The 55,931-nt window shown below is 64.3% G+C and carries 57 protein-coding genes (1 of these 57 only partly in view); 17 read left to right on the plus strand and 40 right to left on the minus strand.

Annotation, left to right across the window (positions count from 1 at the left end):
* The 7 genes from OSH12_RS13280 to OSH12_RS13310 form a co-directional block, all read right to left on the minus strand.
* Positions 1-638 carry the 5' portion of a branched-chain amino acid ABC transporter permease gene (locus OSH12_RS13280; RefSeq protein WP_266344050.1) on the minus strand. Its footprint begins 265 nt before the window's first position, so only the first 638 of its 903 coding nucleotides appear in the window; its start codon is at positions 636-638; its stop codon lies beyond the left edge, outside the window.
* Positions 635-1,363: an ABC transporter ATP-binding protein gene (locus tag OSH12_RS13285; RefSeq protein ID WP_266344051.1), complete on the minus strand. Its 729-nt coding sequence runs from the start codon at positions 1,361-1,363 to the stop codon at positions 635-637. Before OSH12_RS13285 ends, OSH12_RS13280 begins: the two co-directional genes overlap by 4 nt.
* Positions 1,350-2,141: an ABC transporter ATP-binding protein gene (locus OSH12_RS13290; protein WP_266344052.1), complete on the minus strand. Its 792-nt coding sequence runs from the start codon at positions 2,139-2,141 to the stop codon at positions 1,350-1,352. The genes OSH12_RS13285 and OSH12_RS13290 overlap by 14 nt, the downstream gene beginning before the upstream one ends.
* Positions 2,142-2,340: 199 nt before the next feature.
* Positions 2,341-2,964 (minus strand): isochorismatase family cysteine hydrolase, encoded by a 624-nt coding sequence (locus tag OSH12_RS13295; protein ID WP_266344053.1) that lies wholly within the window; start codon positions 2,962-2,964, stop codon positions 2,341-2,343.
* Positions 2,961-3,752, minus strand: a complete 792-nt coding sequence (locus tag OSH12_RS13300) for an N-formylglutamate amidohydrolase (protein ID WP_266344054.1) — start codon at positions 3,750-3,752, stop codon at positions 2,961-2,963. Before OSH12_RS13300 ends, OSH12_RS13295 begins: the two co-directional genes overlap by 4 nt.
* 13 nt (positions 3,753-3,765) lie before the next feature.
* Entirely contained in the window at positions 3,766-5,085 is a 1,320-nt protein-coding gene (locus OSH12_RS13305; RefSeq protein ID WP_266344055.1) for a glutamine synthetase family protein, read from the minus strand.
* Positions 5,086-5,234: 149 nt separating this feature from the next.
* Positions 5,235-6,116, minus strand: coding sequence for a MurR/RpiR family transcriptional regulator (locus OSH12_RS13310; RefSeq protein ID WP_266344056.1), 882 nt, complete (start codon positions 6,114-6,116; stop codon positions 5,235-5,237).
* A 116-nt stretch (positions 6,117-6,232) separates the two neighbouring features.
* Here OSH12_RS13310 and OSH12_RS13315 point away from each other — a divergent pair, with 116 nt between their 5' ends.
* A complete protein-coding gene (locus tag OSH12_RS13315) occupies positions 6,233-6,922 on the plus strand; it encodes a cysteine hydrolase family protein (protein WP_266344057.1) in 690 nt (229 codons plus the stop codon).
* Between the two features lie 85 nt (positions 6,923-7,007).
* The gene (locus OSH12_RS13320; RefSeq protein ID WP_266344058.1) at positions 7,008-8,399 is read left to right on the plus strand and encodes an aspartate aminotransferase family protein; all 1,392 of its coding nucleotides are present in this window, start codon (positions 7,008-7,010) and stop codon (positions 8,397-8,399) included.
* Positions 8,400-8,487: 88 nt separating this feature from the next.
* On the opposite strand, the gene OSH12_RS13325 is transcribed toward OSH12_RS13320, so the two are convergent.
* The 14 genes from OSH12_RS13325 to OSH12_RS13390 form a co-directional block, all read right to left on the minus strand.
* Positions 8,488-8,874 (minus strand): DUF983 domain-containing protein, encoded by a 387-nt coding sequence (locus OSH12_RS13325; protein ID WP_266344059.1) that lies wholly within the window; start codon positions 8,872-8,874, stop codon positions 8,488-8,490.
* 207 nt (positions 8,875-9,081) lie between these two features.
* Entirely contained in the window at positions 9,082-10,875 is a 1,794-nt protein-coding gene (locus OSH12_RS13330) for an FUSC family protein (RefSeq protein ID WP_266344060.1), read from the minus strand.
* A 183-nt stretch (positions 10,876-11,058) separates the two neighbouring features.
* The gene (locus tag OSH12_RS13335; protein WP_266344061.1) at positions 11,059-11,271 is read right to left on the minus strand and encodes a hypothetical protein; all 213 of its coding nucleotides are present in this window, start codon (positions 11,269-11,271) and stop codon (positions 11,059-11,061) included.
* A 99-nt stretch (positions 11,272-11,370) separates the two neighbouring features.
* On the minus strand, positions 11,371-11,643 hold the full coding sequence (locus OSH12_RS13340) for a helix-turn-helix domain-containing protein (RefSeq protein WP_266344062.1): 273 nt from the start codon (positions 11,641-11,643) through the stop codon (positions 11,371-11,373).
* A gap of 98 nt (positions 11,644-11,741) precedes the next feature.
* The gene (locus OSH12_RS13345) at positions 11,742-12,506 is read right to left on the minus strand and encodes an SDR family NAD(P)-dependent oxidoreductase (RefSeq protein WP_266344063.1); all 765 of its coding nucleotides are present in this window, start codon (positions 12,504-12,506) and stop codon (positions 11,742-11,744) included.
* Positions 12,507-12,517: 11 nt separating this feature from the next.
* On the minus strand, positions 12,518-12,832 hold the full coding sequence (locus tag OSH12_RS13350; RefSeq protein WP_266344064.1) for an L-rhamnose mutarotase: 315 nt from the start codon (positions 12,830-12,832) through the stop codon (positions 12,518-12,520).
* Positions 12,833-12,842: 10 nt separating this feature from the next.
* On the minus strand, positions 12,843-13,622 hold the full coding sequence (locus tag OSH12_RS13355; RefSeq protein WP_266344065.1) for an acetoacetate decarboxylase family protein: 780 nt from the start codon (positions 13,620-13,622) through the stop codon (positions 12,843-12,845).
* The gene (locus OSH12_RS13360; protein WP_266344066.1) at positions 13,622-14,425 is read right to left on the minus strand and encodes an SDR family NAD(P)-dependent oxidoreductase; all 804 of its coding nucleotides are present in this window, start codon (positions 14,423-14,425) and stop codon (positions 13,622-13,624) included. Before OSH12_RS13360 ends, OSH12_RS13355 begins: the two co-directional genes overlap by 1 nt.
* A complete protein-coding gene (locus OSH12_RS13365; protein ID WP_266344067.1) occupies positions 14,422-15,234 on the minus strand; it encodes a sugar phosphate isomerase/epimerase family protein in 813 nt (270 codons plus the stop codon). Before OSH12_RS13365 ends, OSH12_RS13360 begins: the two co-directional genes overlap by 4 nt.
* Before the next feature lie 5 nt (positions 15,235-15,239).
* Complete coding sequence (locus OSH12_RS13370) at positions 15,240-16,283, minus strand: Gfo/Idh/MocA family protein (RefSeq protein ID WP_266344068.1); 1,044 nt, start codon at positions 16,281-16,283, stop codon at positions 15,240-15,242.
* Between the two features lie 13 nt (positions 16,284-16,296).
* Complete coding sequence (locus OSH12_RS13375) at positions 16,297-17,019, minus strand: FadR/GntR family transcriptional regulator (RefSeq protein ID WP_266344069.1); 723 nt, start codon at positions 17,017-17,019, stop codon at positions 16,297-16,299.
* A 1-nt stretch (position 17,020) separates the two neighbouring features.
* A complete protein-coding gene (locus tag OSH12_RS13380; RefSeq protein ID WP_266344070.1) occupies positions 17,021-18,016 on the minus strand; it encodes an ABC transporter permease in 996 nt (331 codons plus the stop codon).
* 11 nt (positions 18,017-18,027) lie between these two features.
* A complete protein-coding gene (locus tag OSH12_RS13385) occupies positions 18,028-19,554 on the minus strand; it encodes a sugar ABC transporter ATP-binding protein (protein WP_266344071.1) in 1,527 nt (508 codons plus the stop codon).
* A 61-nt stretch (positions 19,555-19,615) separates the two neighbouring features.
* The gene (locus OSH12_RS13390) at positions 19,616-20,815 is read right to left on the minus strand and encodes a sugar ABC transporter substrate-binding protein (RefSeq protein ID WP_266344072.1); all 1,200 of its coding nucleotides are present in this window, start codon (positions 20,813-20,815) and stop codon (positions 19,616-19,618) included.
* Positions 20,816-21,015: 200 nt separating this feature from the next.
* On the opposite strand from OSH12_RS13390, the gene OSH12_RS13395 reads away from it, so the two are divergent.
* The 3 genes from OSH12_RS13395 (at position 21,016) to OSH12_RS13405 (ending at position 24,703) form a co-directional block, all read left to right on the plus strand.
* Positions 21,016-22,137, plus strand: coding sequence for a mandelate racemase/muconate lactonizing enzyme family protein (locus OSH12_RS13395; RefSeq protein WP_266344073.1), 1,122 nt, complete (start codon positions 21,016-21,018; stop codon positions 22,135-22,137).
* Positions 22,138-22,589: 452 nt separating this feature from the next.
* Positions 22,590-23,258 carry an SGNH/GDSL hydrolase family protein gene (locus tag OSH12_RS13400; protein WP_266344074.1) on the plus strand — a complete coding sequence of 223 codons (669 nt, stop codon included), beginning with the start codon at positions 22,590-22,592 and terminating at the stop codon, positions 23,256-23,258.
* Positions 23,259-23,272: 14 nt separating this feature from the next.
* Positions 23,273-24,703, plus strand: coding sequence for an arabinose isomerase (locus OSH12_RS13405; protein ID WP_266344075.1), 1,431 nt, complete (start codon positions 23,273-23,275; stop codon positions 24,701-24,703).
* An 80-nt stretch (positions 24,704-24,783) separates the two neighbouring features.
* Here the strand turns inward: OSH12_RS13405 and OSH12_RS13410 are convergent, their stop codons facing one another.
* The 7 genes from OSH12_RS13410 to OSH12_RS13440 form a co-directional block, all read right to left on the minus strand.
* Positions 24,784-25,857 carry an NAD(P)-dependent alcohol dehydrogenase gene (locus OSH12_RS13410; RefSeq protein ID WP_266344076.1) on the minus strand — a complete coding sequence of 358 codons (1,074 nt, stop codon included), beginning with the start codon at positions 25,855-25,857 and terminating at the stop codon, positions 24,784-24,786.
* Between the two features lie 112 nt (positions 25,858-25,969).
* Positions 25,970-26,377, minus strand: coding sequence for a monovalent cation/H(+) antiporter subunit G (gene mnhG / locus OSH12_RS13415; RefSeq protein WP_266344077.1), 408 nt, complete (start codon positions 26,375-26,377; stop codon positions 25,970-25,972).
* Complete coding sequence (locus OSH12_RS13420) at positions 26,374-26,655, minus strand: K+/H+ antiporter subunit F (protein ID WP_266344078.1); 282 nt, start codon at positions 26,653-26,655, stop codon at positions 26,374-26,376. The genes mnhG and OSH12_RS13420 overlap by 4 nt, the downstream gene beginning before the upstream one ends.
* A complete protein-coding gene (locus tag OSH12_RS13425; RefSeq protein ID WP_266344079.1) occupies positions 26,652-27,137 on the minus strand; it encodes a Na+/H+ antiporter subunit E in 486 nt (161 codons plus the stop codon). Before OSH12_RS13425 ends, OSH12_RS13420 begins: the two co-directional genes overlap by 4 nt.
* The gene (locus tag OSH12_RS13430) at positions 27,134-28,774 is read right to left on the minus strand and encodes a monovalent cation/H+ antiporter subunit D (RefSeq protein ID WP_266344080.1); all 1,641 of its coding nucleotides are present in this window, start codon (positions 28,772-28,774) and stop codon (positions 27,134-27,136) included. Before OSH12_RS13430 ends, OSH12_RS13425 begins: the two co-directional genes overlap by 4 nt.
* Positions 28,774-29,115, minus strand: coding sequence for a Na+/H+ antiporter subunit C (locus OSH12_RS13435; RefSeq protein ID WP_266344081.1), 342 nt, complete (start codon positions 29,113-29,115; stop codon positions 28,774-28,776). Before OSH12_RS13435 ends, OSH12_RS13430 begins: the two co-directional genes overlap by 1 nt.
* Positions 29,115-32,033, minus strand: coding sequence for a monovalent cation/H+ antiporter subunit A (locus OSH12_RS13440; protein WP_266344082.1), 2,919 nt, complete (start codon positions 32,031-32,033; stop codon positions 29,115-29,117). Before OSH12_RS13440 ends, OSH12_RS13435 begins: the two co-directional genes overlap by 1 nt.
* A gap of 91 nt (positions 32,034-32,124) precedes the next feature.
* Here OSH12_RS13440 and OSH12_RS13445 point away from each other — a divergent pair, with 91 nt between their 5' ends.
* Together OSH12_RS13445 and OSH12_RS13450 are read left to right on the plus strand one after the other, a co-directional pair.
* Positions 32,125-32,388: a helix-turn-helix domain-containing protein gene (locus OSH12_RS13445; protein WP_266344083.1), complete on the plus strand. Its 264-nt coding sequence runs from the start codon at positions 32,125-32,127 to the stop codon at positions 32,386-32,388.
* Between the two features lie 149 nt (positions 32,389-32,537).
* Positions 32,538-33,503, plus strand: coding sequence for a DMT family transporter (locus OSH12_RS13450; RefSeq protein WP_266344084.1), 966 nt, complete (start codon positions 32,538-32,540; stop codon positions 33,501-33,503).
* Between the two features lie 61 nt (positions 33,504-33,564).
* Here the strand turns inward: OSH12_RS13450 and OSH12_RS13455 are convergent, their stop codons facing one another.
* The 4 genes from OSH12_RS13455 to OSH12_RS13470 are packed head-to-tail and all read right to left on the minus strand — an operon-like array spanning position 33,565 to position 36,491.
* On the minus strand, positions 33,565-34,359 hold the full coding sequence (locus OSH12_RS13455; protein ID WP_266344085.1) for a transporter substrate-binding domain-containing protein: 795 nt from the start codon (positions 34,357-34,359) through the stop codon (positions 33,565-33,567).
* Positions 34,360-34,381: 22 nt separating this feature from the next.
* Entirely contained in the window at positions 34,382-35,170 is a 789-nt protein-coding gene (locus OSH12_RS13460) for an amino acid ABC transporter ATP-binding protein (RefSeq protein WP_323180652.1), read from the minus strand.
* Positions 35,157-35,804, minus strand: coding sequence for an amino acid ABC transporter permease (locus tag OSH12_RS13465; protein ID WP_266344086.1), 648 nt, complete (start codon positions 35,802-35,804; stop codon positions 35,157-35,159). The genes OSH12_RS13460 and OSH12_RS13465 overlap by 14 nt, the downstream gene beginning before the upstream one ends.
* A 9-nt stretch (positions 35,805-35,813) precedes the next feature.
* On the minus strand, positions 35,814-36,491 hold the full coding sequence (locus OSH12_RS13470; protein ID WP_266344397.1) for an amino acid ABC transporter permease: 678 nt from the start codon (positions 36,489-36,491) through the stop codon (positions 35,814-35,816).
* A gap of 626 nt (positions 36,492-37,117) precedes the next feature.
* Here OSH12_RS13470 and OSH12_RS13475 point away from each other — a divergent pair.
* A complete protein-coding gene (locus OSH12_RS13475) occupies positions 37,118-37,864 on the plus strand; it encodes a GntR family transcriptional regulator (RefSeq protein WP_266344087.1) in 747 nt (248 codons plus the stop codon).
* A gap of 77 nt (positions 37,865-37,941) precedes the next feature.
* Here the strand turns inward: OSH12_RS13475 and OSH12_RS13480 are convergent, their stop codons facing one another.
* The 5 genes from OSH12_RS13480 to OSH12_RS13500 all read right to left on the minus strand — a co-directional run bounded on the left by OSH12_RS13480 (position 37,942) and on the right by OSH12_RS13500 (position 42,097).
* A complete protein-coding gene (locus OSH12_RS13480; protein WP_266344088.1) occupies positions 37,942-38,742 on the minus strand; it encodes a shikimate dehydrogenase family protein in 801 nt (266 codons plus the stop codon).
* A 323-nt stretch (positions 38,743-39,065) separates the two neighbouring features.
* A complete protein-coding gene (locus tag OSH12_RS13485) occupies positions 39,066-39,866 on the minus strand; it encodes a transporter substrate-binding domain-containing protein (RefSeq protein WP_266344089.1) in 801 nt (266 codons plus the stop codon).
* Positions 39,867-39,919: 53 nt separating this feature from the next.
* Positions 39,920-40,660 (minus strand): amino acid ABC transporter ATP-binding protein, encoded by a 741-nt coding sequence (locus tag OSH12_RS13490; protein ID WP_266344398.1) that lies wholly within the window; start codon positions 40,658-40,660, stop codon positions 39,920-39,922.
* A 55-nt stretch (positions 40,661-40,715) separates the two neighbouring features.
* Positions 40,716-41,360, minus strand: a complete 645-nt coding sequence (locus OSH12_RS13495) for an amino acid ABC transporter permease (protein WP_266344090.1) — start codon at positions 41,358-41,360, stop codon at positions 40,716-40,718.
* A gap of 53 nt (positions 41,361-41,413) precedes the next feature.
* Positions 41,414-42,097 carry an amino acid ABC transporter permease gene (locus tag OSH12_RS13500; protein WP_266344091.1) on the minus strand — a complete coding sequence of 228 codons (684 nt, stop codon included), beginning with the start codon at positions 42,095-42,097 and terminating at the stop codon, positions 41,414-41,416.
* 237 nt (positions 42,098-42,334) lie between these two features.
* On the opposite strand from OSH12_RS13500, the gene OSH12_RS13505 reads away from it, so the two are divergent.
* The 9 genes from OSH12_RS13505 (at position 42,335) to OSH12_RS13545 (ending at position 52,760) form a co-directional block, all read left to right on the plus strand.
* Complete coding sequence (locus tag OSH12_RS13505; protein WP_380224230.1) at positions 42,335-43,873, plus strand: UxaA family hydrolase; 1,539 nt, start codon at positions 42,335-42,337, stop codon at positions 43,871-43,873.
* Positions 43,849-44,877, plus strand: a complete 1,029-nt coding sequence (locus OSH12_RS13510; protein WP_266344092.1) for a GntR family transcriptional regulator — start codon at positions 43,849-43,851, stop codon at positions 44,875-44,877. The genes OSH12_RS13505 and OSH12_RS13510 overlap by 25 nt, the downstream gene beginning before the upstream one ends.
* Positions 44,878-44,986: 109 nt before the next feature.
* Positions 44,987-45,970: a MurR/RpiR family transcriptional regulator gene (locus OSH12_RS13515; RefSeq protein WP_266344093.1), complete on the plus strand. Its 984-nt coding sequence runs from the start codon at positions 44,987-44,989 to the stop codon at positions 45,968-45,970.
* A 248-nt stretch (positions 45,971-46,218) separates the two neighbouring features.
* Positions 46,219-47,355 (plus strand): amidohydrolase/deacetylase family metallohydrolase, encoded by a 1,137-nt coding sequence (locus OSH12_RS13520; protein ID WP_266344094.1) that lies wholly within the window; start codon positions 46,219-46,221, stop codon positions 47,353-47,355.
* A 462-nt stretch (positions 47,356-47,817) separates the two neighbouring features.
* Positions 47,818-49,050, plus strand: a complete 1,233-nt coding sequence (locus OSH12_RS13525; RefSeq protein WP_266344095.1) for an extracellular solute-binding protein — start codon at positions 47,818-47,820, stop codon at positions 49,048-49,050.
* Between the two features lie 70 nt (positions 49,051-49,120).
* The gene (locus OSH12_RS13530; RefSeq protein WP_266344400.1) at positions 49,121-49,996 is read left to right on the plus strand and encodes a carbohydrate ABC transporter permease; all 876 of its coding nucleotides are present in this window, start codon (positions 49,121-49,123) and stop codon (positions 49,994-49,996) included.
* Positions 49,996-50,826, plus strand: coding sequence for a carbohydrate ABC transporter permease (locus OSH12_RS13535; protein WP_266344096.1), 831 nt, complete (start codon positions 49,996-49,998; stop codon positions 50,824-50,826). The genes OSH12_RS13530 and OSH12_RS13535 overlap by 1 nt, the downstream gene beginning before the upstream one ends.
* Positions 50,827-50,907: 81 nt before the next feature.
* The gene (locus tag OSH12_RS13540; protein ID WP_266344097.1) at positions 50,908-51,690 is read left to right on the plus strand and encodes an SDR family NAD(P)-dependent oxidoreductase; all 783 of its coding nucleotides are present in this window, start codon (positions 50,908-50,910) and stop codon (positions 51,688-51,690) included.
* Between the two features lie 56 nt (positions 51,691-51,746).
* A complete protein-coding gene (locus tag OSH12_RS13545; protein ID WP_266344098.1) occupies positions 51,747-52,760 on the plus strand; it encodes an aldose epimerase family protein in 1,014 nt (337 codons plus the stop codon).
* Between the two features lie 173 nt (positions 52,761-52,933).
* On the opposite strand, the gene OSH12_RS13550 is transcribed toward OSH12_RS13545, so the two are convergent.
* The 3 genes from OSH12_RS13550 to OSH12_RS13560 all read right to left on the minus strand — a co-directional run bounded on the left by OSH12_RS13550 (position 52,934) and on the right by OSH12_RS13560 (position 55,795).
* Positions 52,934-53,317, minus strand: coding sequence for a RidA family protein (locus tag OSH12_RS13550; protein WP_266344099.1), 384 nt, complete (start codon positions 53,315-53,317; stop codon positions 52,934-52,936).
* 190 nt (positions 53,318-53,507) lie between these two features.
* A complete protein-coding gene (locus OSH12_RS13555) occupies positions 53,508-54,995 on the minus strand; it encodes a M81 family metallopeptidase (protein ID WP_266344100.1) in 1,488 nt (495 codons plus the stop codon).
* Positions 54,996-55,000: 5 nt separating this feature from the next.
* Positions 55,001-55,795, minus strand: a complete 795-nt coding sequence (locus OSH12_RS13560; protein ID WP_266344101.1) for an IclR family transcriptional regulator — start codon at positions 55,793-55,795, stop codon at positions 55,001-55,003.
* Between the last annotated feature and the right edge of the window lie 136 nt (positions 55,796-55,931).

Below are 55,931 nucleotides of genomic sequence, written 5' to 3' on the forward strand. Positions count from 1 at the left end.
GCCCAGAGCACGCCAGCGAGGCCGGCATAGGCGGAGGCAACGATGAAGGCGATGATGATCACCTTGTTGACGTTGAGACCGACCAGTTGTGCTGCCTGCATGTCCTCGGCGGCGGCCCGCATGCCGAGGCCGATCGTCGTGCGGGTGATGAACCAGCCGAGCCCGATCAGCGACACGAAGGTCAGCGCCACCGTCAGCACGTTGATGTTGGTGAAGGTGATGGCGCCGCCCGAAAGCTGCCAGGAGGTATTCAGGATATCCGGCAGCGGAAAGTTTCGGGGTGACGAGGTGAACAGCAGGATGCCGAGATTCTCCAGGATGTAGGTGACGGCCAGGCTGGTCAGGAGCCGCGTCACATCCGGCGCGTTGCGGATGGGGCGATAGGCGATGCGTTCGATCAGGAAACCGGCTACCGCCGAGGCGAGGATGCCGCAGAGCATCGCCGGCGCGAACGGCATGCCGATGCCGATCAAGAGCACGGTGGTGAAGGCGCCGACCATCATCACGTCGCCATGGGCGAAGTTGGTCAGCTTCAGGACGCCGAAGACGATCGAGAGACCGACCGCCACCAGCGCATAGAGACTGCCCAGGCTGACGGCGTTAATGATCTGCTGGATGATATATTCAAGTTGGCTCATTCCGCCGCTCCCAGATAGGCCTGAGCCACGCGGTCATCGACGCGGAGTTCGGAAGCGATGCCGGAAAGCGCCACCTTGCCGGTACGAAGCACATAGGCTCGATCAGCGAGTTCGAGCGCGAGGGCGATGTTCTGCTCGACCAGCAGCATGGTCATGCCCTGCCGCTTCAATTCGGCCAGCGCGTCGAAGATGTGGCGCACCAGCAGCGGCGCGACGCCGAGCGACGGTTCGTCGAGAAGCAGCAGGCGCGGCGCAGCCATCAAGGCCCGGGCCAGCGCCAGTTGTTGCTGCTCGCCGCCCGAAAGCGTGCCGGCCAACTGCTTCCAGCGCTCGCGCAGAATCGGGAACAGAACGAACATCTTCTCGGTGTCGCGGGCGACGCCATCGGGATCGGACCGCGTGCAGGCGCCAAGCCGCAGGTTTTCCGCCACCGAAAGGCCGCCGAACAGGCGTCGTCCTTCCGGGCTATGGGCGATGCCGAGGCGGACAATCTGTGGCGCGGTGCGCTTGTTGATCACTGTCCCGGCGAAGGTGACGGTGCCGGATTTGGCTCGTGCCAGGCCGGAGATGCTGCGCAGCGTCGTGCTCTTGCCGGCGCCATTGGCCCCGACGAGCGCGATCACCTCACCCTCGCGGACGTCGAGCGAGACACCCTTCAGGGCGCGCACGGCGCCGAAATTGACTTCCAGATTGTCGACGCGCAGCAGGGGATCAGCTGTGGCCAAGATACGCCTCCCGCACGCGAGGATGGTTGCGGACTTCTTCCGGCGTACCGACGCAGATGACTTCGCCGGTGGCGAGCACCTGGATGCGTTCGCAGAGCCCCATGATCAGGTCCATGTCGTGCTCGACCACGACGACCGCGACGCCGTAACGGTCGCGGATCGTACGGATCAGTCCGGCGAGAACCTTGGTTTCGTTGGAATCGAGGCCGGCTGCCGGCTCGTCGAGCAGCAGCAGTTCCGGCTTGGTCGCCAGCGCGCGGGCGATTTCGAGCCGGCGCTGGTCGCCATAGGGCAGGTCGGCGGCAAGCCGGTCGGACTGATCGGTCAGTCCCATCAGGTCGAGCAACTCGGTCGCGATTGCTTCGGCGGCGGCGACGTTGCGCTGGTACAGCGGTCCGCGCACGACCGAGGCGATCGGGCCGATCGGCTGGCGCAATTGCGCCGCCGACAGCACGTTTTCGCGCACGGTCAGCGTGCCGAACAGGCGCGACCCTTGGAAGGTCCGGGCGATGCCGAGCGCGACGATGCGCGAGGTGCGCATACCGACGATCGAGCGACCCTTGAATTCGATCTGGCCGGAATTTGGCTGCGAGAAGCCGGTGATGAGGTTGAAGAAGGTGCTCTTGCCCGAACCATTGGGGCCGATGACCCCGACGATTTCGCGCGCCCGAAGTGTAATGGCCTGATCGCGCAAGGCGACGAGGCCACGGAACGCCTTGGTTAGCCCCGTAGTCTTGAGCAGGACCTGCTCATCCGATTTGCCGTCACGAAATGCCAAACTCGACCCCTCAAGAGATGCCCGCGTAACTGGTCTGTACGCGGGGTAAACCGAGTAAAGTCTATCGATTATTCCGTATAGCTTGACGATTATTCGCCATTATTTTTTCGGTCGGAATAACGATTGGTATAGATATCGTATTGAAAGTTCAGGCTCTCGCAGTGTCAAGCGAATGCGAGCGAGATGAGAATAATGCCAATCAAGAGCGGTTACTTAGTTCTTGGACCAGGCTGCTGGTGTCGGTTTGACGGCAATAGCCTTTGAATGCAGCCAACGCTCCGTCATGTCGTTCCAGGCTGTCTGTCGTGCAGGCATCGATCGGGCAGATCATGCGAAAGCCCCGGTCGGCGCCGTCGCGGACCGTATGGTCTATGCACTGGTCGGTCAGGAAGCCGGTCACGATGACAGTATCGATGCCAATGTTGCGCATCAGATATTCGAAGATTGTCGAGTTGAAGAGGCTCGACGAGGTCTTCGGCAAGATGATCTCGTCGTCTTCAGGCTTGAGCGCCTCGATGACGCGTGTCTCGGGCGAGCCGGGCGCGAAATGAAAGTCGGTCTGCTTGTAGTCGAGACTGCGGTCTCGTCCGTCGCGCGTCAGGCTTTCGATGACGGTGAAGATGATCTCCGCCCCAGCAGCGCGTCCGGCCTTGAGCAGGCGCGCCATGTTCGGAACCGCCATGTCGCGCGCGCTGCGGAAAAAATACGGCCGCGCGGTTTCGGCACCGGGATGAAAGATGCCGTCCTGCGTATCGATGAACAGGATCGCCGTCCGGGACGCCTCGATGGGCGACAGTCGGGCGAGGAGCGGCGGGCGGGTCATGCTGTGGCGACCTGGAAGCGGCGATAGGCGGCAGGCAGGACGGCGCCAAGGCGGGCGGCCCATTCCGACTGGCCGGCAGCCTCGCCGATCAGGTCCTGGCGGATCTCGAACTCGACATAAGGAAGTCCGCGTTCCTCGCCATGCACGGGGATCGAATAGTCCTTGGCCAGGTCGACGCCATAGGGCTCGTTTTTGCCGACGATGAGGTTTGCCTCAAGCGCCAACTCGTCCAGCACTGGCATCGTGAAGCGCGTATCGGCCCCGTAGCAGAGGCCGATCTGCCACGGCCGCTGGAACGGTTTGGCCCGCAGCGATGGTGTGAAGGAGTGCATCGAGACGAGGATGGTCGGAATGCCGGCGCTCGCGCGACGGTCGAGGATGACCTCGATCTGGCGGTGATAGGGCACGACGATCTCATCGAGGCGTTCGGTGCGCTTTGCCGGCGAAAGATCGGCATTCGCCGGCACGATCGTGCCGTCCGAAACCAGCGCGATGCTGTCCGGCGAGGTGACGCGGCGGTTGCACTCGACGACGAGGCGCGAATAGCGCTGGTACACCAGCGACGCACCAAGTTTCTCGGCGAGATCCTCGGACACGCCGAGAATGCCGATATCGATGCCGATATGGCGGTCCAACTCGGCCTGTTCGAGCCCCAGACCGTCCAGTGCCTTCGGCACGGCATTGCCGGCATGATCGCAGATCAGCACGAAGGGTGAGGTGTCGCCCCGGTCGACAAAGCCGACGGGCTCCGGGTCGCCGGGGCCGAGCAGTCCGCGCGGGTCACTCACAGCCTGGTTCATCTCAATAGGCCCGCGCATAGATGCGGCAGAGCTCGTCGATGTCGATGCCCTCGGCCATGGAGATCTCGCCGCGCTTGTGGATCAGATAGGCGTTGGAAAGCACTGGCCCGAGCCAACCCATCGCAACACTGTCCTGCTCCAGGGCTTCCAGCGCTTCGGGCAGGCTGCGGGGCAGGTCGCCAATGCCGCGCTCGTCGCGCTGGCCTTGCGAAAGCGTGCCGGGATCGCCGCTGGAAAGATACGGCGCCGGCAGGTTTTCGCGGATGCCGGCGAGGCCGGCATGCACCAGCATGGCGAGCTGCAGATAGGGGCTGGCCGTCGCATCGGCGCCGCGGAACTCGATGTTGTAACGCTTGGCGACGTTGACGCCCTCGACCTCGGGATAGGGGCAGATGCGCAGCAGCGCCTCGCGGTCGCGATCGGCGAGGTTGATGTAATAGGCCGACCAGGAATGCGGCTTCAGACGCTCATAGGAAATCACGCTGGGCGCCGTGACCGCGCAAATCGCGCGACCATGCTTGAGGATGCCGGCGGCAAACGATGCGCCGACCGGGCTCAATTTGCCGGGGCCTGCCGGATCGTACATGACGGGGTTGCCGTCCCCATCGATCAGACTGAAATGGATGTGCACGCCGTTACCGACGATGCCGCGCGTTACGACCGGCGAGAAGGAGAGTTGGTAGCCGTGCTTCTTCGCGACGGACTTGCCGATCTCGCGCAGCTTCACCGCCTCGTCCGCCGCCGTTAGCGCTAGCGCCGGATCGACGGTGATCTCGTATTGGCGGGGGCCGTATTCCGGCAGGAACGTGTCCGGCTGCAAGCCGTTGGCGCGCAGCGCGCCGACAAAATCGCCGATGAAGGGTTCAAGACCGCGCAGCGTGCTGGCAGCATAGGCGTCGCCCGGCCGCTCCTCGCCGCCATCAAGCCAGAATTCATGCTCGAAGCTGGCGAGGACCCGCAGGCCTGTCTCGGCCTCTAGCTTGTCGAGCGCATCCTTCAAGACGCCGCGCAGGCAGCAATCCCAGCGTTCGCCGGCCATAGTCAGGATGTCGCCGAGCACGATGCGTTCGACCGGCGTTCCGTCGCCATAGTCGAGTGTGATGTCGCCCTCCGGGCTCGGCACCAGCATGAGGTCGCCTTCGGCGCCGAAAGGCGTCGCCGGAATACGACCGAAGCAGTTGATCATGATGTTGGTTGGCGTCCAGCCGACGCCGAAGCGGCGCCGATTTTCGAGTTCGCGGGCCGGAAAGCCCTTGCCACGAACCTGTCCAGCGATGTCGCTGCAACAGACTGTGACGATCGTTTCACGCTCGATCGCCATACTTCCCCCGATGTCCCGCACTGCATGCCGCCGTTGCGCGTTTGACCCGCGTCTTTGTCCGGCTGCCTCAACGCTAGCATGCGTGACGAAAATTTTACAAGACGCTCAATTAGGCAGCAAAGCTGTAATTTTTCGCACGCGGATGATCGTCAAGGGATCAGCTTGCCTCGCACCTGTTCGATAGCCTCGAAGCGGGCGCGGGCGATCGGCCATTGCCGCGCGTCGATCGAAAGCGCCAGCGTCTCGACCAGCGCGATCAGGCCGATCAGGCTGTCCCAGGGGGAGGGCAGGTCGACCTGGGCGCGGATAACGATATCGGCGACCTGGGCGACGTCGGACATCCAGCGATCGGTGAAAAGCGCCACCACGGCGCCACGCTCCTTGGCGATCTCGGCGGTGCGGATGGTGTCGAGCTGATAGCGGCGGATGTCGAAAAGGATGACGACGTCACGCTTGCGAATGTCGGCCAGTTCGTCGGCGCGGCGCGGCAAGGCTTGCGAAAACAGGCGGACGCGGCTGCGCATCTTGCGCAGATGAAACTCGAGATGGCGGGCGGCCGGATCGGTGAAATCGCCACCGAGCAGGAAGATCTCGCGCCTTTCATCGATCAGAAAGTCGGTCAATCGCTCCATGTCGGCCTGGCTCACCATGGCGAGGGAATTCTCGACCGTCGTGACGAGGCTCTGGGTGAACGCGGCGTAGGCGGTGGAGGTGCCGTCGGCATGCGGTCGCGTCAGCGGATATTCCGCCTGCGCTTCCATCTCCTCGCGCAGCGCCCGGCGGAAATCGGCATAGCCGGAAAAGCCCAGTTTGGCGACGAAGCGAAGGATGGTGGGCGCGCTGACCTTGGCGCGTTCGGCAAAGAGTGCCACTGTCTCCATGCCGGTTGTCGGATAGCGGGCGAGAAGGGCGCGCGCCGCTCTCCGTTCTGCCTCGCTGAGCGAGGCCATGCTGGCCGTGACGCGATCGGCAAGGGTCGGCTTGTTGGTGCGCAGGGAACTCCCCTCCGCCGGCTCTGCCTCGTCGATCATGGACGCTCCCCTGTTCGCAGTAGAATATTCCAATAACATTCTGGCAGCATCTTCCCAGATCCGTAATCCCCATTACAGTGTCTGCGCGCAAACCTAAGCCTCGCCGGAGTTGCCAGATGACAGCCCTACCATCGATCGATGCCGCCAACGGCGCCTATCGCGAACGCAATTTCATTCCGGCGCGCACGGCGCTGCTCAACGTCGATATGCAGAATGGCGAATTCAACGCCGAGCTGCTGGCGCAGGCGCGCATCGACGGCACGCCGGAATCGAAGAAACGCGCCTTTTACGAGCGCATCGCCGACACGCTGATCCCCAATCAGGCCCGCCTGCAGGACGCCGCCCGCGCCGCCGGCATCGAGGTGATCTTCACCGTCATCGAGAGCCTGACGCAGGATGGTCGCGACCGCAGCCTGGATCACAAGATCTCCGGCCTGAACATCGCCAAGGGCTCGTGGGAAGCGCAGCCGATCGAAGCGGTCGGGCCGCGCGGCGACGAGATCATCATCCCGAAGACCGCTTCCGGCATCTTCAACTGCACCAACATCGAATATGTTCTGCGCAATCTCGGCATCGAATACCTCGTCATCTACGGCGTCGTCACCGACCAGTGCGTCGAATCCGCCATCCGCGACGCGGCCGATCGCGGCTTCCTGGTAACGCAGGTCGAGGATTGCTGCGCGGCCGATACGCCGGAAAACCACGCCGTCTCGATCGATTCGATGCGCGGCCACTATTGCCGCACCCGCACGACCGACGAACTCATCGCCGAGATCTCCGGCGCCGCTGCCGTGGCCGCCGCCTGAACCTCGCTTTGGCGAGGCGGAACCGATTCGGCTCGCTCATTTCACCCATCGCCGGCTTCTGTCGGCCAGGTTTCGAAGGACCGACATGTCAGAACAGCCGACGCTCTCGCACAATGAACTCCACGCCTGGGACCGGGATCATTTCTTCCATCCCTCGACCCACATGGCGCAGCATGCGCGCGGCGAGACGCCGAACCGGATCATCGCCGGTGGCGAAGGCGTCTACATTACCGACGTCGACGGCAAGCGCAGCCTCGATGCCTTTGCCGGCCTCTATTGCGTCAATGTCGGCTATGGCCGCACCAAGATCAGCGATGCGATCGCCCACCAGGCGTCGCAGCTTCCCTATTACCATGCCTATGTCGGCCATGCCTCGGAGCCGTCGATCCGGCTCGCGAAGATGGTGATCGACCGCGCGCCGGATCACATGAGCCGCGTCTTCTTTGGCTTGTCGGGCTCCGACGCCAACGAGACCAACATCAAGCTTGTCTGGTACATCAACAACGTGCTCGGACGGCCGGAAAAGAAGAAGATCATCTCGCGCTGGCGCGGCTATCACGGCTCCGGCGTCATGACCGGCAGCCTGACCGGGCTTGCCGCCTTCCACAATCTGTTCGACCTGCCGCGCGCGCCGGTGCTGCATACCGAGGCGCCGTATTTCTATCGCCGCGAGGATCGCAGCCTGACCGAAGAGCAGTTCTCGCAGTTCTGCGCCGACAAGCTGGAAGAAATGATCCTGGCCGAAGGGCCGGAGACGATCGCCGCCTTCATTGGCGAGCCGGTGCTGGGCACCGGCGGCATCGTGCCGCCACCGGCGGGCTACTGGGCGAAGATCCAGGCCATCCTCGACAAATACGACATCATCCTGATCGCCGATGAAGTCGTGACGGCGTTCGGTCGCCTCGGCTCGATGTTCGGCTCGGATCACTACGGCATGAAGCCGGACCTGATCACCATCGCCAAGGGCCTGACCTCCGCCTATGCGCCACTCTCCGGCGTCATCGTGTCGGAAAAGCTCTGGCGCATCCTGGAGCAAGGTTCCGACACGTTCGGCCCGATCGGCCATGGCTGGACCTACTCGTCGCATCCGCTCTGCACGGCGGCCGGCGTTGCCAATCTCGAAGTGGTCGATGAACTCGACCTCGTCAACAACGCCCGCGATGTCGGCGCCTATTTCCGGGAGCGTCTCGCCGATGCGGTCGGCGGTCACCGGATCGTTGGCGATGTGCGCGGCGAGGGGCTGCTGGCCTCGGTCGAGTTCGTCCGGGATCGCGACGACCGCGTGTTCTTTGATGCCGCCGACAAGGTCGGGCCGCGCATTTCGACGGCGCTGCTGGGGCAGGGGGTCATCGGCCGCGCCATGCCGCAGGGCGACATTCTCGGCTTCGCGCCGCCGCTCTGCCTGACGCGCGAGGAGGCGGATATCGTCGTCGCCGCGACGGTCAGGGCTGTCGAAGAAGTCGCCGCCATGCTCTGACGAGTCTGGACACCAATACAGACAGAAACGGCCGGATCATCCTTGATGATCCGGCCGTTTTCGTATCCGCGAAGTGTACTGGAACCGGCTACTTGTCGATCCGGGTCAGTTCTCTGCCGCCATCGGCGCGGTGCAGATATTGCGAGCAAACCAGCCAGCCCTTGATCGGTCTGAGCAACAGCAATGTCGGCAGCAGCAGCAACGGCAGCGTCGTAAACACGTGAACCCAGATCGGGGCAGCGAACTTGATCTGAAGCCAAAGCGCGAAGACCACCGCAGGGATCGCACCAATCAACTGGGCGAAGAAGGCGGGACCGTCGGCCGGGTCGGCGAAGGAAAAATCGAGGCCGCAGACTTCGCATTTCGGCGCCATCTTCAGCCAGCCGCTGAAGATATGGCCGGACTGGCACCTCGGGCATCGGCCGGAGACGCCAAGCTTGAAAGCCAGGCGATAGGGGGATTCGGTTTCGCTCATCGGGCGATCCTTCGGTGCTATTCGCGGCCGCTGCTACCAACCCTGGCAACGTCGGGCCTTCAGAAAGAAATCGCTGACGCTCCGAGAAGTCGCGCTTCCAAGGATCGTGCCTGTCTTTCCATCTCAGTGCTTAAAATATAATCGCTTTCCCTCGTAGACACGAGGTGACGAAATGTAGCCGGCAATCTGTCGCAGCCGCGACGAGGTCTAATTGCTTTCTGTCACCAGCGAGTCGCGCAGGTTTTGCATCTCGGTCGCGACGAAGGCTGGCAGCGGCGCTGCAATCGCGGGCTGCTTCTGATTGCGAGCCGACCGTCCCAGCTCCAGCAAGGCATCGCGCATCGCGCTTGCGCCATTCGGGCCAAAGAGGGAAAGGGCTGTTTCCCGCGCTTTGGCTTCGCCATCCGCTTCCATGGCCCAGCATGTGGAAAGCACGCGATAGGCAAGCCGTTGGGTCGTGACCACGGCGGGCCACATCCGCTCCACCTGTTCGCCGTGGCGCGGCGACGAGCCGACGCTGCGATCATAGGCCTGCAGCAGGGTGATCGCCCGGTGTTGCAGGTCGTGTCGTGCCGCTCGCGCCGTTGGGGTCAGGACATCGCCCCTGGACATGGGCCCGATAACGGCGGCGATCGCGTTCAGCGTGCGGACGAGTTCATCCGGGACCCTGGATGTGGCAAAGCGCGGGCGCGACAGCGCAAACACTGTCAGCCCGACGACACAGCCGATGACGGTATCGACGCCGCGTACCCAGAGCAGGTGACCGACATCGGGGACGGGATGGCCACCCGCTGCGATCGTCAGTGCTGCCGCCGTGATGAAAATCACCGCCAGCGCATAGTTTCGGATGACGATCATCTCGATGGTGAACTGGAGAGCCATTAGCGTCACTGCGATCCAGAGTCCTTCCGGCTGGAGGACAAGGATCGCGCCGGCCAGCAGCAGGCCGACCAGCGTCCCGGCCATGCGCTCCAGACCGCGCTGCAGCGTGCGAGCCCAGTCGAGGCCCTGATGCAGGATCAGCATGGCGGCGGCGATGCACCAATAGGCGCGTTCCAGCCCGAGCATCGCGCCGATGGTGCCGGCGATCGCGGTTGCAATGCCGACGCGCAACGTCACCAGCAGCGCTGGTGACCAGGGCCGCAGGCTTTCCCGCAGCGAAGCGAGCACGCCGGGATGTCCGAGCGGGACGTGGCCCGGGTCGGTGCGCTCGGCTTCAGGGTGCGGTTTCTGCGCTTCGGCGCCAATATGGCGCGCCTTGATGGCGGCACTTTCTGGCAACGGCGCCGTCGCGTTCATCGCCTCGGCGAACAACTGGTTCAATTCGCGGCCCATGGCGCGCAACCGGCTCAGCGTTCCGTCAGGACGCGGCTTGGGCGGCTGGAAACGGACCAGTGTCGTCCAGGATTCCTGCATCGTGAGGGCTGCATGGTGCCGGGCAGCATCCTGGGCCGGCGTTCCAACGGCCTCGATGAAACGCGCGACAGCCTCGGCAGCTGTGGCGACAGCCTTCCGCTCGGGGCCGCGCGGCCAGAAGAAGGCGCCGATCATATGAGCGAGCCAGGCGACGCCGCCGCCGGCCGCCACCAGCAAGGCGGTATGCCAGATCGTCAGATGCGGTGCGTCAATGGCGGTGCCGGCCGCGCAGACCAGCGTGAACATAAAGGCGCCGGGCGGCGACACCCGCAGCGCATTGCAGAGAAAGGTAGCCACCATTGCCATCATTGCGATGACGGGAACCACCGTCCATGGCGTCGTCTGCGCCAGGAGGCCGACGCTGACGGCAACGGCGAAAGCGAGGGCGATCAGGGCGAGATAAAACGCCCGGTTGAGGTAGGGACGATCACTGCCATAGAGCGCGGTGAAGGCTCCGAGCGTCGCCATCAGTCCGGCGGAAGTATCGCCGACCGCCCAACCCACGACCACCGGAATGCCCATGCAAAGTGCGGCGCGACTGGCAAAAGGCCAACGCCGCTTGGCGTCCCGAAACTGGAACAGCATGCCGAGACTCAGCGAGCTGCGGGGCGGCGGCGGCGGTATCGGCAGTGCGGATGTCGAGGGCGATGACGTCGTCGTCATTGTGGGCATGGAACCAGCAGGCAGACGTTGCAGAGACCAGTCTCACCACCCTACCGGATTGGATCCCATCGGCGAAGCGTCGCGGCGCGATATTGGACGTTCCCGCTAGCGTTCGATGTCGTCGTCGCTCTCGATCTCGTCTTCGTTTTCCTCGTCATCCTCCGGCATGTCGATCGCCTCGCTCATGGGGCGACCGTCCGTATCGATCAGGGCATCGAGAAAGGCCTGGTTAGCGCGCTGGTCTACATCCGGGATCGCATGATCGGAGACGGTTTGGCTCGGAGGTAGCGGATCGGGAATCGGCTTCTTCGGGTCCATCGCAAGTCTCCTTCGGGCAAGGCAAAACAAGGCGGGCAGCGACGAAAGAGCCGCTCCCGGTTCGTTCCAGCGAGCCTTCGCTATTCAGCGGAAGCTTCGCTAGTCGGTAAGAAGGTCGTCTCGAACCCGCAGTCCGCGGGCCAGAAGCCGCAAGGCTTCCTTCGAGATCAACCAGCCCGATTCGCAGCGCATGATCTGCGTCACGGCAACGCCGGTCCTATCCGCAAGATCCGTTTGGCTAATGCAGCGCCATTCACGGATGGCTTTAAGCGGCTGTTCTCCGGCGGCTATCTTGTCAAGAACATGGCTCGGCAGCCCGGCGGTATCGCGCGGTCCCACGTCGGGCTGCTGACGGAAATGACGAAGCTCCATCTTTCCCTCCCAATCGATGGCACTCCCCTGCCACCTTCAGTTAGGAACGCACGAATCCGGAAAATGTTCCAGATATTCGTGCGCCTGGAGCGATGTCGTCAGGTTGCCGGAAGCGCCGGCAGGCCGGCCCGGAGGCGGAACTCCGGCTTGCGGATGTCCAGTTCGCTGCCGGCCAGATCATCGGCGGCGGCCGTGCACAGATAGACGATCGCCAGCGCGGGATCGCCGACGCCGGCGAGCTTCTCGCGCGGCAACTGGCTGACCGGGTTGATGCCCGAGGCGCGGATTTCGACCTGCATGCCGGTATCGACGATACCAGGCGCGAAGCCGAAGGCGCGAATGCCTCGTGCGCCATATTCGAGCGCCAGCGATTTCGTCACCATGGCGAGTCCAGCCTTGGCGGCGCAATAGGCGCTCCAGCCCTCCATGGCGTGATGGGCGGCCCCGGAGGAGAGGTTGACGATGGTGCCGCGCCCCTGGTCGAGCATGGCCGGCAGCACGGCCCGCGCCATGGCAGCCGCGCCGATGAGCGTGGCGTTTATATTTGCGGCCCAGGCGTCGGCGTCGGTCTCGTGCAACAGGCCGATCGGCTGCACCGTACCGGCATTGTTGACGAGGATGGTCGGCGCGCCGACGATCGCGGTCGCCTCGCGCACAGCCGCACGGACGGAATCAGGGTCTGCAACATTGCAAGCGAGGCCGATGGCGCGGCCTTCGGCGCATTCGCGCGCGATTGCCTCGGCGTCTTCGAGGCGGCGCGCCGTGACGATGACCCGCGCGCCAGCTTCGGCGAGCGCCTTGGCGGTGGCGGCGCCGATGCCCCCCTTGGCGCCGGTGACGAGGGCGATTTCTCCGTCGAGCATGCTGGGTCCGATCAATCCATGTGCCATTGCAGGGGCAGAAGATAAGCGAAACCGGTGCGCGGATCGCCCTCGATCTTCATGATCGGCGCCATGGCGACGCCCCAGCGCGCATTGACCGGATCGTCCTTCAGATAGGCGATGGTCTTCTGCAGATCGTCCGTCTCGAAATAGCCGATCAGCTTCAGGCCGAGCCGGAAAATCGAGTAATTGCGCATGCCGGCTGCCTTCAGCGTCTCCAGCATCTCCGGCCAGATCTCGTCATGCGCCTTCTTGTATTCCTCTTCGCATCCCGGACGGACTTCCAGAACCCAGGCGTATTGACCCATAGCTTCCCCCTCAGGCGAGATAATCGTGAACGATGCGGCCGGGCACGAGCGTGAAATCGGCCTTCCAGTGCAGCCCGTCGAGCATATCGACGACCGGCAGCCGGTGGATCGGCGCCTGCGCGTTGGGGCGCAGTTCGACGGTGCAGGGACCACCCCAGCATTCATGAACGACGACATTCTGAAGGCGTCGCGACGTCAACTGGCGAATGGCCGGGCGCTGGTCGATGTGATCGATGACCTTGAGATTGATGTTCTCGGCGAAGTCGAAATGCTTGTTGAGGCTGGCCAGCGTGTCGGTGCGCTGCTTGTAGGGCAGCGTCCCGGTCAGCACGTCGATGCCGTTGCGGGCCACCGTTCCGACGACGAGGTCGCCGCGCAGTTCCAGCTTCGGATCGCCCAGCTTCTTCGGCTGGCCGTGCAATTCGCGGCCATGCGCGACGCCGGCATCCGAAGACAGGAACAGATAGGGCGAATAGGAACCATCCGCGACGCCGGGCAGCCGGCAGCCGAGCGAGACGTTGCTCTCGCCATAGGGGCCGAGCCATTCCGTGTCGTTCATGCGGTAGATATGCGCCATGACGATGTCGCTGGTCGGCTCCAGCGGCGGCGGCAGCAGCCGGGCGACCGCCGCCTCCGTCGTGCGCCACACCAGTGTCAGCACGTCGACATTGCGGAAGGTGAACGGGTAGGGCGGCACCATCGGTGCGTCCCAGGGCGTCGAGAAGCCGGGCTTCAGGATGTCCTCGACCGTCAGCCGGTCGAGGCCGCCATTGCGCAGGTCCTTGCTCATCAGTCGGCATCCCTTCCGAAGCGGGCTTCCTTCGGCGGCGCGATGCCGTAGCCGACGAAGCCGCCCGTTACATTGATCAGTTCGCCGGTGACGAAGGAGGCTTCCGGCGAGGCGACATAGGAGACGGCGGCGGCGACATCGGCCGGGCGGCACCAGCGGCCGACGGGGATCGTCTTCAGCACCTGCGCCTCGAACGCCTCCCACGACAGGCCGAGCTTCTCAGCCTTCTCGCGAAACTGCTTCTCCATGCCGGTTCCGGGTCCGACATGGCCGGGCGCGACGCCATTGACGGTGATGCCGTAAGAGGCAAGCTCGACCGCGAGGCACTGGGTCAAGCCCCAGAGCGCGTTCTTCGACGAGATGTAGGCGCTGGAATACGGGTTGCCGAAGTTGAGGCGGGTGATGATGTTGATGATCCGGCCGCTTTCGGCCCGCATCATGGCGCGGGCGGCGGCGCGGCAGGTCAGGAACGGCCCACGCGCATTGACGCTCTGGATCCGGTCCCATTCCTCCGGCGTCGTATCAACGACCAGCTTCTGCAGATGGATGCCGGCGGCGTTGACCAGCACGTCGAGGCGGCCATGTGTTCCGAGCACGGACTCAAAGGCCTGATCGACGGAGTTCGCGTCGGTGATGTCGATCGCGATGCCGCTGCCACCAACACTGCTTGCGACCTCAGCCGCCAGTGCCTCGTTATGGTCGGCGGCGACGACGTGATAACCGTCGCTCGCCAGTCGGCGCACGATTTCCGCGCCGATGCCGCCGGCGCCGCCGGTCACGAGCGCAATGCCTTTTGCCGTCACGCCAGCCACTCCCTTACACAATCCCGCATGTCGACGGTCTCGGTCAGCACGTCGTCATGCTGGCCGTCCATGTAGTCCTGATGCACATATTCGATCGAGAGATAGCCGTTATAACCAGCCGCTCTCAGTGTCCCGAGCATGGCGCCGAAATTGAGCGTGCCGAGCGCAAGCTTGCATTGCAGCACGCCGGCGCGCGCCTGGCGCAGATGCACATGGGCCGCGTGCGACGCCAGCACGTCGATCTCTTCCTGCCGATAGCCAAGGCAGGCGAAATGGGCGTAGTCGAGCGTCAGCTTCAGTCCCGGCACGCGGTAGAGCAAGTCGAGCACCAGCGTCGGACTTTCGAGATAGGAATGCACATGCGGCTCGACGGTGAGCTGGATGCCCTCCGGCGCCGAGATCGCCACCAGCCGGCGCAGGCTTTCCGCCGATTCCGTCAGCGCCGATACGCGGTCCTGGCCGGGATTGACCACGCCCGGCAGCACGAAGACACTGGCGAGGCCCGCGCGCTTGGCGAAGCGGACAACCTGCCGGAAATCTGCCTCGTTGCGCTCGCGATTGCGGGGATCGGCCAGGTTCCGGTCCGACAGCGAGCCGCCGAACAGATGATAGAGATTGGGCAGCGCGACGCCGAGCTGAAGCACGCGGTCGGCGGTGCCGTCTGGGTCGGCGATCAGCGCCTCGCGGTCGAGGCCGGGCTTGTAGAAATAGCCAAGATCGAGCGCGCCGATGCCGAGGACGCGGGAGAGCCCCGCCGCCTCGTCCAGCGTCAGGCTGCGCAGCGACCAGGAAGCGAGCGACAGCTTCATGGGGTTCAGACCTTTTCCATCCGGCCGCTTTCGGCCGAACGGTAGAGCGCGTCGAGCACTTCGACGGCGCGCATGCCGACCGTACCGGGCGAGGCGTTCGGCGGATTGAGGCCACGGCAGATGTCGACCAGCAGATTGACCGGCTCGACGCAGCTATAGGCGCCGGCGCCGGGCTCGATCGTGACGAATTCATCGGTGCCGTCACGGCGGCTTACTTCCAGCCGCTCGCGTTCGATGTCGAGCAGCAGCATGCCTTCCGAGCCGAAGATGCGCAGGTCGATCTGGAAACCGCGATGTTTGGGAACCGTCGAGGCGCCGGAAAGGGAGGCGGTCGCGCCATTGGCGAAGCGGACGACCGCGGCGTCGTAATAATCGACGCCGGCCGGCGAGCGGCCGACCATGGCGAAGACCTCTTCCGGCGCAATGTCGGCGATCTTGAACAGAAGACCGAGCGCATGCACCAGCTGGCCCCAGCCATAACCGCCGGCGCGCTGCGGGTCGGCCCAGGTCGAGGCCGGCGGGCGGAACATCGCCCCTTCGGTTTCCTTCATCGGCTGGCCGGCCATCAGGTCGCCCAGCGCCGAGGCCATCTGCAGCACGACATGCTCGACCTTGCCGATCTTGCCGGCGGCGACCAGCTCGGCGGCGCGCTCGCTGAACGGCTTGAAATTCCAGCCATAGGGAACGACGACTTCACGGCCAAAGGCTGCGGCTTCCGTGACAATGTCGCGCGCGTCGGCGGCGTTGGTGGCGAGCGGCTTCTCGACCAGCACATGGCAGCCGGCGCGGATCGCGGCGATCGCATGCTCATGGTGCAGCACATGCGGCGAGGCAATGATCACACCGTCGAGTTCGACCTCGCGCAGCATGTCGCGATAGTCCTCGAACCCACGCGGAATATCGAATTTCGCCTGGATCTGCGCCAGTTCTGTCTGGCCGAGCCGGTTGACGGCGACCAGCTCGCAGTCCGGGTTCGCCTTCAGGATCGGGATGTGGTTTTCGACCGCCCACCAGCCAGCCCCGATGATGCCTATCCTGGCGCGCTTCATGAGTTTCGTTCCATTAGGGAGTGATATCCATGGCGTTGACCGTAGAGAGGTGCACGTTGGTCATGTGCTGGACCATCGCCGCCTCGGCGGCGTCGGGATCGCGCGCTTCGAGGGCGGCGACGATCAGTTCGTGATCCTTGAAGGATTGACCGAGCACGCCCGGATTTTCGGCGGCGATGCGGCGGTATTCCATGCCGAGGATGTAGAGCGACGTCGAGACGCGCACGAGGAACGGGTTGCCGGTCGCATCCGACAGGACGCGGTGGAACTCGACGTCGGAAACGCGGAAGCCGATGGGATCGTTGATCAATCCGCGCTGGACGAGAAGCATGTTCTTCATCCGCGTCAGGTCTTCGGCCGTGATGCGCTCGGCCGCCATGCGCCCGATGCCGCCGTCGATCAGCTTTCGTGACTCGTAGAGCGCGTTGACGTTGTGCTCGTTGAGCGTGATCAGCAATTGCAGGGGCCCAAGCAGATCCGAGGCTTCGAGCGACGACACATAGATGCCGCCGCCCTGCCGGACCTTGAGCACGCCAAGGATCTGCAGGCCGCGCAGGGCCTCGCGGACGCTCGGCCGGCTCACCTGCATGGCGGCAGCCAGCTCGCGTTCGGGCGGAAGCTGGTCGCCCGGCCGAAGGTTCTTCGTCCGCACCAGGTCGAGCAGCTTCTTGGCGACCTGTTCGGCTACCGAGCTGCGCTCGATCGGTTCGAAATCGCCTGCGCCCATCTCCGCCATCTTATTCGCCTAGCGCGCGGGTTCGGATCTGGTCGAGGCTGACGGCGAGCATCAACACGACGCCGCGCGTCACGTCCTGCCAGAAGCTGGAAACATTGAGCAAAGTCAGGCCGTTATTGAGCGTGCCGAGGATCAGCACGGCAAGCAGCGTGCCCCAGACGCTGCCGCGTCCGCCGTTCAGGCTGGTGCCGCCGAGGATGATCGCGGCGATGACGGTGAGGAGCTGCGAGCCGGCGGCGGTAGGTCCCGCCGCGCCCAGCATGGCGCCGAGGATGGTGCCGGCGATGGCGCCGGAGATGGCCGAGATCACATAGAGGGTGATGACCGTCTTCTCGAGCGGGATGCCGATCAGGCGCGAAGCCTCGGCATTGCCGCCGGCGGCATAGATGTAGCGACCGAAGCGCATCTTCGTCATGACGATCCAGAGACCGACGAAGGTCACCATCATGATGATGAACGGGATCGGGATGCCGATGACGCGGCCCGAGCCGACCCAGTTGAAGCCCGGAACCATCAGCGGCCGGGTCAGGCCGCCGGTCAGCACCAGGGCGATGCCGGAGATGATGCTCATCATGCCGAGCGTCACGATCAGCGGGTTCAGGCGTAAACGGGTTGTAAACAATCCGTTAACCACGCCGATGGCGGCGGCAACCACGATCGCCAGCAGCACGCCGATCCAGATCGGGAAGCCCATGCCGTACAGCATCGAGATGACGACGCCGGTCAGGCCGGCGATCGCCGCGACCGAGAGATCCAACCCGCCGGCGATGATCAGCGGCGTGCCGGCAGCGGCCATCAGGCCGATATAGGCGACGTTGCCGCCGATATTCAGCATGTTGCGGAGCGTCAGGAAATAGGGCGACAGGACGGAGAAGACCGCGATCAGGATCAGGTAGAATATCCCGAGCATGGCGACGCCTGACCAGGGCTTGCCGAACAGGGAGAGCATCTGTTCCCTGGCGCCACTGGGGGTGTGTGTTTCGATGGATTGGGCCATGGGATGGGTCCTTACGGGGCCTGGAAGGCAGGATCGTTGCCGGTGGCGGCCATGAGTTCGGCGGGCTTGGCGCCGCGTTCGAAGTGTCCGACGATGCGGCCGCGATCGAGTACAAGCGAACGGTCGCTGATGCCGGCGACTTCCTCGACATCGGAGGAGAGGATCAGCACGGCATAGCCCCGGTTCGCGAGCTCGCGCAGCTTGCCGTAGATCTCGCGCCGGGCGCCGACATCGACGCCGCGGGTCGGTTCTTCGAGGATCAGCAGCTTGACGCCCTCGACCAGCCAGCGGGCGATGCAGACCTTCTGCTGGTTGCCGCCGGAAAGAGTGCGGATCTTCTGCTCGGGGCCGCGCGTGCGGATGCCGAGTTCGCCGATCCAGCGGATGGCGTGCTGGGCCTCTTCGGCCTGCGACATGAACAGGCCGCGCTCGAAGCGTTCCTCGAAGGGGAGGGCGATGTTCTCGCGCACGGTCAAGTCGGCGATGATGCCTTCCTTCTTGCGCTCGGCGGCGACGAAGCCGATGCCGGCGAGCTTGCCGTTGCGGGCGCTCATCGGCCGGTAGCTCTGGCCACCGAGGCGGACTTCGGCCGTCTTCAGGGGGCCGAGTGCGCCATAAAGTGCGCGGCCGAGCACTTCGACGCCGGAACCGACGAGCCCGAAAATGCCGAGGATTTCGTTCTGGTGCAGGCTGAAGGCGACGTCCTCGAGCTTGCGCGGGATGGTGAGCTTCTCGACGTTGAGGATCTCGGCGCCGGCGACGCCGGGCGTGCCGACGTCGTAGAGGTCATCGACCGTATTGCCGAGCATGGCGGCCAGTACTTCGGCGCGCTTGGTGTCGGCAGTGATGAAGGTGCCGGCATTGCGGCCGTCGCGCAGCACGACGATGCGGTCGGAGATCTCGAACACCTCGGAAAGGTAGTGCGAGATATAGATGACGGAGACCTTGTTCTCCTTCAGGCGGCGGATGATCTTGAAGATCATCTTCGCTTCCTGCTCGGTCAGCGCCGCCGTCGGCTCGTCCATGACGAGAATGCGCGCCTTGCCGGCCAGGGCTCTTGCGATCTCGACGATGCGCTGCTCGGCAACCGAAAGCCGCTTCACCAGCATGTCGGGCAGGATGTTGGCGAAGCCCAACTGGTCGAGCAGTTCGCGCGAGCGGATGCGCATCGCGTCCTTGTCGACCTGCTTGATGCCGAACTTGCGCTTTAGCGGCATGTCGCCGAGGAAGATGTTCTCCGCCACCGTCATATCCGGCATGACGGAGATTTCCTGTGGCAGCAGTTTTACGCCCGAGGCGACGGCCGCGGCCGGATCCTTGAAATCGACCGCTTCGCCATCGACCTGGATCGTGCCGCCGTCGCGATTGTAGAGGCCGGTCAGGATCTTCATCAGCGTCGACTTGCCGGCGCCGTTCGAGCCGAGCAGGGCGACGACTTCGCCGGGGTCGACGGTCAGGTCGACATCCGTAAGCACGGGCACGCGTCCGAAGGACTTGCCGATGCCGTGCATGCCGAGGCGGGGAGCGGTGGTCGCCATGCGGCCCTTCCTGGAATGTTGAGAAAACGGCGGACGCCGGAGCGCCCGCCGAAAGATCCGATCAGTTGGTCGGGATCAGGTTCTGGTAGTCGGCGAGATCCGGCAGCGTGCGGATCTCGGCCAGGTGCTTTTCGAAAGCTTCCTGCGGGAAGGTGAACTGGATCGGGTCCTTGCCCTTGGCGCAGGCGAACTTGTCGTAGAACGTGCAGACATTGTCCTTGGTGACCATGACGTGGTTGACCAGGACCGTGTCCGGCACTTCCTTGCCGGCCAGCTGCATCAGCGCCAGCGGAATGAGATAATTGCCGTAGCGCTCGGGGAAGTAGCCGACCGACGACACGAAGGCGGGCTCGTCCGCCATGGTCTGGATTTCGTCGGCGCCCATGCCGACGACGATCAGGTCTGCCTCGCGGCCGGCCTGCTTGACGGCGCGGAGCATGCCGGTCGCCGCCTGGTCGTTGATCGCCGTCACCATGATCGGCGCGCCCTCGGGAATGCGCCCGATGACGTTGTTCATCTGGGTGAAGCTCTCTTCGAGCGTGTTCTTGGTGTCGATCTTGATGATGTGATCGTCCGCGAAGCCCTCGACGGCGGCCTTGAAGCCGGCGACCTGGCCGCCGGTGCGCATGGCCGGGATTGCGCCCGACTGCGGCAGTTCACCGACGACGAAGAAGCCTTCCTTGACCTTGTCGGCGCCGAACTTGGCAATCGCCGCCTGGCCGAGATAGGCACCGCCCATGAAGCCGGAGCGGGGATTGTTGGCGCCGAAGAAGGTCGCGCCCGGCATCGGGATGTCGATCGCCACCACCTTGGTGTTGGCCTCGTTCATCTGCTGCATGATGGTGGCGCCGAAATTGGCGTCGGTCTGGAATTCGGTGACGTGATCGACCTGGCGCTGCAGGAAGCTCTGCGCGTTGGCGAGAGCGGTCGCGCCGTCGAGACGGTTGTCCGTGATCTGCAGGTCGACGCCGGCTGCCTTGGCGTTTTCGACCATGCCGTTCTCAACCTTCAGGCAGAACGACACGTCGCGCTGCAGGTTGGCGAAGCCGAGAACGAGGTTCTTGCCGTTGTTGGGCTTATGGGCCGCGGTGGCATCGGCCACCATGGCCTTGAGCTGGTCGGCGCTGAGCATGGCGCCGTCGAATTTCGCCGGGTCGAAGCCGTGGAAATCCTCGGCATAAGCCGCGCTGCCGAGCAGAAGCGACATGACCGCGAAGCTGGCGACGCGGCGCATGGAATGGAACGGAGTCCGAGCGTGCATGGAAAAGTCTCCTCCCTCAAAGAGCATTTTGAATTGGTAAGGCCAATTTCTTGGCGGCAAAACTGGCACGACATTTCGGATGACGCAAGGGTCAGTTTGCAATAATTGGCCTGACCAATTCGATTGACGACCTCCCGGTTTTGAATCTAGCCTTGCTGCAAACGACCGCGCGGCAAGCACGGTCAGAGGGAGGAAACTGCATGCGTCTCGGCGGAGCTGAGTGCTTTGTGCTGCGTTGGCCGGAGCCGAATGATTTCAACCACGACCGGATGACGCTGCTGGTCCGGGTCGATACGGCCGAGGGCATTTCCGGCTGGGGCGAGGCGATCGCCATGTGGCCGGAGGCGCTGCGCGCCACTGAAACCATCATCCGTGACGGCCTGCTTCCGGTGCTGGCCGAGCGCGATCTCGGCGATGTCGAAGGCTGCTGGCAGGCGATGAAAAATCATTGCTGGTGGTATGGCGAGGGTGGCATTGCGTCGATGGCGATCTCGGCGCTCGACATGGCGCTCTGGGACATCAAGGCGAAGGACGCCGGCAAGCCGCTGGTCGAGCTGTTTGGCGCGCATCACCAATCCTTGCCGGTCTGCGCCAGCCTGCATGTGAACCAGGCGACGATCGAGGACAGTGTTCGCGAGATAGCGGGCCACATCGCCGGCGGCTTCCGTTCGACCAAGCTTGGCCTTGGAAAACGCGGGCTTTCGAAGGCCGGCCGCGATCCCGATTACGACGTGGCGCTGGTCGCGGCGCTGCGCGAGGCGATCGGGCCGGAGGCCGGCATCATGGTCGATGCCGGCAACGGCACGAAATGGGATCTCGACACCGCCATCCGCACTGTGAAGCGCATGGAAGAGTCTGGCATCGCCTGGATCGAGGAACCTTTCCTGCCCAGCCGGGTGGCCGATCATGTCGCGCTGAAGGCGGCGATCTCGACGCCGGTCGCGGTCGGCGAGCGCGAATTCACGGTCGCCGGCTATCAGCGCTGGCTCGATACCGGCGCTGCCGATGTGCTCGGTCTTGATCCCGCTCGCATCGAAGGTGTCACCGGCTTCCGCAAGGCGGCTGCGGTGATCGAGGCGGCCGGCAAGACGGTCAACGCGCATGCCTGGAGCACGGCGGTGCTGACCGGCGCAAGCCTGCATCTGTCGCTGGCCTCGAAGGCAGCCGAGCTTTTCGAGCTGAAGCCACTGGTCGGGCCGATGCAGTTCGAGCTGATCGACGAGCCTTTCTGGCATGAGAACGGCCTGATTTCCGCCCCAAGCCGCCCCGGCCACGGCGCCGAGCCGCGCGCCGATGTGCTGGCCAAGTATCGCGTGAATTGAGGCGGGTGGCGGAATGGCGAAGTCCCTCACCCCAACCCTCTCCCGCGAGCGGGAAAGGGGGCAGGTCGAGCCGGTCTCGATGCCTCCGCCACGCCGCCCGAGAAGCCCTCGCCCGCTTGCGGGAGAGGGTTGGGTGAGGGGCTTGCTTGAGCTTTCTCCATGGGAAGGACTGAGGCGCGGTCGCCAAAACTCCGTCATCCCTGCGAAAGCAGGGATCCATTCAGCAGAAGCCTCGCCGAAATCACTTCCGGTGTCGCGGCGGTATGGATCCCTGCTTTCGCAGGGATGACGGCGAGGGTGGGGATACGGCGGAGGCAGGGCTGAGGCATCAACCCAGGCCCGGCCTCGAAGTCCGGTCCGGGTCCTCGGCGAGATGATTTGGGTTGTCGCGGCGCGCCGTCATTCGCAACTGCGCGAAGTTTCTGCGGTCAGACGTGAGGGGGAGAATTGAGATGGCTCGTGCCGAGGAAAGCCCGATGAAAGCCGTGATGGTCTATGGCGATTCCAATAGCTGGGGCGCGGAGCCGCAGCCGGAGCGTGGCGTCGGCGGCCGGTTTGCGCCGGATGTGCGCTGGCCCGGCGTGCTGCAGCAGAAGCTTGGCGATGGCGTGCAGGTGATCGCCGAGGGCCTGAACGGCCGCACCACCTGCGTCGATGATCCCGTCGAGGGGCATCACAAGAATGGCGCGCGCTTCCTGCAGGTGGCGATCGAGACGCACATGCCGCTCGACCTCGTCATTATCAAGCTCGGCACCAACGATCTGAAGGCGCGGCTTTCGATGCAGGCGGGCGACATCGCCGATGGCGCGGTCCGGCTTGCCGACATCGTGCTCGGTTCGGCCACGGGCCCGCAGGGCAGGGCGCCCAAGGTACTGCTGGTCGTCCCCGCGCCGATCTCGAAGCTCGGCTGGCTGACGGAGATGTTCGAGGGCGGCACGGAAAAATCGCTGAAGCTCGCCGCCGAATTTTCGCGTGCAACAAAGGGGCGAAGCATTGCGGTGTTCGATGCCGGCACGGTGATCGCCTCCAGCGAGATCGACGGCATTCATCTGGATGCCGAAGCGCATCGCACGCTCGGCGAGGCGCTGGCCGCCCGCGTTCAAGAAATCCTGGCCGATTGAGGGGCACGAAAATCATGGCGCATGACACGCTCAAGGTCGGCCTGTTCGGCATCGGCCTCAACGCCTACTGGCCGCAATTCGCAGGCCTGGAGCCGCGTCTGCGCGGCTATGTCGATCGGGTGGCCGAGAAGCTGGCGCGGCCGGGCGTCGAGATCGTCAATCTCGGCCTGATCGACGACCCGGAAAAGGCGATGGACGCCGGGCACCAGTTCCGCACCGCCGATGTCGACCTGATCTTCCTGCATGTGACGACCTATGCGGTCTCCTCGACGGTGCTGCCTGTCGTGCAGCGGGCCAAGGTTCCCGTCGTCATCCTGAACCTGCAGCCGGAAGCGGCGATCGATTACGCCAGCTTCAACGCGCTCGACGATCGCACGAAGATGACCGGCGAATGGCTCGCCTTCTGTGCCGCCTGCCCGGTGCCGGAGATCGCCAATGTCTTCCGCCGTTCGGGCATTGATTTCCATCAGGTGACTGGCGTGCTCGACGGCGATGCGCATGTCGACCGCGAGATCGAGGCCTGGATCGAGGCGGCGCGCGTCGCCTATGTCATGTCGCATAACCGTCTCGGCCTGATGGGCCGCTATTACAACGGCATGCTCGACATCTATTCCGACACGACGGCGCAGGTGGCGACCTTTGGCGGCCATCTGGAGATCGTCGAGATCGACGAACTGGCGGAACTGCGCAAATCGGTGACGGAGATCGAGACGGCGGGACGCGTCGACGCCTTTCGCGGCGAATTCGACATCCAGCCCGATTGCGACCCGGCCGAGTTGTCTCGCGCGGCGCGGACGTCTGTTGCGCTCGATCGGCTGGTGGCGAAGCACAAGCTCGGTTCGCTCGCCTACTACTATGAATCGACGCCCGGCCATGACCATGAGGATGTGATTTCCTCAGTCATCCTCGGCTGTTCCTATCTGACGGCGCGCGGCGTGCCGGTGGCGGGCGAATATGAGGTGAAGAACGCCCAGGCGATGAAGATCCTCGACACCTTCGGCGTCGGCGGCTCGTTCACCGAGTATTACGGCATCGATTTCAACGACGACATCGTGCTGATGGGCCATGACGGCCCCGGCCACACCAGGATTGCCGAAGGCAAGACCAAGGTGCGGCCGCTGAAGGTTTATCACGGCAAGGTCGGCTCGGGCGTCAGCGTAGAGATGTCTGTGAAGCACGGCCCGGTGACGCTGCTCTCGGTCGCCGAGGATGGCGCCGGCAAGCTGAAGCTGGTGGTGGCGGAGGCCGAATCGGTGCCGGGACCGATTCTCGAGATTGGCAACACCAACAGCCGCTATCGCTTCCCGATCGGCTCCAGAAAGTTCGTCGAGACGTGGAACGCCGAATGCCCGGCGCATCATTGTGCCATCGGCACCGGCCACATCGCCGACCGGATCGAAAAGCTCGGCCTGCTGCTCGGCATCCGGACGGTAAAGGTCTGCTAGGGCAGCTATGAAACTGCGCTCTCCACCTCTCCCTCAGGGAGAGGTGGAAACGAGGCAGGCCGACCGGGCGTTGCCCGGCTCTACGGCGTGATCGCGACCTTCAGCACGCCGTCGCGCTGGTGGCCGAACAGGTCGTAGGCCGCTTCGATGTCGTCGAGCTTGAAGCGGTGGGTGACCAGCGACTTCAGGTCGACCCGGCCGGAGGCGACGACGTTCATCAGCCGGCGCATCCGCTCCTTGCCGCCGGGGCAGAGCGAGGTGATGATCTTGTTGTCGCCGAGGCCGGCCGAAAAGGCGCTGAGCGGGATCGTCAGGTCGCTCGAATAGACGCCGAGGCTCGACAGCGTGCCGCCGGGGCGGAGCACGCGCAGCGCCGATTCGAAGGTGCCCTGGGTTCCGAGAGCCTCGATCGCCACGTCGACGCCGCGTCCGTCGGTGAGCTTCATGATCTGCTCGACCGGGTCGCCCTTCTTGAAATCGACGACGATGTCGGCGCCGAGTTTCTTGGCGACTTCGAGGCGGGCCGGCACGGTGTCGACGCCGATGATGGTGGTGGCGCCCATCAGCTTGGCGCCGGCGACGGCGCAAAGTCCGATCGGGCCAAGCGCGAAGACGACGACCGTGTCGCCGATCTTGACGCCGCCGCTCTCGGCGCCGGCAAAGCCCGTCGACATGATGTCGGGGCACATCAGGATCTCTTCGTCCGACAGCCCTTCGGCGACCGGGCTAAGATTGGCGGCGGCGTCGGGCACCAGCACGTATTCGGCCTGGCAGCCATCGATCGAATTGCCGAACTTCCAGCCACCGGTCGCCTTGAAGCCATGCTTGGTGCCGGGGCCGTCCTGCGAGCCGCAGCCGCACAGGCAGGCATAGCTGTGGCCGCTCGGCGTGATGGCGCCGGCGATGACGCGCTGGCCCTCGGTGTAACCCTCGACGGCCGAGCCGAGCTTTTCGATGATGCCGACCGGCTCATGGCCGATGGTCAGGCCCTTGGCGACGGGATATTCGCCCTTGAGGATGTGGATGTCGGTGCCGCAGATCGTCGTCGTCGTGATGCGCATCAGCGCGTCGCGCGGGCCGACATCGGGGATCGGTTTCTCGTCGAGCACGATACGACCCGGCTCGACGAAGATGGCGGCTTTCATGCGTGGCATCTGGACCTCCTGCTACCCGATGGAAGGCGGCAGGATAGCGGAGTGATGCGACAGCCGAATTGATACGCGTCAAGGTAACAGCAAGTTGATGCCGCCACCCTGCCGGGTGGGCTCAGCCCTTGGCGGCAGGCGCATCGTCGGGCGAAGTCGTCTCGACACGGGAAGGGGCTTTACCGCTCAGCGCTTGCGGCATGTCGACCTTGCCTTCCGTGCGATCGCGATAGATCGCGGCGCGGGCCAGAAGCATCAGCGTGACGGGCGTCGTCACGGTGACGAAGAGCGTGATCAGCACTTCATGCAAGGCAATCCGCGATTGCAGCACGGAGAAGTACAGCATCGACGCGATGAGGATGCCGCCGGCGCCGCAGGTGGTGCCCAGTGTCGGCGCATGAACGCGCTCGTAAAAGCTCTGGAACCGCACGAGGCCGATCGTGCCGAGAAGGGTGAGCCCGGAGCCGACCAGCAGCAGCAGCGAGACCAGGATGGCCGCCCAGAGGGGGAAGTCGTCGAGGCCGGTCATTCGATCACCTCGCCGCGCATCAGGAATTTTGCAAGGGCCGCGGTCGATACGAAGGCCAGTAGCGCGATGACGAGCGCGGCCTCGAAATAGATCGTGCTGCCATTGCGGATGCCGAAGGTGAGGACGAGCAGCATCGCGCCGACATAGAGTGCATCGAGGCCGAGCACGCGATCCTGCGCGCGCGGGCCGCGCAAGACGCGAAAGGTGGCGCAGCTCATCGCGGCGACCAGCATCCATTGCGACAAGGTCAGGGACCAGAGCAGGATCGTCGAGCTCATTCGAAGATCTCCATCAGGAGCCGGGCATAGCGGTTGCGGATCGTATCGATCCAGACAGCCTCATCGACCAGATCCAGGACATGGATCATCAACTGGCCGTTCTCGGCATGATACTCGATCCAGGCTGTGCCGGGCGTGGCGGTCAGGACGCAGGCGAGCACCGCCAGCGCGGTCCGGTCGCGCAGATCGAGAGGGATGACGACGAAACCCGGCGTCCGCTTCCGGCTCTTGCCTCGCAGGATGATGCCGGCAACCGCGATGTTGGAGCGGAAGATGTCTCCGAACACCCGAAAGAACAGAACGGGGATCAAGTCCCAGCGGCGAATGCGCGGCTTGGCCGGCTGCAGCGCCGCCATCGCCCAGGACGCGCCATAGGCGAAGATCGTGCCGAGGATCAGGTGGCCGAGCGAGAAGCTGTTCAGCAGCAGCCACATCAGGATCAGCGAGGCTGTGAGCAGCGGATAGGGCAGCACGCGGCTCATGGCGCGGCCTCCTTCGCGGGCGACGGCACGCGCGGCGCCGTCAGGACACCCTGGATATAGGTTTCCGGCGCATGCAGCGATTGGGCCGTCTGTTCCATGTAGCGCATGATCGGGCCGCCGAAGATGGTCTGACCGACGCACAGCATCAGCAGGAAGGCGATCGGCGCGATTTCCATCAGCAGCACGCGCGGCACGCGGCCCTCGATCGGCGCCCAGAAGGTCTGGATGCCGGCGCGGGTGATGGCGATCATCGCGGCGAGGCCTGAAACAACCAGCAGGCCGGCGAAAACCCAGGTCGATAGCGAAAGCGTGCTGCCCTGGGTGAGGCCGTTCGGATTGAACACCGCCGTCAGGATCGCGAACTTGCCGATGAAGCCGGAAAGCGGCGGCAGGCCGGCAAGCAGCAGGCCACAGCTCGCGAAGCAGATGCCGAGGATGACCAGCGTGGCGGGAATGGCGACGCCGACTTCCTCTGCCGCCTCTTCCTCCTCCATGTCGTCGCCATAGGCGTCCATGGTGACGGCGAGAACGTTGGCGGCCGGGTCCTGCACGCGGTCGACCAGTTCGATCAGCAGGAAGAAGGCGCTGACCGCCAGGGTGGAACTCACGAGGTAGAACAGCGCACCGGCCGTCGTCGGGGCATTGGCCATGCCGATCGACGCCAAAAGCGTGCCGGAGGAGACCAGGATGTAGAAACCGGCGAGCCGGCCTTTCGCCTGCGATGCCAGCACGCCGATGATGCCGAAGGCCATGGTCACCATGCCGCCGACCATCAGCCACTCGTCACCAAAGCCGGTCGAAGCGCCGGCCTCGGCTCCAAACAGCAGCGGCGACAAGCGCATCAGCACATAGATGCCGACCTTGCTGAGGATGGCGAAGATAGCGGCGACCGGAGCGGCGGCGGCGTTGTAGGCGGTGGGCAGCCAGAAGCCGAGCGGCCACATGCCAGCCTTGACCAGGAAGGCTATGCCCAGAATGCCGGCGCCGGCGTCGAGCAGCATCCGGTCTGCATCGGGCACGGACGCGATGCGCACGGCGAGATCCGCCATGTTGAGCGTGCCGGTGACGCCATAGATCATGGCGACACCGATCAGGAACAGCGACGACGCCGCCAGATTGATGACGATGTAGTGCAGGCCTGCCTTGACGCGCAGCGGCCCGGAGCCGTGCAGCATCAGGCCGTAGGATGAGGCGAGCAGCACCTCGAAGAAGACGAACAGGTTGAACAGGTCGCCCGTCAGGAAGGCGCCGTTCAGACCCATCAGCAGAAGCTGGAACAGCGTGTGGAAATGCGGGCCGCTCTTGTGCCAGCGCGACAGCGAATAGATCAGCGCCGGCAGCGCCAGAAGCGAGGTCAAAACCAGCATCAGTGCCGAGAGCCGGTCGAGCACCAGCACGATGCCGAACGGCGCCGGCCAGTTGCCGAGCAGGTAGACGCTGGCAGTCTCCGTATTCGCAGCGGTCGGCGTATTGGCCAGGTCGAGCAGGGCCAAGGCTACCAGCCCGAGGCAGATGGTGGAGACGACGTTGATCGTCGCCTTCAGCTTGTGCCGTCGCTCGTCGAACATCAGCAGCAGCGCGCCGGTGACGAGCGGCAGCAGCACCGGGATTATGACGAGATGATCCAGCCAGCCCATCAATTCGGCTCCCGGCCATCGACGTGATCGCTACCGGTCAACCCGCGCGAAACGAGCAGCACGACGAGGAACAACGCGGCGGTGGCGAATCCGATGACGATGGCGGTCAGGACGAGTGCCTGGGGAATGGGATCGGCATAGTCGGCGGGATTTACCGGCCCTCCCGAAGCCAGCACGGGAGGGGCGGCGACCTTCAGCCGGCCCATCGAGAAGATGAAGAGATTGACGCCATACGCGATCAAGGACAGCCCGATGATGAGCTGGTAGGTGCGCGGCCGGAACAGCAGCCAGACGCCCGAACCGATCAAAACGCCGATGCCAATGGAGAGGACGAGTTCCATCAGGAGGCCTCCCCGCTGGTGCTGGGAGACGGCCGTGGCGCGCGCAGGCGGCGGATCGACTGGTGGGCAAGAGCGATCAACATCAGGGTCGTGGCGCCAAGAACGAGGGAGAAAACGCCAAAATCGAACAGCAGCGCGGTTGCCGCCGGAACAGCGCCGATCCAAGGCAGTTCGATATATTGCGAATGCGTGGTCAGGAACGGATAGCCGAGCACCCAGGAGCCGGAGCCGACGACGACTGCCAGCAGCAACCCGATGCCGATCCAACGGACCGGCAGCACGCGGAGCCTGTCTTCGACCCAGACCGTTCCGGCGGCCATGTATTGCAGGATGAAGGCTGCCGCCATCGCGATGCCGGCCGCGAAACCGCCACCCGGCAGATCATGACCGCGCATGAAAAGGTAAGCGGCGAAAACGATGATGACCGGGAACAACCACTGCATGATGACGGCCGGGACCAGCAGATAGTCGCTGACCGTGTCGCCGAGCTTGCGATCCGGACGGGCGTCGTCATCCGCGTTCTGGATCCGCTGCTGCTCGGGTGACTCGACGCTATCTTCAGCCGGACGGAAACGGCGCAGCAAGGCGTAGACCGTCAGCGCCACGACGCCGAGGACGGTCATTTCGCCCATCGTGTCGAAGCTGCGGAAATCGACCAGGATGACGTTGACCACATTGCGGCCGCCGCCTTCCGTATACGCCTTCTCCAGGAAGTAGTTGGAGATCGTCTCCGGCGTCGCGCGCGTCATGATCGCGTAGGCGATGAGGGTCATGCCGGTGCCGGCAGCCGCTGCAAAGGCCAGGTCGCGATAGCGGCGCAGCTTGGCGGACAGCGTCACTTCGCTGGCGACGATTTCCTTGGAGCGCTGCGGCAGCCAGCGCAGGCCGAGCAGGATCAACACGGTGGTGACGACCTCGACCAGCAGCTGCGTGACAGCGAGATCGGGTGCGGAGAACCACAGGAAGGTGATGCAGGTGACGAGGCCGGCGCCGCCGAGCAGGACAAGCGCGACGAGACGGTGGAACTTTGCCTGCCAGGCAGCGCCGATGGCGCAGGTGATGCCGATCGCCCACAGCACGACGAAGGCCGGATCGGCGCCGGCAAGCGTCAGCTTGTCGTGATTGAAGCCGAGGACGGTCAGCGGCCAGGCGGCGGCGATCAGCGCCACCAGCACCAGCAGCCGAAGCTGCGGTTGCAGCCGGCGGGTGCCGAGATGGCCTTCCAGGAAGCGAGCCCAGCGCCAGGACATGGTGACCATGGCGCGCTCGAAGATGCGCTGGCCCTTGAGGCGACGGAAATAGGGCGGGCCTTCCTCTGATGTGGCGAGGTAGTTCTTCAGGAAGGCGAACAGGACCAGGCCGACGGCGAGGGCGCCGAGGCTCATGATCAGCGGCAGGTTGAAGCCATGCCAGATGGCGAGGCTGTATTCCGGCGTGCGGTTGCCGAGCACCGAGGTGACGGCGGTGTGGAGATATGGCCCGATGGTGTAGCCGGGAAGCGTGCCGACGACGAGGCAGGCGAGCACCAGCAGCAGGATCGGGAAGCGCATCCAGAACGGCGGCTCATGCGGCGTGCTCGGCAGATCGGTCGGCGGCGGGCCGAAGAAGGTGCCGTGGATGAAGCGGATCGAATAGGCGACGGCAAAGGCACTGCCGACGAAGGCGGCATAGGGAGCGGCCGTGTCGAGGATCGAACTGACATGCGTTTCGATCGTCTCGGCGAAGAACATTTCCTTCGACAGGAAGCCGTTCAGGAGCGGCACGCCCGCCATCGCGGCGCTCGCCACCATGGCCAGCGTCGCCGTGAACGGCATGAAGCGGAACAGGCCGCTCAGCTTGCGCATGTCGCGCGTGCCGGTCTCGTGATCGATGATGCCGGCGGCCATGAACAGCGACGCCTTGAAGGTGGCGTGGTTCATCATGTGGAAGATGGCGGCGACGGCGCCAAGCGGGCTGCCGAGGCTCAGCAGCATCGTGATCAGGCCGAGATGGCTGATGGTCGAATAGGCGAGCAGGCCTTTGATGTCCTGCTGGAAGATGGCGAAATAGGCCCCGAGCACGAACGACATCATGCCGGAGAGGCCGACGATCCAGAACCACTCCTCCGTGCCGGCCAGGACCGGCCAGAACCGCGCCAGAAGGAAGACGCCGGCCTTCACCATCGTCGCCGAATGCAGGAACGCCGAGACGGGGGTCGGCGCCGCCATGGCATTGGGCAGCCAGAAATGGAACGGGAACTGGGCGCTCTTGGTCAGCGCGCCAAGCAGGATGAAGCAGAGCGTCGGCACATAGAGCGGATGCTCGCGGATCAGGTCGCCCGATGCCAGCACGGCGTCCAACTCGTAGCTGCCGACGATGTGGCCGATCAGCAGCACGCCGGTCAGCAGCCCGAGGCCGCCAATGCCGGTGATCGTCAGCGCCATGCGCGCGCCGTCACGCGCGCCGGCATTGTGATGCCAGTAGCCGATCAGCAGGAAGGAGAAGATGCTCGTCATTTCCCAGAACACGACGAGCAGGATCAGATTGCCCGACAGCACGATGCCGAGCATGGAGCCCATGAAGGCGAGGAAAAACGAAAAGAAGCGCGGCACCGGGTCTTCCGGCGACATGTAATAGCGGGCGTAAAGCACCACCAGCAGCGCGATGCTGGTGATCAGCATCGCGAACATCCACGCGAATCCGTCCATCCGCAGCGAGAAATTCAGGCCAAGCGCCGGAATCCAGTCGATCTCGTTGCGAACGGCGCCAAGCGACGCGACGGGGGAATAGAGGGCGATGGCGAGGACGAGGCAGACCAGCGTGACCGCGCCGGCAAGGGCGGCTGCTGCGGTGCGGGAGCTTGTGGGGAGTGCCGCAGCGAGGATGCTTCCGGCGAACGGCAGGCCGACCATCAGAATTAGCGATGTGTCGTCCATCATTCTATGCCGTGGCCCGCTCGAACACAGGCCCCATTGCCTGATCTCACCCATTATGGTTGACTTGGGGGACGTTAGGCAAGGCTTTGAAACGATGAATTTGCTTCCAGAGCAATGTCGGGCGGCGCGAGGACTGCTTAATTGGACCCAGGAGCACCTGGCGACCGTGGCAGGTGTGTCGCGCAGCACGATCAAGGACTTCGAGTGCAACCGGCACGCCATTCACCGCGCCACGGAAGCCCTTTTGATTCGCGCATTCGAGGAGGGTGGGGTCCGGCTGATTCCCGCCCAGGGCGAGGGGCCGGGCGTCCGCCTGAGCTGCCGCTACGACAACGCGCAGCCCAACACGATCAACTGACCCATCGTTGCCGCGAACTCCGTATTTCACCTCTCCCTTACCCGTCTGAGTCTGTACCGCGCCTGTCAGGGATAGTTCGGTCGCGGCCGAAACTTCCGCCGTTCGGATCCCGCTATAAGCCGTGAGACAACCGTGCGGGAAGGCAGCGAATGACCGGCAAGACGAACCTGGCCAGCCAGGGGAACGGAACCAAATCGAACGTGGCGAGGGAGCTCGCGCTTCTGCTCCTGCTTTCGACGCTCTGGGGCGCGTCTTACACGTTCATCAAGATCGGGGTCGAATCGATCCCGCCCGTGACGCTGATCGCGGTCCGAACCCTGATCGCCGGAACCATCCTGCTCGCGATCCTCCGCTTGCGCGGGCTTTCGCTGCCGAGGGATCGGCAGACATGGAAGCGCTTCCTGCTTCAGGCGTGCCTGAATAGCGTCGTACCCTTCACGCTGATCGCCTGGGCGCAGCAAACGACCGAGGCGGGTCTTGCCAGCATCCTGAACTCGACGACGCCGGTGTTCGCCTTCCTGCTGACATGGCTTGTCACGCGGCACGAGGCCGTGACCGGGCGAAAGCTGTTCGGGGTCGGTGCTGGACTGATCGGAATTTGCCTGATCGTCGGCGTGCAGGCGCTATCCGGGATCGGGCACCAGCTTGTGGCGCAACTCGCCATCGTCGCCGCCACGGTCTGTTATGCGGGGGCGGCGATCTTCGGCAAGAACTTCAAGGGTCTCGATCCAATGATGCCGGCGGCGGGCTCGCTGATCTGCGGCGCGGCGCTGCTGGTCCCCGTGAGTCTCATCGTGGATCGGCCATGGACGCTGGCGCCATCGATGCCATCGATGCTGGCGCTCCTCGCCCTGTCGGTGTTTTCGACGGCGCTTGCCTTCGTGATCTATTTCCGGCTGGTCCAGACGCTCGGATCGGTCGGGACAACGGCACAGGCCTATTTGCGGGTGCCGATCGGCGTGGCGATCGGCGCGGTGGTTCTGGGCGAGACGCTGTCGCCGGTGGCCTGGTTCGGCCTCGCCTTTGTCGTCGCAGGCGTCATCGCGATGACCATACCCGCCCGCAAGGGGATCAAGCCCGTTCTGCGGCCGGTCGATCTGATCCAGCGGCCGTGACAAAAAAAGGGCTGCCGCACGATCGTGCGGCAGCCCTTCAACATGGATGTGGCAGTCGATCTTACTTCGTGGCTGCCAGGATGGGAGCCAGATCGAGCTTGGCGCCCATGTACTTCTCGAAGATCGTGGAGAGCGAGCCGTCGGCGGCGCCCTTCTCGACCCAGCCGCGGAGCCAGGCCTTCAGCTCGGGCTCGTTCTGGCGCAGGCCGATACCGAGCGGCTGCTGGACGACTTCGGCCTTGGGCTCGAGTTCCTTGGCCGGGTAGCGCTCAGCCAGCGTCAGGTACATGCCGTAGGGCGCGCACATGGCGTCGACCTGGCCGGACATCAGCGCCGTGATGGTGGTCGCGTCATCGTCGAAGCGGACGAGCTTGGTGTCGGCCGGAGCCTTCTTCGTCAGCTCGGTGTCCTGCAGGTTGCCGCGGACGACGCCGACGCGCTTGCCGGACAGGTCCTCGAGCGACTTGATCTCGACGCCCTTCGGTCCGAACACGATCAGACGGTTGACCGAGTAGGGGACGAAGTCGACGACCTTGGCGCGCTCCGGGGTGATCGCGAAGGACGAGATGACGATGTCGGTCTTGCCGGTGAGCAGGAACGGCACGCGGTTCGGGCCGGTCACTTCGACGAGCTTGAACTTGACGCCCAGATCCTCGGCCAGCTTCTTGGCGACTTCAACGTCGGCGCCGGCCGGCTTCAGGTCGGCATCGGTCATGCCCCATGGCGGCGCGCCGAGGTCGATGGCGATGGCGATTTCGCCCTTGGCCTTGATGTCGGCCAGCAGGTCTGCCTTGGCGACACCGGCGACGCCGATGGCCATGGTCGCGGCAAGCGCGACGCGGGTCAGAAACTTCATAACACTACCTCCAGTTAAAACGTCAAAGGCCGCTGCTGAGGAACTGGCGCAGTTCCGGAGTCTTCGGATCTGCGAAAATCTCAGCCGGCGGACCAGCCTCCCAGACCTTGCCCTGGTGCATGAACACGACGATGTCGGCGAGACGGCGCGCAAACGCCATTTCGTGCGTGACAAGCACCATGGTCATGCCCTGACGGGCGAGATCTTCCATCACCTTCAGCACTTCGCCGGTCAGTTCCGGATCGAGCGCCGAGGTCACCTCGTCGAACAGAAGTACTTTCGGAGACAGCGCGAGCGAGCGGGCGATGGCGACGCGCTGCGCCTGGCCGCCCGAAAGCTGCTCCGGATAGGACTCGGCCTTGTCGGCGAGGCCGACCAGCGCGAGCACGTCGCGGGCGATTTTCTCGGCCTCGACGCGAGCTTTCTTCTGCACGACCGTCAGCGCCAGGGTGATGTTGCGCAGGACGGTCAGGTGCGGAAACAGATTGTAGCTCTGGAACACCATGCCGACATCGGTGCGCAGGCGCTTGACCGAGGCGCGATCGCTCATGGCGACGGCGTTGCCGCAGACCTTGATCGTGCCGCCATTGGTCTCGTCGAGCGCGTTCATGCAGCGCAGGAGCGTGCTCTTGCCCGAGCCGGAACGGCCGACGATGGCGACCATGGTGCCGCGCTCGATGGTCAGCGACACACCGTGCAGAACCTGGAGGGGGCCGAAACTCTTCGAAACGTTGTCGACGACGATGATGGGTTCGGCGCCCGGCACGGCTTCGTTCCGAGGTCTCGTGCCGGCTGCTTCATTTACCGACATTGAGCTTCCTTTCGAAATGTCTGCTGGCGAGAGAGAGGGGGTAGCACATCGCGAAATAGATGATGGCCACGAAGACAAAGGTGATGAACGGCTGGAAAGTCGAGTTGTTGACGATCTGTCCAGCTCTGGCGAGCTCGACGAAGCCGATGATCGAGGTGATCGACGTATTCTTGACGATCTGCACCATGAAACCGACGGTCGGCGGGATCGCTATACGCGCAGCCTGCGGCAGGATGACGTAACGATACTGCTGCGCCCGCGAAAGGCCGATGCAGTTCGAGGCTTCCCACTGGGTCTTGGGGACCGACAGGATACAGCCGCGCCAGATCTCGCCGAGGAAGGCTGCCGTGTAGACGGTCAGCGACAGGCCGGCGGCGATGATCGGCTCGATGTCGAGGCCGAGAATCGACAGGCCGAAATAGGCCAGGAACAGAACGACCAGCAGCGGCGTGCCCTGGATGATCTGGATGTAGGCGGCCGACAGCCAGCGCAGCCACTTGTGCTGCGAGACGCGGCCGAGCGCCAGGACGAGGCCGAAGGCGCCGCCGCCGATGAAGGCCAGCACCGAGAGCAGCACCGTCCAGCGGGCCGCCTCGATGAGGTAGATCAGATGGGTTGAGGAAAACTGTATCATGATCTCACCTCACGTGCGCAGCTTGCGGCGGCGGACAAAGGCGACTTCGCCGATGGCCCACAAGACGACGCGGAAGAGGACGGAGAGGGCGAGATAGACGGCCGCGACGATGAGGTAGACCTCGAACGAGCGGAACGTCTCCGACTGGATCATGTTGGCCTCGGCGGTCAGTTCCTGCGCAGAGATCTGCGAGGTGATCGAGGAGGACAGCATGAGCAGCACAAACTGGCTCGAAAGCGCCGGATAGACGCGCTCGACGGCCGGGATCAACACGATGTGCCAGTAGATCTGCAGCTTGTTGAGGCCGAGGCATTCGGCCGCCTCGATCTGGCCCTTGGCGATCGAGTCGATGCCGGCGCGGATGATCTCGCTGCCATAGGCGCCGGTGTTGATCACCAGGGCGATGACGGCGGCGGTCTCGGCCGAGAGCCTCAGGCCGAGGCTCGGCAGACCGAAATAGACGATGAAGATCTGGACCAGCAGCGGCGTGTTGCGGATCACCTCGACATAGGCGCCGACCAGGCCGGCGGCGAGCTTGCTCTTGCCGGAACGGATGATGGCGCAGACGAGGGCGAGGACGAAGCCGAAGGCGATCGACGAGCCTGCAAGCAGAATCGTCTGCCAGGCGCCGCGCATGAAGGCGGGCCAGGTAGTCAGAAGAAATGAGAAATCAAACGTGTATGAGATCATCCCGTCGCCTGCTGTTGGGGGGCTCGGTAGGGGGTGCGAGAACGTGCGATGGAGCGGCTGGCAGCTACACGGCGCGGCTCGTCCGGACGGTGTGGCGCGTCATGCCCTGCCACCGACCGGTTCTGCTGGCGGCGGCATAGTCCCCTCGCAAAGCGATCGCAACGCCTCCTGCCTGTGGCAATCCGACATAGCCGGGATCGTCGCCGTCCCGTTTGCGGCCCGGATCGAAATCGGGCGCTCCGTCGAAAATGCCGTGAAGGTGGTGGTGTTCATTGCGTCGCCTTCGGTCGAAGACCCCCTCCCGGAGGCAAGTATCGGAATAGCGCCGGAGACCGACGCCACGCTGGCTTCCCAAGTGCCGGGCCTGGCATCGCGATTTCGCCGCGCAGCCAGTCCGTTGCCATGGTTCCGGACCGTTCGGTCTGGCTGCCAATCGGGCATAGGTTGCCTGTTTTTGTGTTGCGGCACTAGTATTCTAGTCCACTGTCATTGACAATATGCGGGCACAGGCGGCCTCGAAGGGTGGCGGGAACGGCGGAAACATTTGGATTCATTCCAATATTCGGCGTATCCACCCGGCTAGGGCACGAAAAAAAGCCGAATAAAAAATTAGGGGCGGAATCATGGAATTGGGAAGCCAATCGCTCGGAGCGATTCTCGACGACGCCAATCTCACCCGCGACCGGCGGGCCTCGCAGCAGGTGTATGACCTGCTCCGGCGCGCGATTCTATCGCTGCAGCTCGAGCCCAACCGGCCTATTTCCGAACAGGACGTTGCCAACCGCCTGTCGGTCAGCCGCACGCCCGTCCGCGAGGCCTTCATCCGCCTGTCGGAAGAGGGCTTGCTGACCAGCTATCCGCAGCTGGCGACGGTGATCGCGCCGATCCGCATGGAGGCGCTGCTGGAAGCCCAGTTCCTGCGCGAGGCGATCGAATGCGCCACGGCGGAGCGCGCCGCGCGCATCATCGACGAGGATGGCATCATCCGCCTTCGCGCCGTGCTGGCCCGCCATTCCGCAGCCCTGCAGGCCGAGAAGTGGCCGGAGTTCCATCTTCTCGACGAAGAAACCCATCGCCTCATCTGCGAAGTCGCCGGCCTGCGCGGCCTCGGTCGTCCCGTCGAGCAGGCGCGCGGTCACCTCGACCGCGTCCGCTATTTGACGCTGCCCGAACTCGACACGTCGCGCCGGGTCGTGGCCCAGCACACGACGGTGGTCGAGGCGATCTGCGAGCACCGGCCCGAAGACGCGCGCGAGGCGATGCGCGTTCATGTCCGCGATCTGCTGCCTCGGCTGGAGGGGCTGCGCGAGCGCTATCCCGACTTCTTCGAGGAAAAGCCGCAGTTCGCCCGTCGCGCCGCGGCCCGCTAGTCGGGCGGCATTCCAGCGCTGCCGTATAAGTAAAGAGTGCGGCGGTCGCCAAGCCGAACGGCGACTGCCTCAATCGGCTACAGTCCGAAGAAGTCCGCCATCAGCTCAAGCTGCTGATCGAGCATCGGTTTTCCCAGATGAATGCGGCATCCGGCTGTCTCGGCGGAGATAAGCAACGGCGTCATGGCCGGCTCCATGATCACCTCCGCGACGATCATGTCGGACGTCAGGCGAGCGGCATCGAGCGGCGAAGCATCATCCGGGCGCATGCCAAGCGATGTGCCGTTGACGACAAGGTCATGGCCGCTCGGGTCGCTATTGCCGACGACGACGTTGGCATCCGGATAAAGTCCCAGGATGCGTTCGCGCAGCGCTTCGGCCTTGGCGCGGGTGCGGTTGGCGAGAGTCAGCTTCGAGACGCCGCCATCGACCAGCGCAAACGCGATGGCATTGGCAGCGCCGCCCGCGCCGGCCAGATAGGCGCTGCGTCCGGAGATCGAGATGCCGGCCACAGTCAGCCCGGCGACAAAGCCGAGGCCATCCAGCGTGTCGCCGATCAGCCGACCGTCCGGCTCGCGGCGGATCACGTTGACGGCGCCGATGGCGCGGGCGCTCGGGCTGACCTCGTCGCAAAGCGCCGCCATCGGGCCTTTGTGCGGCACGGTGATGATGGCGCCGTCGAAGCTCTTCAAGTTGCGCAAGGCGTCGGCGAACTGCGGCAGCGTTTCCGGCGAAATCTGGAACGGCACCATGACGGCGTCGCGGTCGCGCTGGCGGGCGATGCGGTTGATGCCGGGAGGCGCTTTCACATGCGCGATCGGGTCGGCCAGGATGCCGAGCACGCGGGTCTTGCCGGTGATCTCTCGGGTCTCGGTCATGTCGGTGCGCCTTTGTCGGTCTTGGTCGTTGGAAAACGTGGCGCCACGCCGTCGCCTTGGGGGGCAAATACTCGACCATCATCCTGAGGCGCCCGGCAAGGCCGGGCCTCGAAGGAGGGTTCAGGGAACGCTGGAGACGAGACGGCGGGCGTGTCTTGCGAGAGTCTTGATGTCGTCTGTGACGAACGGGCTCCGCTGGAGCCTCCTTCGAGGCTTCGCTCGCGCGAAGCACCTCAGGATGATGGCGGAGCCGGTAGATGGGACGGGAAGGCAGCCTTCTTCGTCCGGAAAAGCGGGCCCCGCAAAGGGCCCGCCGAATTGCCTTATTCCGGGATGGTTTCCGGCAGGTTCTGGTTGAAGTACTTGACGTAGATCTGGTTCAGCTTGCCATTGGCCAGGTTGGCCACGACCCACTCATCGACCCAGGTCTTCAGTTCGGCGTCGTTCTTGCGTAGGCCGATCGCCATCGGGTAGGCGGCGAGGGTCAGCTTGACCTCCAGGCCCTTGTTGGCGTTCTGCTCGGCGACCGAGTTGGCGGTCGACAGGGCTGCCGAGAACACGTCCTGCTGGCCGGTGGCGACGGCGGTGTTGGTGGTCGCCTCGTCCTCGTAGCGCACGATGCTGGCGGAAGCGCCGGCTTCTTTGAGGGCGCGCGTCAGCTCGATATCGGCCGTGGTGCCGCGGGCAACCGCGATGTTCTTGCCGGCGAGATCGGCTGTGGAGGTGATCGCAACCGCCTTCGGAGCCGCGATCACGACCGGGATGACGCCATAGGGCTTCGAATAATTGACGACCTTCTTGCGCTCGGCCGTGATCGAGAATGAGGCGATCACGACGTCTGCCTTGTTCGCGAGCAGGAAGGGCACGCGGTTGGCGCCCGAGACCGGCACGACTTCGAGCTTCACGCCGAGATCGTCGGCGAGCAGCTTGGCGGTCTCGATGTCGGAGCCGGTCGCCTGGGCCTGCGCGTCCAGCATGCCATAGGGCGGATGGCCGATATCGACGGCGACGCGCAGCGTGCCGCGCTCCTTGATCTGTGCGGGCGTATCGGCATGCGCCGTGGCGACGCCGGCGGTGAGGGCGAGCGACAGGGTGAGCCCGCCGACCAGATTCTTGAAGTTCATGGTGTTTCCTCCACTGGTGAATTCGTGTCGGCGCCTCCTCAGGCGCCGTTCGTTCAAAGGCCGTTGCCGACGAACTGGCGCAGCTCCGGCGTCTGGGGATCGTCGAGCATGTCGCCCTTGCCGCTCTCCCAGATCCGACCCTGGTGCATGAACACCACCTGGTCGGCGACGGAACGGGCGAATGCCATCTCGTGGGTGACGAGCATCATGGTCATGCCCTCCGCCGCGAGCTTCGCGATGACGCGCAGCACCTCGCCGGTCAGTTCCGGATCGAGGGCCGACGTGACTTCGTCAAACAGGATCAGTTTCGGCCGCATGGCGAGCGAGCGGGCGATCGCGACGCGCTGCTGCTGGCCGCCGGAAAGCTGCTCGGGATAGTTCTTCGCCTTCTCGGAGAGTCCGACCTGGGCCAGCACCTGCTCGGCCAGATCGCGCGCCTCGGCCGCGCCGATCTTGTGCACTTTTCGCGGGGCGAGGGTGACGTTCTGTTCGACCGTCAGATGCGGGAACAAATTGTAGCTCTGGAACACGATGCCGACGTCCTGGCGCAGATCGCGCAGGTCGACCTTGCCGCCATGCAGCGCGCGGCCGCAGACGGTCAGCTCGCCGGCGTTGATCCGCTCCAGCCCGTTGACGCAGCGCAGCGCCGTGCTCTTGCCGGAGCCCGAGCGGCCGATCAGCGCCACGACCTCCCCGGAGGCGACTTCGAGATCGATGCCCTTCAGCACTTCCAGCTCGCCGAAGCTTTTGCGGACGCCGTGGAAGCGTACGAGCGGGGTATCGGATCGGGTCATGCTCTGGATCTCGGTCGCGCGAGGGGTGGTGGCGGCGATGTTCATGAAGCTCTCCTCAGGTCCGGTTCAGGCGGCGTTCGAACCGGCGCGCCATGACCGACATCGGGAAGCAGATGGCGAAATAGATCAGCGCCGCGATGGTGAAGACGGTGAAGGGCATGAAGGTCGAGTTGTTGATGACCTTGGCCGAGTAGGTGAGGTCGAAGAAGCCGATCACCACCGCATAGGAGGTGTTCTTGACGATCTGGACCAGGAAGCCGACCGTCGGCGGCACGGCCATGCGCAGCGCCTGCGGCAGGATGACGAAGACGAAGCGCTGCGTATTGGTCAGCGCCAAGCATTCGCCCGCTTCCCACTGCGTCTTCGGCACGGCCTGGATGCAGCCGCGCCAGATCTCGCCGAGATAGGCGCTGGAATAGAGCGTCATCGCGATGCCGGCCGCGACCAGCGCCGGCACGTCATAGCCGCCGATCGAGATGCCGAAATAGACCACGAACATGATCACCGGCAGCGGAATGCCCTGCACCAGCTGGACGAACAGGCCGGAGACGATCTTCAGGCTGCGGCGGCGCGAGGCGCGCGCCAGCGCCACCGGCAGGCCGAGCAACGTGCCGCCGACGAAGCCGAGCAGCGACAGGACGATGGTCCAGCCGGCGCCGCGGAAGATGAAGGCGATCTGCTCGATGGTCAGTCCGAACATGGGCGGAATCCGTGCATCGTGGAAGGGCGGGGCGGGCGTCGGATAGGCGATCGCTAAAGCGGGGTTCCCAGGCGCCGGCGGCGCGGGAAGGAGACCTGCGCGACGCCGAGCAGCGTCAACCGCAGCAGGCACGCCATGACGAAGTAGATGACGGCGATGACGAGATAGACCTCGAAGCCGCGGAAGGTGAAGGACTGGATCATGTAGGCGACGCCGGTCAGCTCTTCCGCCGAGATCTGCGACATGATCGAGGTCGCCAGCATCATCAGCACGAACTGGCTGACGAGGGCCGGATAGACCCGCTCGACCGCCTGCGGAATCTGCACCGACCAGAGGCTCTGGCTCGGCTTCAGCGCCAGGCAGGCGGCGGCTTCCAGCTGGCCCTTGGGAATGCTCAGGAAACCGGCGCGCATGATCTCGGCCGTATAGGCGCCGACATTGATGACCAGCGCGATGACGGCGGCCGGGAACGGCCCGACGCGGACCTGCAGGACCGCCAGCCCGAAGAACAGCCAGAACACCTGGATGATCAGCGGCGTGTTGCGGATGCCCTCGACATAGATGGTGACGATGCGCTGCACCCAGGGCGGGCCATAGAGCCGTCCGATCGCGCAGCTGGTGCCAAGCGCGAAGCCCGGAACGATCGAAACGATGGTCATTCCCAGCGTCAGCCAGATTCCATGCCAAAGCTCCGGCATATAATCGTTCAGGAACGAGAAATCGAATTCATATGACAAGGCGCAACCCCGCACATTCCGTAACGATGTGGCATCGAAACGGACCCGTATTTCTAAATTATAAGTTTGGAAGTGGCGCGCTCTCTATCGAGATCTACGTATAGAACCGATTCCTGCCCTGCAAGCGGTGCCGGCAGTGCTCCCATATCCGGATAATTATTATTGTTTTTCTGTTGACTAGAGCAGATCTAACATGATTGATTGATGCACGCAATAACCATTTTAACGGAAATGATCATGTCGCTCCCGACGCCGTCATCCCCTGTCATCCAGCTCAACCCGCAAGATAATGTGAGCGTGGCGCGGGCGGTCATTCCCGCCGGCACCGTGCTGCCCGGCAGCAATGTCGTGGCGCGGAGCGAGATTCCCTCCGGCCACAAGATCTCGATCCAGCCGATCGAGGCGGGCGAGCCGGTGCTGAAATATGGCCAGGTGATCGGCACGGCGAGCGCCGCGATCCAGCCGGGCGACCATGTGCATCTGCATAATCTCGACATGCAGGAGAGCGACGTCACCCACAATTTCGCCGCCGACGCACGGCCGACGCCGCTGCTGCCGGAAGCCGAGCGCCGCACCTTCGAGGGCTATGTCCGCGCCAATGGCGATGTCGGCACGCGGAACTATATCGGCATCATCACCTCGGTGAACTGCTCGGCCACTGTGTCGCGCGCCATTGCCGACGCCTTCAACCGGGGCGGCGCACTGGACGGTTTTGAGAATGTCGACGGCGTCGTTGCGCTGACGCATGGCACGGGCTGCGCGATCTCGACCAAGGCCGAGGGCTACACCTATCTGACCCGCACGCTGAGCGGTTACGCCAAGCATCCGAACTTCGCCGGCATCCTGATGATCGGGCTTGGCTGCGAGACCAACCAGATCGAGCCGATCGTCGAGAAGTTCGGGCTCGACGTCGGGCCGATGCTGCGCACCATGACGATCCAGCGCCTCGGCGGCGCGCGCAAGACAGTGGAAATCGCCTCCGACATCATCCGCGAGATGCTGCCGATCGCCAACGAAGCCAAGCGCACGACCGTGCCGCTGTCGGGCCTGAAGCTGGCGCTTCAATGCGGTGGTTCCGACGGCTATTCCGGCATTTCCGCCAATCCGGCGCTGGGCTATGCCGCCGACCTCATCGTCCAGAATGGCGGCACCGCCGTGCTCAGCGAGACGCCGGAGATCTACGGCGCCGAGCACCTTTTGACCCGCCGCGCCGTGACGCCGGCCGTGGCGCAGAAGCTGGTCGACCGGATCGAGTGGTGGCGCGACTACACCGTGCGTAACGGCGCGGAACTGAACAACAATCCGTCGCACGGCAACAAGGCCGGCGGCCTGACCACCATCCTGGAAAAGTCGCTCGGCGCGGTCGCCAAGGGCGGCACCATGCCGCTCGAGGCCGTCTATGAATATGCCGAGCCAATCAACCAGACCGGGTTTGTCTTTATGGATACACCCGGCTACGATCCCGTCGCGGTAACGGGGCAGGTCGCGGGCGGCTGCAACGTCATCGTCTTCACCACGGGTCGCGGTTCCGTCTCCGGGTTCAAGCCTGCGCCGTGCATCAAGGTCGCTACCAATAGCGAGATGTACGAGCACATGCAGGATGACATGGACGTCAACTGCGGCGGCATCGTCACGGGCGAGGATACGATCGAGGCTGCCGGGTTGCGCATCTTCGAATCCGTCATCGCTACGGCGTCGGGCCGGTACACCCTCAGCGAAGATTTCGGATTTGGCGACAATGAGTTCGTGCCATGGCAAATCGGCGCGGTGACCTGACGGTCACGCGAAACGCAGGAGCGGTCAGCGGAGCTTCCGTCGACCGCACCCCTGCCTATGCCTCGATCACCGACAGGCTGCGGCGCGGCGTTGAAAGCGGCGCCTTGCCTGAGGGGACAGTGCTGCTCGAAGGGCCGCTCGCGGCTATCTTCGGGTCCAGCCGCTCCCCGGTAAAACAGGCGCTGGCGCGGCTGGAGGAGGAGGGCCTGCTCAGCCGCTTCGACGGCCGCGGCCTTCTCGTCGGCGCCGCCAGCGAACCGAAGCGGCTGAAGATCACCGCCGAAATGTTCGACATGGACGCGGCGGCGGTCCCAACCCCGAAGCATTTTGCCTGGCAGTCGCTCTATTATGAATTCGAGCGCGAGGTCATCCTGCGCTCGGTTTTCGGCCGCTTTCGCGTCAACGAGCTGGCTCTGGCGCGGCATTTCGATGTCGGCCGCACGGTGGCGCGCGATCTGCTGATCCATGCCCAGCAGGTCGGCATTGTCACCAAGGGCGAGAAATCGCACTGGTGGATCATCCCGCTCGACGAGGCCCGTTTCCAGGACCTCTACGACCTGCGCCTGCTGCTGGAACCGGCGGCATTGGAAACAGCGGTGGGCGGAATCCCGCCGGCCGTGCTTTCCGCCATGGCGGGGCGGCTGGAGGACGGCATCAACCGCGCTGGCGACGCGGATATTGCCGAACTCGACGTCCTGGAAGAGGAGCTTCATATCGGCTGCCTCTCCTATGGTCGCAATCCCGAGATCGTCGAGGCGTTGAAGCGCACCCGCTGCATTCTCGTTTCGGGCAAGCACTTCCAGGTCGCCCTGCAGCGCCAGCCCTTCTTTGACTCCTTTATGGAAGAGCATCTGGAGATCCTGCAGGCGATGTCGCGTCAGGACGTCGCCGGCGCCAAGCACCTGCTGCGCGCCCATCTCGAGGCTTCCAGCGAGAAGGCGGCCGAGCGTCTGGCGGCTTTCCGCGCCACTCACCAGGTATCGCCGACCTCCTATTTCGTCTGACCGACAAGTCGGCCGGCAGCCCATTGGAATGTCCGTCTTCCGCATGGCGGCTGCCTGTGCCATCGTCAGGCCTATCTGACGACAAAATGAAAAAGCGGAGCAGCGGCGGATGGACGGTCAGCGGCGGCGGACCAAGGTGACGGAAAGCCCGCAGCCTGGCGGGGCAGGGCGCCCTCGCGACCGTGGCAGCGTCCTCACCATTTCCGTCGAGGACGCCCAGTCGGCCGCCAACGATATCCTTGCCGCCATCCTCGACCGCGAGCCCAGCCTTTCCAAATCGCACCGCAAGATCGCCCAGGCGATCCTCGGCTATCCGCGCGTCTTCGTCGAAAAGCCGATCGAGGAACTGGTGCCGTGGATCGGCGTCTCGGCGCCGACCGTCACCCGCTTCAGCCGGGAAGTCGGCTGCGACGGGCTTCGTGATCTCAAGCTGAAGATCATGGGCAGCATGCGGGTTGGGCTGCAATATCTGGAGCCGCAGACCCCGCCCGCCAACCTGGCCGAGGTGGGCGAGCGCGTCGCCATGCGGGCGCAGCGCGCCATCGTCAACGCGCAGAAATCGATCGATCTTGAAGCGCTTGAACGGGCCATCGAGATCGTCAGCCGCAGTCGCATGATCTATGCGTTCGGCTCGGGCGGCGTCTCCAGCTGGCTGATCGAGGAGTTCCACAACCGGCTGTTCCGGCTCGGCCTGCATGTCAGCACCAGTGCTGATCACCAGATGCAGATGATGCTGGCCGCCACAGTCGGGCGCGGGGATGTCATCTTCTGCTCGTCGCTCAGCGGCACCAATCCCGAACTAATGCGCGCATTGCGAATCGGCGCCGATTATGGCGCGCAGACCATCGGGCTGACCGTCGCCGGAACGCCGCTGGCCGACATGGTCGATATCTCGCTCGCCGTGAATGTCGCCGACGACGGCGACGTGCTCGGGCCGACCTCGGTGCGCTATGCCTTCCTGGCCGTGATCGACATGCTCGCCTATGGCGCGGCGGTGCGCAGCCGCCCGGCGGCGCTGGAGAAGCTGCGGCGGATCAAGCAGCAATTCACCGTCCATCGCGATTCCGATACCAGCAAGCCGCTGGCGGATTGATCCGACTCTGCAATCCGGGCAGGGCAAAACTGCCCAAGAATTGATTTTTCAGATCATTTTGTCATCGCCCTGCGAATGCATGTCGGTGCGATTCCAGAAAATGACGAGAAAATGAAAAATTCGCTTGGCGAGTCGGCCGTTCGATGCTCATCATCGGGCCATCAAGGGATGCGGTTCTCCGGCCCGTATGGGCCAAGCGCCGTGACCTTCGCCGCTCCTGCCTTCACAACACAAAGCACCCGCGCATCATGCCATTTGACCTCGTTCTCCAGAAGGGTCGGGTCATCGATCCGTCCCAGGGTATCGATCGCGTCACCGACGTCGCCTTCGCAGATGGCAAGGTCGCGGCGATCGGCGACGGGCTCGACACGACGGGGGCGGACATTCGCGATGTCTCCGGCAAGATCGTCACTCCCGGCCTGATCGACCTGCACACCCATGTCTATTGGGGTGGCACCTCGCTCGGCGTCGATGCCGAGGATTATGCCAGGCAGAGCGCGGTGACGACCAGCGTCGACACCGGCAGCGCTGGCCCCGGCAATTTTCCAGGTTTCCGCAAGCATGTTATCGAGCCAAGCGCCGTCCGCATCCTCGCCTACCTGCATGTCTCCTTCGCCGGCATCTATGCCTTCTCCAATCGCATCATGGTGGGCGAGAGCCACGACATGCGCCTGATGGCGGCGCAGGATGCTTTTGAGGTGGCGGACGCCAATCGCGATGTCATCGTCGGCATCAAGGTGCGCATCGGCCGCCATGCCAGCGGCGACAGCGGCATCGCGCCGCTCGATATCGCGCTGCAGGTTTCTGACGAGCTCGGCATGCCGATGATGGTGCATATCGACGAGCCCCCGCCTTCCTATGAGGCGGTCGTGGACCGGCTGCGGCCGGGTGACGTGCTGACCCATTGTTTCCGCCCGTTCCCCAACGCGCCGATCGACGGCCGGGGCAAGATCAAGCCGGAGGTGATCGCGGCGCGCGAGCGCGGCGTGATCTTCGACATCGGCCATGGCATGGGCTCGTTCGCCTGGAAGACGGGACGCGCCATGCTGGAGCAGGGTTTTGCGCCCGATACGATCTCTTCCGACGTGCATGCGCTTTGCATCAACGGCCCGGCCTTCGACCAGGTCACGACCCTGTCGAAATTCCTCAACCTCGGCATGCCGCTCGGCGACGTCATCGCCGCCTCGACCATCAACGCCGCCAAGGCGCTCGGCCGGCCGGAACTCGGCACGCTGAAGCCGGGCAGCCCGGGCGACGCCAGCATTCTTTCCATCCGCCAGGGCAGCTTTCCGCTGGAGGATTCGCGCGCGCAGGTTGTCACGGCGAACGAGCGCATTTTTGCCGATGGCGTCGTCGTCGCCGGGCGCTGGTGGCATTCGAACTAAGGCTCGAAAAGAGGCGGCGGCGCGCCGTTTCGCGCTGCCGTTGCTGACGCCCAGATAAGGGGCAGAACCGGCAAATATTTGGCTTTTCCGACCAAATAACGTCCAGAGACAATGTTTGAAGCGCTGAATTTTTGTCAAATGACGCAAGAGTAAAAAAATCGCTTGGCAGACGCTTCCTGTCCGACAATGATCGAGGGACAGACGGGGGAGTGTAGCGCCCGGCCTGATGGAACGAGGACGAGGAGAGAGTTTCAGCAAGGCAGGCGGTCTGCCTGTTTTCGGCTTCGAAAGAAGCAGTATTGCCGAAGACGCATCCGGATAGGATGTCGTATCATTCTTCTTGTTGGGCGGCGCGGGGAACAAAAAAAATAGCGCCGGACATCGCAAGTCGAATGCAAGGTTACATGAGCATCTATCTAGATCGTTAGACATTCACATCGTGAAGACGACAGGATCAGCTAAATGTACCAGACCAAGAAAAGCAGGGTAATCAGTTTGCTGGCGGGCACTGCCGCCATTGTTTTTGCTTCGACCGCAGCCCAGGCGGAGACCATCCGCGTCGTGCTCGGTTACTATAGCGCCGCGACGCAGGGCCTGTTCGAGGGCATGGCCAAGGACTTCATGGAGAAGCACCCTGGCGACGAGGTGAAGATCGAAGTCATCCAGTGGGATAACCTTCAACAGCGCCTGACCACCGACATCGCGGGCGGCACCGAGCCCGACATCGCCATGATCGGCACGCGCTGGCTGGTCGATTACGTCAAGAACGACATTGCCGAGCCAATGGATCTGACGCCTGAATTCAAGGCCAGCTTCATCGAGTCGTTCCTTTCGCCCTCGACCTTCGACGGCACGATGTACGGCCTGCCGGTCGCGGCGTCCGCCCGCGCCATGTATTACAACAAGGACCTGCTGGCGAAGGCCGGCGTCAATGAGCCGCCGACCAATTGGGACGGCGTCGTCGACACCGCCAGGAAGATCAAGGCGCTCGGCACGGATGCCTATGGCTTCGCGCTTCAGGGCAAGGAAATCGAGACCGACGCCTACTGGTACTATTCGCTCTGGACCCATGGCGGCGAGCTGATCAAGGACGGCAAATCCGGCGTCGCAAGCCCCGAGGCGATCAAGGCGCTGACGCTCTACAAGTCGATGATCGACGAAGGCCTGACCGAGCCCGATCCGAGCGGCTTGAACCGCCAGGACATCGAGCGCCTGTTCAAACAGGGCCGCATAGGCATGATCCTGACCGGCCCGTGGCTGCGCGGCCAGATCAAGGCCGACGCCCCGACGTTGAACTATGCGCTTTCGCCGATCCCCGAGGGCACTACCAAGGCAACCTATGGCGTCACCGATACGCTGATGGTCTTCAAGTCGAGCAAGCAGAAAGAGCTCGCCATGAAGTTCCTGACCGAGACGGCGTTCAGCCCGAAATGGCGCATCGAGTTCTCGACCAAGGAAGGCTTCCTGCCGGTCATGAAGGAAGAGGCCGCCGCGCCGGTCTTCGCCGATGACCCGCAGCTCAAGGCCTTCACCGACATGCTGCCCTACGCCCGCTTCGCACCGCCGGTCGCGAACTGGGAGCAGATGGTCGACGCGGTGATCGCCGCTGTCCAGAAGGTCTATATTGGCCAGGCCCAGCCTGAAGCCGCCCTGAAGGAAGCCGCGGCGACGATCGATGGCCTTATCCAGCAATAAGGCCGGATCGGCACCGGGGTTGGGCGTCGGCGGCGCTGTTCATCGCGCCAAGACGCCCTCCAACGGCAAGATAGGGCGCGCCAGCGCGCCCTATCTTCTCATCCTCCCCTCCATCCTGTTCGCCTTCTGGATTATCGGCTACCCGATCTACGACATGGCCAACATGTCGGTGCATGCGGTGAACCGGTTCGGCAAGACGGCGGCTTTCAACGATTTCGCCAATTACCAGCGGCTGTTCTCGCATCAGCTCTTCATCGGCTGCCTGATCCGCACGCTCGTCTGGACGGTCTTCGTCGTCGGCGGCACGGTGCTGCTGTCGGTTCCGATCGCGCTGATCCTGAACGAGAAGTTCTTCGGCCGTACGCTGGCCCGCATCATCATCATGCTGCCCTGGGCGGTATCGCTGACCATGACCGGCATCGTCTGGCGCTGGTCGCTGAACGGACAGTTCGGCATGGTCAACGCGACGCTGGCGAATTTCGGGCTGCAGGACACGCCGGTCGAATGGCTCGCCACCTCGACGACGGCGTTCCCGATCCTGATCGCCATCGGCATCCTGGTCTCGATCCCGTTTACCGTGACGGTCATCCTCGGCGGCCTCTCCTCGCTGCAGGCGGACGTGTTCGAGGCTGCCAAGATCGACGGCGCCAGCGGCTGGCAGCGTTTTCGCTATCTCACGCTGCCGCTGATCCGGCCGTTCCTGAACATCGTGCTGGTCTTGAATTTCATCTACGTCTTCAACTCCTTCCCGCTGATCTGGGTGATGACGCAGGGCGATCCGGCCAACAGCACCGACATCCTGGTGACCTGGCTCTACAAGCTCGCCTTCCGCTATGGTGAACTGGGCATCGCCTCGGCGCTGTCGATCGTCATGTTCCTGATCCTGCTGGCGCTGACGATCGTCTATGCGGCGCTTGCCATGCGCAATGAGCGGAGCACGGCCTGATGGAAAATCCTGTCCGCAAATCCCTGCTCATGTGGCTGTTCCTGTCGCCGCTGGTGATCGTCATCCTCTTCCCCTTCGCCGTCATGGTCTCGACCGCGGTGAAGCCCCGGGTCGAAGTGCTGATGTATCCGCCGCGCTGGTTCCCGTCGGAGATCCGGCTGCAGAACTTCGTCGACATGTGGCAGGCGACGCGCCTCGGGCCGGCTGTGATGAACAGCCTGCTCGTCAGCATCGCCGCCACGGTTCTCTGCCTGCTGGTCGCCATTCCCGCCGCCTATGCGGCGTCGCGGATGGAGTTCACCGGCCGCAAGCTGTTCCGCCAGTTCCTGCTGGTGACGCAGATGCTGTCGCCGATCGTGCTGGTGCTCGGCATCTTCCGCCTGATGGCGAAGATGGGCTTCGTCGATCAACTGCCGGCGCTGGTTCTGGCCTATGTCGCCTTCAATCTCGCCTTCTCGGTCTGGATGCTGCAAGCCTATTTCCAGACCATTCCGAAGGAGCTGGAAGAAGCGGCGAAGCTCGATGGCGCCTCGACGCTGCAACGGTTGCGGCTGATCTTCCTGCCGCTGGCGGCGCCCGCAATCGGCATCACGGCCGTCTTCATCTTCATCTATTGCTGGAACGAGTTCGTGCTGGCGATGACGCTGCTGCGTTCGCCAGAAAAGAGCACGCTGACGCTGCAGACCTTCTCGCTGGTCGGCGGGCGCTATCAGGTCGAGTGGGACCATGTGATGGCGGCGACGCTGGTCGCCAGCGTTCCCGTCGCGGTGATCTTCGCCCTGCTGCAACGCTCGCTCGTCAGCGGGCTGACGGTCGGCGCCGTGAAGTAGCTTTTCCTGAACGGTTGTGAACGGGCGGCGGGAATTCACCGCCGCCTTCAAGACGACGCCAAAAGAAAATCGGAGACCGAGATGGGACTGAAGGATTGGTTCGGGCTTGAAGGCAAGCGTGCGCTGGTCACCGGCGCAAGCCGTGGCCTTGGCCGCGAAATGGCGCTGGCGCTGGCGGAAGCGGGCGCCGACGTGATCATCACCGGTCGCACGCAGGAAACGCTCGACGCCACCGTCGCCGAGATACGGGCGCTGGGTCGCCAGGGCTGGGGCGTGGTGGCCGACATGGCCAGGGCAGACCTCTGCGAGGCGGCCTGCACGACGATCCTGAAGGAATACGGTCCCGTCGACATCCTGATCAACAATGTCGGCAACCGCATCGCCAGCATGCCGATCGTCGAGGAGACGCTGGAGACCTGGCAGGAATCGCTGGACATGAACCTGACCAGTTGCTTCCTCGGCACCAAGATTTTTGGCGCCGCGATGCTGGAGCGCGGGCAGGGCGGCCGGATCATCAACATCGCCTCGATGAGCGGCCTGATCGCCAATCGCGGCATTGGCGGGCGCGACTACGAGACTGGCAAGGCGGCGGTGATCCACTTTACCCGCTGCGCCGCCGCCGACTGGGCGCCGCATGGCGTCACCGTCAACGCGATCTGCCCCGGCCTATTCATGACCGACACCAACCGTGGCTGGAACGAGCGCCGACCGGACGTGATCGACGCCATCGTCGCGCATATCCCGATGGGCCGCCCCGGCAATCCGCCGGAGATCGCCGGGCTCGCGCTCTATCTCGCCAGCCCCGCCGCTTCCTATGTGACGGGCGCCGCCTATGTCATAGATGGCGGCTATACCCTCTGGTAGGCGATATCCTTTCGCCGGCTTACCAGAACGAAACATCGAGCTAAAACGGAGACATCGTGTCGATCCATTTCTTCGGCCGGCTGCCGGACGGCACGGCTATCTCCGAGGTCCGGCTGGCCAGCGCCAGCGGTGCCACCGCCTCGATCCTGACGTTTGGCGCAACGCTGCGCGATCTCGTGGTGCCGGTTCCGGACGCCGCGCCGCGTCGCGTTGTGCTCGGCTTCGAGACGCTCGATGGCTATCTCGAAAACAACCGCTATCTCGGCGTCACGGCCGGCCGGCATGCCAGCCGCATCGGCGGCGGCCGGATATCCATCGACGGCGTCGAGCATCAGCTTTCGCTGAACGAAGGCGGCGTCCATCTGCATGGCGGCGCGGTCGGTTTTTCGCGGAAGCCGTGGCGGATTCTGGAGTCGGACGAGGCGTCGGTGACGCTCGGCCTGATCTCGCCGGATGGCGATGACGGTTATCCGGGCGAACTGGATGTTCGCTGCACCTATCGCCTGCTGGCGCCGGGAACCATTCACATCACCCTGACGGCGACGACCGACGCGCCGACCGTCGTCAGCCTCGCCAATCACGCCTATTTCTCGCTGCTCCCGGGCGCGACCAGCCGCGAACACAAGCTGCAATTCGCGGCCAGCGGCTACACGCCGTTCAGTCCGGCGCTGGTGCCGAGCGGCGAAATCGCCAGCGTTGCCGGAACGCCGTATGATTTTCGCCAGTTGCGACCCATCTCGGATCCCGCCGGCGATCCGGACTTTGACTATGATTGCTGCGTGGTGCTGGACCGCGAGGGCCATGAACTCATCCGGGGCGCGCGCCTGGAAGCGCCGGATGGCAGCCTTCACATGGAAGTTCACACGACCGAGCCGTGCATTGTCTTCTATGACGGCGCGGGGCTGGCGCCCGACTTCGCCGGGCTCGACGGCGTGCCCTTTCAGGCCCATGCCGGGCTTTGCCTGGAGCCGATGCGCTTTCCCGACAGCCCCAACCAGCCAAGCTTTCCGTCGGCGATCCTCCGCCCCGGCGAGATCTACCGGCAGGAAACGGAATATCGCTTCGGCTGACGGTTTGCCGCCCGTGCGAGGCCGAACTATCCGGTGAGGCCGTAAACCCTCACCCGCCGACCTTTGGTCGTCGACCTCTCCCTCAGGGAGAGGTGAAGAGGGCAGACTATCCTGCATCAACAAAAAGGGCGGCTCGCGAACGGCCGCCCTTTTCGTCATAGAGAATGAGACAATCAAGCCTTCGGCTTGGCGACGGCGATGCACTCGACCTCGTAGCGCAGCGCGGTGCCGAGGCAGTTGGTGATCGTCGTGCGGGCCGGGAAGGGCTCGCTGAAATACTCGCGGTAGATCTTGTTGAACAGCGGAATATCGGCAGGATCCTGCACATAGTTGCGGGTCTGCAGCACATGGGCGAAGTCGCTGCCGGCGGTCTCGACGACCTTGCGCATGTTCTCCATCGAGCGGCGCATCTCGCCCTCGAACGTGTCGGAGACGATCTTCCCAGTCGCATCGACCGAAGCCTGGCCGGACACGAAGATCAGGTCGCCGAGCTTGGTCGACGGGCTGAAGGGCAGGTGCGAACGGGGGGTATCGGGTTCGCTCGGATATTCGATCATGGGAGGCTCCGTGTGAAGGTCGTCTGTCTTTACCTCTCCCTGAGGGAGAGGTCGGACCGATAGGTCCGGGTTAGGGTTTAGGGAACGATCCGGTGAGGCCGTAAACCCTCACCCGCCGGCTTCGCCATCGACCTCTCCCTCAGGGAGAGGTGCACGCGCAGCTTCTGCATTTGTATCTTTTTCAGACCATTCAGCTGATCGGGAACACAGGCTGGCGCAGCCGGCGATAGGGCAAGCTGGTCAGGACGCTGGTGCAGGGGCCCGGTGTTGCCACGGTGTAGCTCTTCACCGCGATAGGGTCGTAGGCGCGGCGGTGCGCGACGGCGGCCTTGACGCCGATGGCCGTCAATTCTTCCGGAACGATGCCCTGCGACCGTAGCTGTCCGAGATCGAAGGGCGGCGTCTTGCGGCTGTTGACCAGAATCTTGACGCCGTCGACCTCCAGCACGACCGAAGCCCCCATGCTGATATGGACGCCCTGCATGGCGGCGAGGTGGCTGTTGCGGTCCTCGAGCGTGAACTCGCCGTCGCTGCGGCTGACGAAAGTGGCGCTGACCTCGATCGGACCGGCACCGAGCTTGCTGCCCTTGCCGCCGAGCGCGATCGTGCGGACGTCGCCCGGCGCGGCGTCGGCGAAGGATTGGACGGCTTCCGCATCCGCGATGGCGACGGCGGTATTGCGGATGCCGTGGCGCAAGAAACCGCGCAGGATCGCCGTGTCGTCGCCCGGTGCGCCGCCGCCGATATTGTCGGCAGGCTCGACGACGATATAGGGGCCGCCTTCGAGCGTCTTGATCTCGGAGAGGGCTGCATCGAGATCCCATTCCTTGGGCTGGCCAAGCTCGCGCAACTCGACGGCGAGCGCTTCCAGCCGGTCGAGCGCGGCGCTGGCGCGCTCGGCGCTGCCGGTGGTGATCAGCGACAAGGCGACGCCGGCATCCGGCACGTCGGAGAAGGAATAGCCGCCAATGATGTTGACGGCCCAGATCTCGGCGTCCTCGGCCTCTATCTGGCGGGCGAGGGTTTCGAGGTCGCGCATCGGGCTGTCGGCCGTGCCAGTGCCGGGCGGCGCCCACAGGATCGCGGCGTTGCGGGCATGCATGACCGGCTCGGCCTTTTCGCGCAGGGCCCGGGCCAGAAGCTCGGCCGAACGGACGGCTGAATCGCGCGCGTCGGTATGCGGATTTTCGCGGTAGGCGACGAGGCCATTGGCGTGTTTCGCCATCGCGGCGGTGAATGTCGCGTGCAGGTCGAACACGGCATAGAGCGGCAGCGTCTCGGCGCCCGGAGCGCCGCGGATGCGGGCGAGCAATTCGCCTTCCGGGTCTATGCTTTCCGTTGTCACCATGGCGCCGTGCAGGGCCAGCCAGATGCCGTCGAGGCCACCCTTCTTCAGCGCGGCGCGGAGGCCTGTTTCCAGTTCGGCCCAGAATTGCTCGAACACGGCGTGGTCGGTGGTCCCGGACGGCAGCGCCGAATACTCGACCACGGGGACCACGTCCCAGCCCTCGGTCTCGGCCACTTCCAGGAAGCCGTCGACCGTCGAACCATCACCCTTTCGCGCCAAAAGCGCCTCGCTACGCAGGATGTCGTAGTCTGCGAACGTGGTGATCTCGTCCACGAAGGTGTGGGTCTCGTGATAGAGCCCTGCCAGCAGGATACGAGGGCGCGTGTTCATGATGTCTACCTGTTGCGTGACATGCTCGCCGTGATTTCGGCGAGGGTGGCGACGAGAAGTCGTCCGAGGCGCTCGATGGCCTCGGGCTCGAAACGGGCCGAGGGGCCGGCGATGGAGACGGCGGCGATGGCCTCGCCGCCGGGCGCGAAGATCGGCGCGGCGACGCAGGCGCCGCCAATCTCGTTCTCTTCGAATTCGGTGGTCCAGCCGACGGTGCGGCAGCGCTCCAGCACGTCTTCCAGCGCTTGCGGATCGGTAATGGTGCGGTCGGTCGCCGCCGGCAGCGAACCCAGATTGTAGATGATCCGCCGGAACAACAGCGGCTGATAGGCGAGCAACGCCCGGCCGCAGGCGGTTGAATGATAGGCGGCGCGCGTGCCGGAATAGGACGAGACGCGCAGGGTCTGGCTGCCTTCCAGGCTTTCGACGATGACGGCGTCGGTCGGGCCCGGCAGCGCCAGATTGACGGTTTCGCGCGTCTCGGCGCACAGGCGGATCAGATAGGGCTGCGCCAGCGCCGCGATGTCCAGCCGCCGCTCGACGGCCTTGCCATAGACGAGATGCTGCAGGCTGAGCCGATAGGCGCCGCCCTTGATGTCCCGTTCGGCCAAGCCGACATCAACCAGCGCCGTGACGAGATTGAAGGCCGTTGTCTTGGCCAGTCCGGTGCGGGCGGCCAGCTCGCGCAGCGCGACGAAATCGCCGCTCGCCATGGCGTCGAGCAGCGCCTTGGCGCGGGCGACGGACTGGATCCGCGCGGCAACCGCGGCGCCGCTCGGCTCAGTCTCTGGCTTCGACATGTTGGTTTCGACCATGAAAATCAGGGTTCCGCGAACGATCATTCCAGATCATGGGACGATTTGGTGATGCTCGTTTCGATATTAAGACATCAACTTGCCGAGGCGCGCAAGCTGAACGTCCCGCATAACCAAATGT

The organism is Kaistia terrae (assembly GCF_026344005.1).
Lineage (GTDB): Bacteria > Pseudomonadota > Alphaproteobacteria > Rhizobiales > Kaistiaceae > Kaistia > Kaistia terrae.

Coding starts and splice junctions, on each gene's coding strand:
- OSH12_RS13540 (WP_266344097.1), top strand. CDS start 50,908: ATGGGACTGAAGGATTGGTTCGGGCTTGAAGGCAAGCGTGCGCTGGTC.
- OSH12_RS13330 (WP_266344060.1), bottom strand. CDS start 10,875: ATGCTGTTCCAGTTTCGGGACGCCAAGCGGCGTTGGCCTTTTGCCAGT.
- OSH12_RS13485 (WP_266344089.1), bottom strand. CDS start 39,866: ATGAACTTCAAGAATCTGGTCGGCGGGCTCACCCTGTCGCTCGCCCTC.
- OSH12_RS13525 (WP_266344095.1), top strand. CDS start 47,818: ATGTACCAGACCAAGAAAAGCAGGGTAATCAGTTTGCTGGCGGGCACT.
- OSH12_RS13445 (WP_266344083.1), top strand. CDS start 32,125: ATGAATTTGCTTCCAGAGCAATGTCGGGCGGCGCGAGGACTGCTTAAT.
- mnhG (WP_266344077.1), bottom strand. CDS start 26,377: ATGACCGGCCTCGACGACTTCCCCCTCTGGGCGGCCATCCTGGTCTCG.
- OSH12_RS13420 (WP_266344078.1), bottom strand. CDS start 26,655: ATGAGCTCGACGATCCTGCTCTGGTCCCTGACCTTGTCGCAATGGATG.
- OSH12_RS13505 (WP_380224230.1), top strand. CDS start 42,335: ATGTCGCTCCCGACGCCGTCATCCCCTGTCATCCAGCTCAACCCGCAA.
- OSH12_RS13295 (WP_266344053.1), bottom strand. CDS start 2,964: ATGACCCGCCCGCCGCTCCTCGCCCGACTGTCGCCCATCGAGGCGTCC.
- OSH12_RS13495 (WP_266344090.1), bottom strand. CDS start 41,360: ATGTTCGGACTGACCATCGAGCAGATCGCCTTCATCTTCCGCGGCGCC.
- OSH12_RS13550 (WP_266344099.1), bottom strand. CDS start 53,317: ATGATCGAATATCCGAGCGAACCCGATACCCCCCGTTCGCACCTGCCC.
- OSH12_RS13345 (WP_266344063.1), bottom strand. CDS start 12,506: ATGCTCGACGGAGAAATCGCCCTCGTCACCGGCGCCAAGGGGGGCATC.
- OSH12_RS13455 (WP_266344085.1), bottom strand. CDS start 34,359: ATGAAGTTTCTGACCCGCGTCGCGCTTGCCGCGACCATGGCCATCGGC.
- OSH12_RS13405 (WP_266344075.1), top strand. CDS start 23,273: ATGGCGCATGACACGCTCAAGGTCGGCCTGTTCGGCATCGGCCTCAAC.
- OSH12_RS13490 (WP_266344398.1), bottom strand. CDS start 40,660: ATGACCCGATCCGATACCCCGCTCGTACGCTTCCACGGCGTCCGCAAA.
- OSH12_RS13310 (WP_266344056.1), bottom strand. CDS start 6,116: ATGATCGACGAGGCAGAGCCGGCGGAGGGGAGTTCCCTGCGCACCAAC.
- OSH12_RS13515 (WP_266344093.1), top strand. CDS start 44,987: ATGGACGGTCAGCGGCGGCGGACCAAGGTGACGGAAAGCCCGCAGCCT.
- OSH12_RS13315 (WP_266344057.1), top strand. CDS start 6,233: ATGACAGCCCTACCATCGATCGATGCCGCCAACGGCGCCTATCGCGAA.
- OSH12_RS13435 (WP_266344081.1), bottom strand. CDS start 29,115: ATGGAACTCGTCCTCTCCATTGGCATCGGCGTTTTGATCGGTTCGGGC.
- OSH12_RS13375 (WP_266344069.1), bottom strand. CDS start 17,019: ATGGCGGAGATGGGCGCAGGCGATTTCGAACCGATCGAGCGCAGCTCG.
- OSH12_RS13475 (WP_266344087.1), top strand. CDS start 37,118: ATGGAATTGGGAAGCCAATCGCTCGGAGCGATTCTCGACGACGCCAAT.
- OSH12_RS13535 (WP_266344096.1), top strand. CDS start 49,996: ATGGAAAATCCTGTCCGCAAATCCCTGCTCATGTGGCTGTTCCTGTCG.
- OSH12_RS13450 (WP_266344084.1), top strand. CDS start 32,538: ATGACCGGCAAGACGAACCTGGCCAGCCAGGGGAACGGAACCAAATCG.
- OSH12_RS13410 (WP_266344076.1), bottom strand. CDS start 25,857: ATGCCACGCATGAAAGCCGCCATCTTCGTCGAGCCGGGTCGTATCGTG.
- OSH12_RS13510 (WP_266344092.1), top strand. CDS start 43,849: ATGGCAAATCGGCGCGGTGACCTGACGGTCACGCGAAACGCAGGAGCG.
- OSH12_RS13390 (WP_266344072.1), bottom strand. CDS start 20,815: ATGCACGCTCGGACTCCGTTCCATTCCATGCGCCGCGTCGCCAGCTTC.
- OSH12_RS13400 (WP_266344074.1), top strand. CDS start 22,590: ATGGCTCGTGCCGAGGAAAGCCCGATGAAAGCCGTGATGGTCTATGGC.
- OSH12_RS13340 (WP_266344062.1), bottom strand. CDS start 11,643: ATGGAGCTTCGTCATTTCCGTCAGCAGCCCGACGTGGGACCGCGCGAT.
- OSH12_RS13425 (WP_266344079.1), bottom strand. CDS start 27,137: ATGAGCCGCGTGCTGCCCTATCCGCTGCTCACAGCCTCGCTGATCCTG.
- OSH12_RS13325 (WP_266344059.1), bottom strand. CDS start 8,874: ATGAGCGAAACCGAATCCCCCTATCGCCTGGCTTTCAAGCTTGGCGTC.
- OSH12_RS13460 (WP_323180652.1), bottom strand. CDS start 35,170: ATGTCGGTAAATGAAGCAGCCGGCACGAGACCTCGGAACGAAGCCGTG.
- OSH12_RS13440 (WP_266344082.1), bottom strand. CDS start 32,033: ATGATGGACGACACATCGCTAATTCTGATGGTCGGCCTGCCGTTCGCC.
- OSH12_RS13305 (WP_266344055.1), bottom strand. CDS start 5,085: ATGGCGATCGAGCGTGAAACGATCGTCACAGTCTGTTGCAGCGACATC.
- OSH12_RS13350 (WP_266344064.1), bottom strand. CDS start 12,832: ATGGGTCAATACGCCTGGGTTCTGGAAGTCCGTCCGGGATGCGAAGAG.
- OSH12_RS13430 (WP_266344080.1), bottom strand. CDS start 28,774: ATGGGCTGGCTGGATCATCTCGTCATAATCCCGGTGCTGCTGCCGCTC.
- OSH12_RS13355 (WP_266344065.1), bottom strand. CDS start 13,622: ATGAGCAAGGACCTGCGCAATGGCGGCCTCGACCGGCTGACGGTCGAG.
- OSH12_RS13320 (WP_266344058.1), top strand. CDS start 7,008: ATGTCAGAACAGCCGACGCTCTCGCACAATGAACTCCACGCCTGGGAC.
- OSH12_RS13335 (WP_266344061.1), bottom strand. CDS start 11,271: ATGGACCCGAAGAAGCCGATTCCCGATCCGCTACCTCCGAGCCAAACC.
- OSH12_RS13385 (WP_266344071.1), bottom strand. CDS start 19,554: ATGGCGACCACCGCTCCCCGCCTCGGCATGCACGGCATCGGCAAGTCC.
- OSH12_RS13365 (WP_266344067.1), bottom strand. CDS start 15,234: ATGAAGCTGTCGCTCGCTTCCTGGTCGCTGCGCAGCCTGACGCTGGAC.
- OSH12_RS13380 (WP_266344070.1), bottom strand. CDS start 18,016: ATGGCCCAATCCATCGAAACACACACCCCCAGTGGCGCCAGGGAACAG.
- OSH12_RS13555 (WP_266344100.1), bottom strand. CDS start 54,995: ATGAACACGCGCCCTCGTATCCTGCTGGCAGGGCTCTATCACGAGACC.
- OSH12_RS13395 (WP_266344073.1), top strand. CDS start 21,016: ATGCGTCTCGGCGGAGCTGAGTGCTTTGTGCTGCGTTGGCCGGAGCCG.
- OSH12_RS13465 (WP_266344086.1), bottom strand. CDS start 35,804: ATGATACAGTTTTCCTCAACCCATCTGATCTACCTCATCGAGGCGGCC.
- OSH12_RS13480 (WP_266344088.1), bottom strand. CDS start 38,742: ATGACCGAGACCCGAGAGATCACCGGCAAGACCCGCGTGCTCGGCATC.
- OSH12_RS13370 (WP_266344068.1), bottom strand. CDS start 16,283: ATGAAGCGCGCCAGGATAGGCATCATCGGGGCTGGCTGGTGGGCGGTC.
- OSH12_RS13520 (WP_266344094.1), top strand. CDS start 46,219: ATGCCATTTGACCTCGTTCTCCAGAAGGGTCGGGTCATCGATCCGTCC.
- OSH12_RS13560 (WP_266344101.1), bottom strand. CDS start 55,795: ATGTCGAAGCCAGAGACTGAGCCGAGCGGCGCCGCGGTTGCCGCGCGG.